The 49,517-nt window shown below is 40.4% G+C and carries 51 protein-coding genes; 29 read left to right on the plus strand and 22 right to left on the minus strand.

The window, feature by feature from the left end; genetic code table 11:
• Nucleotides 1-231: 231 nt before the first annotated feature.
• From DMZ48_RS18025 to DMZ48_RS18035, 3 genes are all read right to left on the minus strand, one after another.
• The gene (locus tag DMZ48_RS18025; RefSeq protein WP_143956573.1) at nt 232-846 is read right to left on the minus strand and encodes a tRNA (guanine-N1)-methyltransferase; all 615 of its coding nucleotides are present in this window, start codon (nt 844-846) and stop codon (nt 232-234) included.
• A gap of 110 nt (nt 847-956) precedes the next feature.
• Nucleotides 957-2,405, minus strand: coding sequence for a glyceraldehyde-3-phosphate dehydrogenase (locus tag DMZ48_RS18030; RefSeq protein WP_143956574.1), 1,449 nt, complete (start codon nt 2,403-2,405; stop codon nt 957-959).
• 135 nt (nt 2,406-2,540) lie between these two features.
• Nucleotides 2,541-3,935: a trypsin-like peptidase domain-containing protein gene (locus DMZ48_RS18035; protein ID WP_143956575.1), complete on the minus strand. Its 1,395-nt coding sequence runs from the start codon at nt 3,933-3,935 to the stop codon at nt 2,541-2,543.
• A gap of 134 nt (nt 3,936-4,069) precedes the next feature.
• On the opposite strand from DMZ48_RS18035, the gene dapF reads away from it, so the two are divergent.
• From dapF to DMZ48_RS18055, 4 genes are all read left to right on the plus strand, one after another.
• Entirely contained in the window at nt 4,070-4,846 is a 777-nt protein-coding gene (dapF, locus tag DMZ48_RS18040) for a diaminopimelate epimerase (RefSeq protein WP_143956620.1), read from the plus strand.
• Nucleotide 4,847: 1 nt separating this feature from the next.
• A complete protein-coding gene (locus DMZ48_RS18045; RefSeq protein ID WP_143956576.1) occupies nt 4,848-5,378 on the plus strand; it encodes a GNAT family N-acetyltransferase in 531 nt (176 codons plus the stop codon).
• The gene (gene mltG / locus DMZ48_RS18050; RefSeq protein WP_143956577.1) at nt 5,368-6,411 is read left to right on the plus strand and encodes an endolytic transglycosylase MltG; all 1,044 of its coding nucleotides are present in this window, start codon (nt 5,368-5,370) and stop codon (nt 6,409-6,411) included. The genes DMZ48_RS18045 and mltG overlap by 11 nt, the downstream gene beginning before the upstream one ends.
• A gap of 163 nt (nt 6,412-6,574) precedes the next feature.
• Nucleotides 6,575-7,171, plus strand: a complete 597-nt coding sequence (locus DMZ48_RS18055) for a peptidoglycan-binding protein LysM (protein ID WP_338420319.1) — start codon at nt 6,575-6,577, stop codon at nt 7,169-7,171.
• A gap of 79 nt (nt 7,172-7,250) precedes the next feature.
• Here the strand turns inward: DMZ48_RS18055 and DMZ48_RS18060 are convergent, their stop codons facing one another.
• From DMZ48_RS18060 to dnaA, 3 genes are read right to left on the minus strand one after another with little or no spacing between them, the layout of a single operon-like run.
• Nucleotides 7,251-7,979, minus strand: coding sequence for an SAM-dependent methyltransferase (locus DMZ48_RS18060; protein ID WP_143956578.1), 729 nt, complete (start codon nt 7,977-7,979; stop codon nt 7,251-7,253).
• Between the two features lie 32 nt (nt 7,980-8,011).
• Nucleotides 8,012-8,467, minus strand: a complete 456-nt coding sequence (locus DMZ48_RS18065) for a low molecular weight protein-tyrosine-phosphatase (RefSeq protein ID WP_143956579.1) — start codon at nt 8,465-8,467, stop codon at nt 8,012-8,014.
• 1 nt (nt 8,468) lies between these two features.
• Nucleotides 8,469-9,896 (minus strand): chromosomal replication initiator protein DnaA, encoded by a 1,428-nt coding sequence (gene dnaA / locus DMZ48_RS18070; RefSeq protein ID WP_143956580.1) that lies wholly within the window; start codon nt 9,894-9,896, stop codon nt 8,469-8,471.
• A gap of 200 nt (nt 9,897-10,096) precedes the next feature.
• Here dnaA and DMZ48_RS18075 point away from each other — a divergent pair, with 200 nt between their 5' ends.
• On the plus strand, nt 10,097-10,507 hold the full coding sequence (locus tag DMZ48_RS18075) for an acyl-CoA thioesterase (protein WP_143956581.1): 411 nt from the start codon (nt 10,097-10,099) through the stop codon (nt 10,505-10,507).
• Here the strand turns inward: DMZ48_RS18075 and DMZ48_RS18080 are convergent.
• From DMZ48_RS18080 to ribD, 4 genes are read right to left on the minus strand one after another with little or no spacing between them, the layout of a single operon-like run.
• Nucleotides 10,492-11,112, minus strand: coding sequence for an IMPACT family protein (locus DMZ48_RS18080; RefSeq protein ID WP_143956582.1), 621 nt, complete (start codon nt 11,110-11,112; stop codon nt 10,492-10,494). The two genes, DMZ48_RS18075 and DMZ48_RS18080, sit on opposite strands and share 16 nt — an antisense overlap.
• An 8-nt stretch (nt 11,113-11,120) precedes the next feature.
• The gene (locus DMZ48_RS18085; RefSeq protein WP_242009251.1) at nt 11,121-11,954 is read right to left on the minus strand and encodes an EamA family transporter; all 834 of its coding nucleotides are present in this window, start codon (nt 11,952-11,954) and stop codon (nt 11,121-11,123) included.
• A gap of 32 nt (nt 11,955-11,986) precedes the next feature.
• Complete coding sequence (locus DMZ48_RS18090; RefSeq protein WP_143956584.1) at nt 11,987-12,601, minus strand: HAD family hydrolase; 615 nt, start codon at nt 12,599-12,601, stop codon at nt 11,987-11,989.
• A 10-nt stretch (nt 12,602-12,611) separates the two neighbouring features.
• Nucleotides 12,612-13,670 (minus strand): bifunctional diaminohydroxyphosphoribosylaminopyrimidine deaminase/5-amino-6-(5-phosphoribosylamino)uracil reductase RibD, encoded by a 1,059-nt coding sequence (ribD, locus tag DMZ48_RS18095; protein ID WP_143956585.1) that lies wholly within the window; start codon nt 13,668-13,670, stop codon nt 12,612-12,614.
• A gap of 28 nt (nt 13,671-13,698) precedes the next feature.
• On the opposite strand from ribD, the gene DMZ48_RS18100 reads away from it, so the two are divergent.
• From DMZ48_RS18100 to DMZ48_RS18120, 5 genes are read left to right on the plus strand one after another with little or no spacing between them, the layout of a single operon-like run.
• Nucleotides 13,699-14,184, plus strand: a complete 486-nt coding sequence (locus tag DMZ48_RS18100; RefSeq protein ID WP_143956586.1) for a GNAT family N-acetyltransferase — start codon at nt 13,699-13,701, stop codon at nt 14,182-14,184.
• Between the two features lie 2 nt (nt 14,185-14,186).
• Nucleotides 14,187-15,053: a peptide chain release factor N(5)-glutamine methyltransferase gene (gene prmC / locus DMZ48_RS18105; protein ID WP_143956622.1), complete on the plus strand. Its 867-nt coding sequence runs from the start codon at nt 14,187-14,189 to the stop codon at nt 15,051-15,053.
• Entirely contained in the window at nt 15,050-15,631 is a 582-nt protein-coding gene (locus tag DMZ48_RS18110; protein ID WP_143956587.1) for an LOG family protein, read from the plus strand. The genes prmC and DMZ48_RS18110 overlap by 4 nt, the downstream gene beginning before the upstream one ends.
• Before the next feature lie 2 nt (nt 15,632-15,633).
• Nucleotides 15,634-17,628: an NAD-dependent DNA ligase LigA gene (gene ligA / locus DMZ48_RS18115; protein WP_143956588.1), complete on the plus strand. Its 1,995-nt coding sequence runs from the start codon at nt 15,634-15,636 to the stop codon at nt 17,626-17,628.
• Nucleotides 17,625-18,299, plus strand: coding sequence for a lysoplasmalogenase family protein (locus tag DMZ48_RS18120; protein WP_143956589.1), 675 nt, complete (start codon nt 17,625-17,627; stop codon nt 18,297-18,299). Before ligA ends, DMZ48_RS18120 begins: the two co-directional genes overlap by 4 nt.
• Here the strand turns inward: DMZ48_RS18120 and DMZ48_RS18125 are convergent.
• Both DMZ48_RS18125 and DMZ48_RS18130 read right to left on the minus strand, forming a co-directional pair.
• Nucleotides 18,283-19,188 carry a bifunctional metallophosphatase/5'-nucleotidase gene (locus DMZ48_RS18125; RefSeq protein WP_143956623.1) on the minus strand — a complete coding sequence of 302 codons (906 nt, stop codon included), beginning with the start codon at nt 19,186-19,188 and terminating at the stop codon, nt 18,283-18,285. The two genes, DMZ48_RS18120 and DMZ48_RS18125, sit on opposite strands and share 17 nt — an antisense overlap.
• Nucleotides 19,189-19,198: 10 nt before the next feature.
• Nucleotides 19,199-19,960 carry a 5'-nucleotidase C-terminal domain-containing protein gene (locus DMZ48_RS18130; RefSeq protein WP_143956590.1) on the minus strand — a complete coding sequence of 254 codons (762 nt, stop codon included), beginning with the start codon at nt 19,958-19,960 and terminating at the stop codon, nt 19,199-19,201.
• A 67-nt stretch (nt 19,961-20,027) separates the two neighbouring features.
• Here DMZ48_RS18130 and DMZ48_RS18135 point away from each other — a divergent pair, with 67 nt between their 5' ends.
• The 13 genes from DMZ48_RS18135 to DMZ48_RS18195 all read left to right on the plus strand — a co-directional run bounded on the left by DMZ48_RS18135 (nt 20,028) and on the right by DMZ48_RS18195 (nt 32,559).
• The gene (locus DMZ48_RS18135; RefSeq protein ID WP_143956591.1) at nt 20,028-20,549 is read left to right on the plus strand and encodes a DUF6913 domain-containing protein; all 522 of its coding nucleotides are present in this window, start codon (nt 20,028-20,030) and stop codon (nt 20,547-20,549) included.
• A 3-nt stretch (nt 20,550-20,552) separates the two neighbouring features.
• Entirely contained in the window at nt 20,553-21,440 is an 888-nt protein-coding gene (dapA, locus tag DMZ48_RS18140; protein WP_143956592.1) for a 4-hydroxy-tetrahydrodipicolinate synthase, read from the plus strand.
• Nucleotides 21,441-21,623: 183 nt separating this feature from the next.
• Nucleotides 21,624-22,430 (plus strand): outer membrane protein assembly factor BamD, encoded by an 807-nt coding sequence (locus DMZ48_RS18145; protein WP_143956593.1) that lies wholly within the window; start codon nt 21,624-21,626, stop codon nt 22,428-22,430.
• A 9-nt stretch (nt 22,431-22,439) separates the two neighbouring features.
• Complete coding sequence (locus tag DMZ48_RS18150) at nt 22,440-22,763, plus strand: DNA-directed RNA polymerase subunit omega (protein ID WP_143956594.1); 324 nt, start codon at nt 22,440-22,442, stop codon at nt 22,761-22,763.
• A 4-nt stretch (nt 22,764-22,767) separates the two neighbouring features.
• Entirely contained in the window at nt 22,768-23,979 is a 1,212-nt protein-coding gene (gene coaBC, locus DMZ48_RS18155) for a bifunctional phosphopantothenoylcysteine decarboxylase/phosphopantothenate--cysteine ligase CoaBC (protein WP_143956595.1), read from the plus strand.
• On the plus strand, nt 23,972-24,862 hold the full coding sequence (porD, locus tag DMZ48_RS18160; protein ID WP_143956596.1) for a type IX secretion system protein PorD: 891 nt from the start codon (nt 23,972-23,974) through the stop codon (nt 24,860-24,862). Before coaBC ends, porD begins: the two co-directional genes overlap by 8 nt.
• 58 nt (nt 24,863-24,920) lie before the next feature.
• Nucleotides 24,921-26,594: a DNA repair protein RecN gene (gene recN / locus DMZ48_RS18165; protein WP_143956597.1), complete on the plus strand. Its 1,674-nt coding sequence runs from the start codon at nt 24,921-24,923 to the stop codon at nt 26,592-26,594.
• Between the two features lie 118 nt (nt 26,595-26,712).
• Nucleotides 26,713-27,528, plus strand: a complete 816-nt coding sequence (locus DMZ48_RS18170; protein ID WP_143956598.1) for an enoyl-ACP reductase FabI — start codon at nt 26,713-26,715, stop codon at nt 27,526-27,528.
• A 117-nt stretch (nt 27,529-27,645) separates the two neighbouring features.
• A complete protein-coding gene (locus DMZ48_RS18175; protein WP_143956599.1) occupies nt 27,646-28,647 on the plus strand; it encodes a glycosyltransferase family 2 protein in 1,002 nt (333 codons plus the stop codon).
• A complete protein-coding gene (locus DMZ48_RS18180) occupies nt 28,648-29,610 on the plus strand; it encodes a CdaR family protein (RefSeq protein ID WP_143956600.1) in 963 nt (320 codons plus the stop codon).
• On the plus strand, nt 29,607-30,200 hold the full coding sequence (gene coaE / locus DMZ48_RS18185; protein ID WP_143956601.1) for a dephospho-CoA kinase: 594 nt from the start codon (nt 29,607-29,609) through the stop codon (nt 30,198-30,200). Before DMZ48_RS18180 ends, coaE begins: the two co-directional genes overlap by 4 nt.
• 69 nt (nt 30,201-30,269) lie before the next feature.
• Nucleotides 30,270-31,838 (plus strand): sensor histidine kinase, encoded by a 1,569-nt coding sequence (locus tag DMZ48_RS18190; RefSeq protein WP_143956602.1) that lies wholly within the window; start codon nt 30,270-30,272, stop codon nt 31,836-31,838.
• A 4-nt stretch (nt 31,839-31,842) separates the two neighbouring features.
• Nucleotides 31,843-32,559 (plus strand): response regulator transcription factor, encoded by a 717-nt coding sequence (locus DMZ48_RS18195; protein WP_143956603.1) that lies wholly within the window; start codon nt 31,843-31,845, stop codon nt 32,557-32,559.
• Nucleotides 32,560-32,630: 71 nt separating this feature from the next.
• Here DMZ48_RS18195 and DMZ48_RS18200 read toward each other — a convergent pair whose 3' ends face one another.
• The 5 genes from DMZ48_RS18200 to DMZ48_RS18220 form a co-directional block, all read right to left on the minus strand.
• A complete protein-coding gene (locus DMZ48_RS18200) occupies nt 32,631-33,815 on the minus strand; it encodes a C40 family peptidase (RefSeq protein WP_143956604.1) in 1,185 nt (394 codons plus the stop codon).
• Nucleotides 33,816-33,988: 173 nt separating this feature from the next.
• Nucleotides 33,989-34,681 (minus strand): head GIN domain-containing protein, encoded by a 693-nt coding sequence (locus DMZ48_RS18205; RefSeq protein ID WP_143956605.1) that lies wholly within the window; start codon nt 34,679-34,681, stop codon nt 33,989-33,991.
• 33 nt (nt 34,682-34,714) lie between these two features.
• Nucleotides 34,715-36,427 carry a PspC domain-containing protein gene (locus tag DMZ48_RS18210; protein WP_143956606.1) on the minus strand — a complete coding sequence of 571 codons (1,713 nt, stop codon included), beginning with the start codon at nt 36,425-36,427 and terminating at the stop codon, nt 34,715-34,717.
• Nucleotides 36,420-36,764, minus strand: coding sequence for a PadR family transcriptional regulator (locus tag DMZ48_RS18215; RefSeq protein WP_143956607.1), 345 nt, complete (start codon nt 36,762-36,764; stop codon nt 36,420-36,422). Before DMZ48_RS18215 ends, DMZ48_RS18210 begins: the two co-directional genes overlap by 8 nt.
• Before the next feature lie 131 nt (nt 36,765-36,895).
• Entirely contained in the window at nt 36,896-37,366 is a 471-nt protein-coding gene (locus DMZ48_RS18220) for a DUF4870 domain-containing protein (protein ID WP_143956608.1), read from the minus strand.
• 190 nt (nt 37,367-37,556) lie between these two features.
• On the opposite strand from DMZ48_RS18220, the gene DMZ48_RS18225 reads away from it, so the two are divergent.
• On the plus strand, nt 37,557-38,012 hold the full coding sequence (locus DMZ48_RS18225) for a DUF4442 domain-containing protein (RefSeq protein ID WP_143956609.1): 456 nt from the start codon (nt 37,557-37,559) through the stop codon (nt 38,010-38,012).
• 120 nt (nt 38,013-38,132) lie between these two features.
• The gene (locus DMZ48_RS18230; RefSeq protein WP_143956610.1) at nt 38,133-38,930 is read left to right on the plus strand and encodes a TIGR00266 family protein; all 798 of its coding nucleotides are present in this window, start codon (nt 38,133-38,135) and stop codon (nt 38,928-38,930) included.
• 4 nt (nt 38,931-38,934) lie between these two features.
• Here DMZ48_RS18230 and DMZ48_RS18235 read toward each other — a convergent pair whose 3' ends face one another.
• Nucleotides 38,935-40,215 carry a D-alanyl-D-alanine carboxypeptidase/D-alanyl-D-alanine-endopeptidase gene (locus tag DMZ48_RS18235; protein WP_143956611.1) on the minus strand — a complete coding sequence of 427 codons (1,281 nt, stop codon included), beginning with the start codon at nt 40,213-40,215 and terminating at the stop codon, nt 38,935-38,937.
• 213 nt (nt 40,216-40,428) lie between these two features.
• Between DMZ48_RS18235 and DMZ48_RS18240 the strand changes: the two genes are divergently transcribed.
• From DMZ48_RS18240 to acs, 3 genes are all read left to right on the plus strand, one after another.
• On the plus strand, nt 40,429-40,626 hold the full coding sequence (locus tag DMZ48_RS18240; protein WP_143956612.1) for a hypothetical protein: 198 nt from the start codon (nt 40,429-40,431) through the stop codon (nt 40,624-40,626).
• A 245-nt stretch (nt 40,627-40,871) separates the two neighbouring features.
• Nucleotides 40,872-41,825 (plus strand): phosphoribosylaminoimidazolesuccinocarboxamide synthase, encoded by a 954-nt coding sequence (locus DMZ48_RS18245; protein WP_143956613.1) that lies wholly within the window; start codon nt 40,872-40,874, stop codon nt 41,823-41,825.
• A 183-nt stretch (nt 41,826-42,008) separates the two neighbouring features.
• Nucleotides 42,009-43,922, plus strand: a complete 1,914-nt coding sequence (gene acs / locus DMZ48_RS18250; RefSeq protein WP_143956614.1) for an acetate--CoA ligase — start codon at nt 42,009-42,011, stop codon at nt 43,920-43,922.
• 30 nt (nt 43,923-43,952) lie between these two features.
• Here acs and DMZ48_RS18255 read toward each other — a convergent pair whose 3' ends face one another.
• From DMZ48_RS18255 to DMZ48_RS18270, 4 genes are all read right to left on the minus strand, one after another.
• Nucleotides 43,953-44,621 carry a 3'-5' exonuclease gene (locus tag DMZ48_RS18255; protein WP_143956615.1) on the minus strand — a complete coding sequence of 223 codons (669 nt, stop codon included), beginning with the start codon at nt 44,619-44,621 and terminating at the stop codon, nt 43,953-43,955.
• Nucleotides 44,618-46,537, minus strand: coding sequence for a DUF294 nucleotidyltransferase-like domain-containing protein (locus DMZ48_RS18260; RefSeq protein WP_143956616.1), 1,920 nt, complete (start codon nt 46,535-46,537; stop codon nt 44,618-44,620). Before DMZ48_RS18260 ends, DMZ48_RS18255 begins: the two co-directional genes overlap by 4 nt.
• A 91-nt stretch (nt 46,538-46,628) precedes the next feature.
• The gene (locus tag DMZ48_RS18265) at nt 46,629-47,180 is read right to left on the minus strand and encodes an NUDIX hydrolase (protein WP_143956617.1); all 552 of its coding nucleotides are present in this window, start codon (nt 47,178-47,180) and stop codon (nt 46,629-46,631) included.
• A gap of 5 nt (nt 47,181-47,185) precedes the next feature.
• Nucleotides 47,186-48,274, minus strand: a complete 1,089-nt coding sequence (locus DMZ48_RS18270; RefSeq protein ID WP_143956618.1) for a M42 family metallopeptidase — start codon at nt 48,272-48,274, stop codon at nt 47,186-47,188.
• Nucleotides 48,275-48,374: 100 nt separating this feature from the next.
• Here DMZ48_RS18270 and DMZ48_RS18275 point away from each other — a divergent pair, with 100 nt between their 5' ends.
• Nucleotides 48,375-49,079, plus strand: a complete 705-nt coding sequence (locus DMZ48_RS18275) for a DUF4294 domain-containing protein (RefSeq protein WP_143956619.1) — start codon at nt 48,375-48,377, stop codon at nt 49,077-49,079.
• Nucleotides 49,080-49,517: the final 438 nt, after the last annotated feature.

The following is a 49,517-nucleotide window of genomic DNA, read 5'->3' on the forward strand; positions in this document are numbered from 1 at the left end:
TCCAAGCGAGGCGTAGTGAGCTTCAAGGTCCAAGCGAGGCGTAGCGAGCAATAAAGTCACTTAAGGGAGTTTTGCGTCAGCAAAACAAACCGCGACACTGGAGAACTGATTGCTTCAGCAATCAGGATCGACACTAAGCACCGGAAGGTGCACGTCACTCTGAAAGTCCCAACACTATAAAAAAAGCCTCCCCAAAAAGGGAGGCTTTTTTGTCACAGTCCAAAACACTGATTATTTTGTTTTTGCCATTTTCTGTTTATTGATCTCATCCTGAAGAGCACGACGCGCTTTTTGTTCGCGTTCTAATGCTTTTCTTCGATGTTCCTCATATTCCTGTTCCAGTTCAGACAACGACTTGCGAGCATCCTGGGTAATGGCATTGGCATTTTTGAATTTGTAAATAAAGAATACAAGCACCAGAGTCAGTAAACCGATAATTCCCCACATGATGGATTTATAAACCGGTTTTTCGATCAGGATTCCGAAAAAGGAGATACTGTCTTTTTCTTCGGTAACCTGATTCAGGTTGGTGTTTGTAGAGGCAAGGTCTTTTTTAAGTTTTTCGATCTCATCTTTCTGAGTGATCGTGAGCGAATTCGATTCAGCAAGCTCTTTTTCTATCCGAGCGACCGAATCAAGTGTATTCTTCTTTAAAAGACTTAACCATTCTTTTTTGACTACCTTATAATTTCTGTAATTATTTGCTTTCTGTAATACATATTCGAATTGATCGTCTATGCTACCATTGGAAAGGGATAACTCTTCATCCTTATCCTGAGCTATAGCGATCACGGTGAAAAGCATTAAAGCAAAAGTCGTTATAAAGTTCTTTTTCATCATCTTCATTTGCTGATTTAATTTTATCCGGGGTGTAAAGTTAAGTTTTTACTTGGAAACGTGAGTATAACTAACTTATTGTTTTTGTGATAAAAAAAAAGTTTCAGCGAATAAGCCTGTTAATAATAGGTGTATCTTCTTACTTTTGCTATATATTTTGCCAATCTGATAACTTGTTGGCTATAACCATATTCATTATCATACCAAATATAAAGTACAGCACTTTTACCATCTTCTGATACTATCGTTGCCTTACTGTCATAGATCGATGGGGCTGAAGTACCAACAATATCTGAAGATACCAGTTCATTATTCAGAGAATATTTGATCTGCTCGACCAAATCTCCTTCAAGCGCATATTTTTTGATGATCGCATTGATTCCATCTTTGGTGATCGGCTTTTCGAGATCCAGATTTAAAACAACCAGAGAGCCGTTTGGAACAGGGACACGAATCGCGTTGGAGGTTAGTTTGCCTGCAAGAGTAGGTAAGGCTTTAGCTACTGCTGAACCGGCACCGGTTTCAGTGATCACCATGTTTAGTGCGGCTGCACGACCACGGCGATATTTATCATGCATATTATCTACAAGATTCTGATCGTTGGTGTAGGCGTGTATCGTTTCTAAATGACCTTTGGTGATTCCTAATGATTCTTCCAGCGCCTTAAGGATGGGTGTGATCGCATTGGTTGTACACGATGCTGCCGAGAATATATCCGTTTTATCCGGGTCATATTCTTTATGATTCACCCCATGTACGATATTGGGTACTTCTTTTCCGGGTGCGGTTAATAGAACTTTGGCTGCACCTTTTGATTTAAGGTGTCTTGACAGTTCTTTTTTATTGCGGAATGCACCTGTGTTATCGATGACCAGGGCATTATTGATCCCATATTTAGTATAGTCAATGTTTTCAGGCTTATCAGCTGAAATAATGTGTACGGTCGTTCCGTTAATGATCAGACTGTTGGTTTCAACATCGATGGATACAGTTCCCGGAAAATCCCCATGAACAGAATCATTTTCCAATAGTGAGGCTCGTTTCTGAAGGATCTCTTCCGAAACATTTCCCCTCACAACGATTGCACGCAGACGAAGTTGACTTCCACTTCCGGTTTTGAGCATCAATTCGCGGGCCAGTAATCTTCCGATTCTTCCGAAGCCATAGAGAACCACATCCTTTGGTTTTATTTCCTTACTGTTCGTAGCACCTCTAAGTTTGTTTATAACAAAAGAGGTTGCATCACCAAAACGGTTATCCTCGATATGGTATTCATAGGTGAGTTTACCGATATCGATTTTGGCAGGAGGGAGGTTCATACCTTTTATGGCCTGAGCGATTTGTACAGAATCAAAGATCGAGATAGGCTTTTGAACGAATTCTGCCGCGTATTTGTGAAGATTCATTACCTCACTGATGCTTTTGTCGATCAGTTGATTTCGGAACAAAACCAATTCGATTGATCTGTCATACCACAGATCACTTACCACTTTGATGAACTCTACCGTTGCTTTTCTGCGGTCTGCCTGAAAGGCCAGTTCCTTTTCATAAGTTGAAGCTACCTTCATAATAGTGTTTTTAGATGCGATGTTTGAGTTTGGCGCAAAAGTATATATTTCAAACGTTTTCGTGCAACAATTTTCTGTAAAAAAAATGGTTCCTCGATAAAGGAACCATTCTGTAGGGGTGAATATGGAATTTTGTTAATCGTGAAAGATCAAACGCTCTTTTTCACCTTGTTCGTTCAATAATGTAATGCTTAAATACCCGGAACGTTGAGCGTTACTCATGGCTGTTTTTACATCATTGATATCTGTGATATTTTCATCATTGATACCTACCAGCAATTTACCGGCGATACCTTGAGTTCTCGCAAAACGGCCTGAATCAATGATCTTAACACCCTCTTTATTTTTGAATCGCTTTCGATCTGATTCGGTCTGTTCCTTAACGGATAGTCCGAGGACATCGATCTGATAGGAAGTGTCTTTAACCAGCGTTACCGGAACGTTGATATAATCATCATTTCTCAATATCGATAATTCAACCTTATCGTCTGGTCTTTTACTTCTTAAATACCCGGTTAGATCGGAGAACTTATTGATTCGGATGCCATCGACAGATTTAATGATGTCTCCGGTTTTAAGTCCGGCCATATCGGCACCGGAATCTTCGATTACTTCTGCGACATAAACGCCTTCTGATTCAGATACCTCCTTCATATTTACACGAGACACATCGGCACCGCGTATACCTATATTACCCACCTGAACATTTCCGAATTCCATGAGATCTTCTACCACTTTCTTGGCAATGTTACTGGGTACTGCAAAGGAATACCCCACGTAAGAACCCGTTTGTGAAGTGATGGCCGTATTGATTCCGATCAGTTCTCCATTGATATTTACAAGTGCTCCTCCGCTATTTCCGGGATTTACCGCAGCGTCGGTTTGAATGAACGATTGAAAGTTCTGATCTCCTTCATTGAGGTCACGAGCCTTGGCACTGATGATACCTGCTGTAACCGTAGAAGTAAGATTAAAAGGGTTACCAACAGCTAACACCCATTCTCCGATTCGGGTTTGATTTGAATCACCAAACGGAAGATAAGGCAGCTGATCATCTGCATTGATCTTAATAAGAGCGATATCGGTTTCAGGATCTGAACCGACCAGCTCCGCTTTAAAGGTCTTGTTGTTGTTGAGAGTAACCTGTAACTCGGAGGCATTTGCGATCACATGATTGTTGGTCACGATATAACCATCAGGAGATATGATCACACCTGATCCGGTTCCGACCTGGGCTCGGGGAGCACCTCCTGAGCCATAGAAATAATCCATGATGCTCGATGGTCCTTTACTGATCGTGACATTCTTGACGTGAACAACCGCATGTACGGTTTCTTCAGCAGCTTTTGTGAAATTGATGTTCTCCGGCACGCGAAGTGCGTTTGCATTGTAATTTGCAGTCACAAATGGAGTGTCTTTTTGATCACTGGTCACCTGAAGTGGTGTTTGCTCAAAGAATAATTTATAAGCACCCAGTGTTATGGCCCCCGCTAGAATTGCGACTAATAATAAACTTGAAAATCTTTTCATGATCAATTTACTATTTATGGGATTTAACATTTAAAATTACTTGAATATTTACTGTTCAACTATACTTTAACCGCAATTTAACAATGAAGGAAGAAGTCGATCAAAGTCGTATATTTGCGGCACAAGCAAGGCATATGAAAATTAATTTTTACAAATACCAGGGAACAGGAAATGACTTTGTCATGATTGACAACCGTCAGTCTGTATTTCCCAAAAATGATACCAAACTCATAAATCATCTTTGTGACCGTAGATTTGGCATAGGTGCTGATGGTCTTATTCTGTTGGAGAATGATCCTGAATATGATTTCAAAATGGTCTACTACAATGCCGATGGAAGAGAAAGTACCATGTGTGGAAATGGAGGAAGATGTCTGGTAGCCTTTGCAAGCCAATTGGGGGTGATCGAAAACGAGGCAACCTTTATCGCGGTTGATGGATTGCATAAAGCGCGAATCACCGGAGAGGTTGTGGAATTACAGATGCAGGATGTGAAAAGCATCGATGTATTTGAAAAATATTCCTTCTTAAATACAGGTTCGCCTCATCATGTACAGCTTCAGAATGAATTGAAGCATCTGGATGTGAAAAAGGAAGGAGCACGTCTTCGTTATGGTAAATACGGAGAAGAAGGCAGTAATATTAATTTTACCGAACAGATCGATGCCGACACCTTTGCAGTTCGTACCTACGAGCGTGGCGTAGAGGATGAGACGTATTCCTGTGGAACTGGTGTAACTGCAGTTGCGATTGCGATGCATCGCAATGGTCTTGCAAAAGGAGACCATATTGCACTTCAAACCCCGGGAGGGAATCTGAGTGTGTCATTTGAAACCTCGAACGGACACTACAATAATGTATGGTTAAAAGGTCCTGCTAAACTCGTATATTCCGGAACTATAGCCTATTAAAATGAAACGACTGACCGGAGATAAATGTTATCTGAGGGCGCTTGAGCCTGAAGATTTGGATTTTCTTTACAAGCTGGAGAATGATGAATCGGTTTGGGAGGTCAGTGAAACCGTAACTCCATATTCCAGGTATCTGTTAAAGGAATATTTGGAGAACAGTCATCGGGATATCTATGATGTAAAACAACTTCGCCTCGCAATATGCAGCCCTGATGGACGTTTATTAGGTTTTGTGGATCTGTTTGATTTTGATCCAAAGAATGGCAGGGCAGGAGTTGGAATAATCGTACTGAATAAGAACGACCGAAATCAGGGAATAGGGCATGAAGCACTTCAACTGCTTTCAGACTACGCTTTCCGATATCTGGAGTTACATCAGTTATATGCTAATATAGGTGCTGCGAATAAAGCGAGTATCCGGTTGTTCGAAAGTTTAGGATTTGAACTTATAGGAGTAAAAAAGGAGTGGACCCGTATCTCGGGGAAGTTTTGTGATGAATTGTTTTATCAAAAAATAAACGATGTATATTAAGAAAATATTGGTTGCCATCGCCCTGATAGGAGTTGTGGTGGGTGGTATCATTGTCTATAATATCTATAATGCGATCTTCGCACCGAATACGGTTTTCGAGGAAGACAGGGTATTTATTGAAGTGCCCACGAATGCAGGCTTTTCAGCGGTAAAGGCACAATTGCAGCCCTTGTTGAAGGATATGAGTAGCTTTGAAAGAGTAGCACAACGAAAAGGGTATATTGGCAATATTAAGGCTGGGAGGTTTCCGATTAGCAAGGGGATGAACAATAATGAGATCGTGAATTCGATACGTAGCAGAAATATTCCACTGTCGCTTTCTTTTAATAATCAGGAATCATTGGGTGAACTTGCGGGAAGGATCTCAGATCAGATCGAGGCCGATAGTGTTTCGCTTTTGAAGGTTTTTAATGACAAGGAGTTCCTTGATAGTATAAACATGAATAGCGATAATGCTATAGGAATGTATATCCCAAATACCTACGAGTTTTTCTGGAATACGGATGCAGAAGCGTTTCGTGATCGAATGTATAAGGAATACAATAAGTTTTGGAATGAGACGCGTATCGGGAAGGCCATGCAATTAGGATTGACTCCTAAACAGGTGACCGCACTTGCGGCTATAGTACAAAAGGAATCGGCAAAGGTAGATGAACGCCCAAGGATCGCAGGTGTTTATATCAATAGGATCAGAAAAAAAATGCCATTACAGGCAGATCCTACTGTAATCTTTGCAAAAAAGAAATTATCCGGAGATTTTGAACAGGTGATAAAACGAGTTTTAAATGCAGATCTTCAATTGGATTCACCTTATAATACCTACAAATATGCGGGTATTCCACCCGGGCCGATCTGTATGCCAGACATATCTTCTATCGATGCGGTTCTGAATTTTGAACAGCACGATTACCTCTATTTTGTTGCCGATACGAAGAATTTCGGCTATCATAAATTCGCAAAGACTTTGAGCCAGCACAATGTGAATGCAAAGGAGTATCATCAATGGATTAACGCACAGGGAATTAGACGTTAATAGAGTATTTAACATACTTTAACTAACTGTCGTTTAGTTTTTTAAAAATTTGCGTATTTTTGCAGTCACAATTTCGGGCATCAAAACTACCCTGTGTAGTTGCTTGAAGAAATCATATTTTATGAGAAAAAGCGTATTAAAATTAAATTTTTTAATAGCTGTTTTGATTTTAATTACCACCGTAAGTTTAGGTTTTTCTTCAACAAAAAAAATCAAAGACGTTCAGTTAAATTATAGTGCAACCAAACCCCTTGATTACACTGTTGCATTGAGCCACCAGGATATTGTGGAGATTCATCCGCCTTTCCTTGGTAAATCCTTTAATGGTTTTAAGGAAGCCTTGGCTTTCAGCGAATCCAGAGGGAATTATTTTGTAGTCAATAATTATGGTTACATGGGGAAATATCAGTTTGGTTCCTCGGCGTTAAGAGCGTTGGGAATTCAGGACAGAACTGATTTTCTTAACGATCCCGAGCTGCAGGAAAAAGCTTTTGTAAGTATTCTGCAACGTAACAAATGGATACTTAAAGAATATATCGAACAGTATTCGGGTAAAACCATAAGGGGAGTTGAAGTTACTGAATCTGGTATCCTTGCCGCGGCCCATTTAGCGGGTGCGGGTAATGTTAAAAGATATCTGCGTTCCGGTGGAACTGTAGGTTTTAAGGATGCTTTTGGTACTTCTATTCGCTATTATATGAAAAAATTTGCAGGATATGATGTGTCTCATGTAGAGGCGAATCGAACTGCAAAGATTTAACAGAGAATTTAATAGATTTTAGTTTAAGCCATCCGAAAGGGTGGCTTTTTTTTTTTTTTTGGGATGGTTGGTTCGAGTATTAGTTTACTGCATGAAAGATAAAGATACAAGGGCGTTTATGCAGGTCGACTTCTTCCTTTTTCCATGCCTCTGCAGTTTTCGTACGAATATATTCTGTTGGCAGTGTTATGTCGACAGCTACACAGATTCGTGTGTCAGACCGTAGCTGAGTGATTAGGTCAGCGAGTAATTTGTCGTTGCGATAAGGGGTTTCGATAAAGATTTGAGATTGATTGTATTCCCTTGATAATCTTTCGAAGTCCCTTAATTTTTTCTTTCGGGCACTTTTTTCAATAGGCAGATAACCATTGAATGCAAAACTTTGTCCATTCATTCCACTAGCCATTAAAGCCAATAGAATGGAGGAGGGGCCGACCAATGGAACGATCTCGATACCTTTGGTATGTGCCAATGCCACTACATCTGCTCCCGGATCAGCGATTCCCGGGCATCCGGCTTCTGATATTATTCCTACATCATATCCATTCAGGCATGGCGTCAGGAAAGTGGGAAGTTCCTGATCAGTTGTGAATTTGTTAAGCAGGAAGATCTTAAGAGATGGCTGTGATTTTTTGGGATTGATCTTTTTGATGAACCTTCTGGCGGTCTTTTCATTTTCAACGATGTAAAAATCGATGTTGTCAATCGCTTGTTTTACGGAAAGGGGGAGAACCTGTAGAGGTTCTGTCTCTCCCAGGGTGGTAGGGATCATATAGATTTTTCCCTTTTGGCTCTGGGCTGTACTCATACCTTATTGATTTATATTGGTCTGGACTGAACTCAGTAAGATAGCTCGGAGGCTATATTACTACAGGCCTCATCAAGCATCTTGTATACTTTTTCAAAACCATCTTCACCTCCGTAGTATGGATCGGGTACATCTCGATCCTGACCCGGGAAGATAGTATTGAGAATCAGGTCAATCTTTTCGATATCCTTTCGATCCCTGGCAAGAGCTTTGACATTGCGATAATTGCTGTTGTCCATGACATAGATCTTATCAAAGTGATCAAAGTCCGATACCTGGAATTGACGACCTCTTTGATCTGAGATATCTATATTATGCAATATGGCGGTACTGATCGATCTGGGATCCGGAGTACTCCCGATATGGTAGTTGGAAGTAGCTGCAGAATCAACGGTGATTTCGTTTGGATCTACTTTTGATTTCAATATTCCTTCAGCGAGGGGACTTCTGCAAATATTCCCCAGGCAAACCATTAAAATCCTCTTCATATTATTGAGAAAACTTTTTTGTAAGGTCTTCTATGTATTTTCTGAATTGTTTATCAGTTTCTGCAAGATTATCAACAGTTTTGCAGGCATGCAGAACGGTAGCATGATCGCGTTTTCCGATCTGTGATCCGATACTTGCCAATGATGCCTTGGTATATTTTTTAGCAAAGAACATCGCGAGTTGACGGGCCTGTACAATATGGCGCTTTCTCGTTTTTGACTGAAGTGTCTCCACATCCATCTGGAAATAATCAGAGATAACCTTTTGAATATAATCTATAGAGACTTCGCGTTTGGTGTTTTTTACAAACTTTTCCACAACCTGATTAGCCAGGTCTAGCGTAACTTCTTTTTTATTAAAGGAAGACTGGGCGATAAGAGAAATGATCGCACCTTCAAGTTCCCGTACATTGGTCTTGATGTTTTGTGCAACACATTCAACAATATCATCGGGCATTTCAACCCCGTCTCGGTATAGTCTGTTCTTTAAGATCGATACTCTGGTCTCGAAATCAGGTGACTGAAGCTCAGCCGATAACCCCCATTTGAATCTCGATAAAAGTCGCTGTTCGATATCCTGCATATCCACCGGAGCCTTATCGGAAGTAAGGATTACTTGCTTTCCATTCTGGTGAAGGTGGTTGAATATATGAAAGAATACATCCTGCGTTCCGGATTTACCCGAAAAGAACTGCACATCATCAATAATGAGAACATCTATTAATTGATAGAAATGTATGAAGTCATTTCGCGTGTTCTTCTTAACAGATTCGATATATTGTTGTGTGAATTTCTCTGCAGAAATATAAAGTACTGTTTTCTCCGGATATTTATCCTTGATTTCAACACCGATCGCATGTGCCAGGTGGGTTTTACCCAGACCAACTCCTCCAAAAACGAGTAGTGGGTTAAATGAAGTACCTCCAGGCTTGTTCGCTACGGCTAAACCAGCAGACCGGGCAAGGCGGTTTGAATCCCCTTCCAGGAAATTGTCAAAACTGTAATTTGGATTTAACTGAGATTCGATCTTAATGTTACGAATCCCTGGAATTACAAACGGGTTTTTAAGCTCTGGATTCTTATGCTTTACAGGAACATCTAATTCCTGTGGTTGCATGTTTGCGCGATTCGAACTCGGGATACTTTCGGTGAATGGTTTTTTATTTCCGTAGGTGTTCTCCATACGGATCACATAGACCAATTTTGCGTTTTCACCTAACTCCTTGGTAAGGGCAACTTTGAGCAGTTTAACATAGTGCTCTTCCAACCATTCGTAAAAAAATTTGCTGGGAACCTGGATACTTAATGCGTTATCAGTTAATTTTACGGATTTAATCGGTTCAAACCAGGTTTTATAGGCTTGTGGCTGGATATTATCTTTTATGAATGTGAGACAATTCTGCCATACTGATTCCGCAGTTAAGTTCATTATATCGTATAATTTTTACTTAGTTAGTTAGGATGACGAAGGATGAAAATGGTAATTTTCCATCGCATTAAGGTTAAACAAATATGTGAACAATTATTTGAAAAAAAAAATGAAAACGGGGTTGAAATTCTACTTTTTTTTTCGCATGTCTTTTAACATTAAATTTACACTTTCATAAACTACGAAAAATACCTTAGATAATGAAAAAAACACACAAAATTAACATAAGAGTTCGATACGGTGAAACCGATAAAATGGGAGTGGTTTATCACGGTAATTATGCGCAATATCTGGAAGTAGCAAGGGTTGAATGGCTAAGGGATTTAGGCGTTTCATACCGCTGGATGGAGGAGAATGGGGTGATGTTACCCGTAACTTCACTTCAGATAAAATATCTGAATCCTGCTCGTTATGACGATCTCCTTACCGTCGTTGTGACCCTTGTTAAAACACCGGGTGTACGTATAGAATTCAACTATGAAATTTTAGATGAAAAGAAGCAAAAAATAGTTGAAGCGAATACGGTTCTGGCTTTTATTAGTACCGACACCGGAAGACCTGTTCGATGTCCTGAATATATTCTCGATAAACTAACTCAGGAAGTGGAATGACAATCCACAGAATTCAGAATTATCTGATGGTGAGGTTCAAAGTCATTTAAAAGTTTTCCTACATCACCCTTTCGTGTACTCACGGTCATTTCACAGGTCAGATCCATTTTCTGATCTGTGATCTCTAGATTTCTCTCTTTGATGATACGCATTACTTTGTTCATATCCGGATAACCAAACTGTATTCTGAAACATCGATTGATGGTCTTTTCTATGATCGGGCTTGATTCCAATGCCATTTGAGCTGTGGTTTTATACGCAGAGATCAATCCGCCTACGCCGAGTTTTATCCCGCCGAAATAACGAACCACCACGATCAGAACATTGGTGAGTTCGAAGCTTTGAATCTGACCATATATCGGCATACCTGCAGAATTAGAAGGTTCTCCATCATCATTAGCGCGGTATCTGAATTCTTCTTCACCGAGCTGCCATGCATAACACCAGTGTCTCGCACTGTGATGTTTTGCCCGTAACGAATCCAGAATATCGCTGATCGCTTCCTCGTCTGATACATGGTAGGCATAACCGAAAAACTTGCTCCCTTTTTCTTTGAATAGTACTTCCTCACTGTTACCGTCTATGGTCTTGTAGCTGTCGTTCAAATCTGTTTCTAATTTTTTACGTATGCGATCACAAATATACTTACTATCGCCATCATTACCCCGAACCAGTTGCGTTTGTTGAGTCGTTCACCAAAAAGAAGAATACCGGCAAATGTCGTAATCATTACAATGCCAACATTATTGATGGTGAAAACGGTGGCACTGTCGAGATCATTCTCTCGAAGGGCCATCAGAATAAAATAAATGGAGAAATAGTTGGGTATACCTAATACGATACCCCCGAGTATATCTTTTAACCGAAGTGTCGATCTTCCGGTTAGTTTACGATAAATGATCATTAGTATACCCATAAATGCAGCGGTACCGAAGATCGATGCCGAATAAATAGAGAATTCTTCTTTTTGCACATAATAGTTCTCGAGATATTTAAGGCCTGTGTCGATAATTCCTGATCCCAGAAACAGTAATAACGGATAGGTGAGGTTTTGTTTAAAGTTTAAGGCTGCCTCTTTTTTGACGGAAACCAAATAGACTGCCGCTAATGCTAAAAGGATTCCGGTCAGTTTTAAAGGTCCCATCGTTTCATGATAAGCAAAGACTCCGAAGATCACCGGAATGATCAATGACATTTTGCCGGCAATGGAGGCTACCGACAGACCATTGGTCTGGGCGGTTCTTGCCATGACCACAAAAACGTTGATGAATAGAAATCCGAGTAATACAGCTCCCGAGAACCACGGACGTTGAACGATACTGCTCAGATTTACAGGTGCTGGGTTTAGTAAGATACCGATTACGCAGGCGATGATATAATTGATCACAATCGCATTGAAGGTGTTGACCTTGTAGCGATCGAAAAGCTTGAATATTACAAAAAGCAAGCTGGAGATCAATATGCTGAACACCAAATAAATCACCAGGGTAGGTCTTTAGCAAATAAACCGGTAATATCTTCCTGACCTGGCCTTAAATTCCAGACCGGCATCTGTAATTGGGAGGCCGCTTCTGTGTTTTCAACGGTATCGTCTATAAAAAGGCTTTCGGAGGCTGATAATCCGTTCTTTTCCAATACGAATTGGTAGATTTCTGAATCGGGCTTTCTCATATTGATCTCGTGCGAAAGGTAGAAGCCTTCAAAACAGGACTTGAATACATCGTATTTTTGCGTTCCAATATTATGAATCACTTGTTCTATATGTAATGCATTGGTGTTGCTTAGCAGAAATAAACGGTATCGGTTCTCACTTTTTAGATTTTGCAAGAATTCAAGGCGCTGTTCGGGAATGTCAAGAATTATAGAGTTCCAGATTCTTTTGATCAAAGTTTCATTATCTGTATTGAATTCTTGTTTATAGAAAGCCAGGAATTCTTCAGTGCTGATCAATCCTTTTTCATAAAGAAGGTTGTTTTGCAACAACGCTTCAGAAAGTGTTAGTTCAGTATTGAGTTGACGAAGTTCCCTGAGGTATGCTTCTTTATCAAGGTCTATAAAGATGTCGCCGAAATCGAAAATGATATTTTGAATCATCGAACTTAAATCAGTTTACAGGTTTATTTCTATATAAAGATACTTTGTCATTTTCGATAAACATTCCGGAAATCGGGGTAATTTCAATTTTGGGTGCCTGTACTCCCCCGAATAGCTTGATCGGTGCCGTAAATACTCTGGCTTCGTCCCAGAGATCTTCACTTATAAAGCTGTTGATCGTTTGAGCACCTCCTTCTACGATCAAACTTTGAATACCGTATTTCACGGCGATACGACAGATCTCATTCGGAAGTCCGTTAGCGATAAATACTTTTTCGTATTGTAACATGTCTGTGCTTTCCGGACAATTTTCGGCAAGGGTAATAATAATGGTTCTAACACTTTTGTCCAGCACATGATAGCGAGTAGGGATCTTTAAATTTAGGTCGATGACAAATCGTACCGGGGAATTGCCATACCAGGTTCGTGTATCCAATCTTGGGTTATCCAGAATGGCGGTTCGCGTACCTATAAGGATACCCATTTCTTCGCTGCGCCATTTATGGACCAGTTGTCTGGATCCTGAATTCGAAAGCCAGACCGGTTCTGGCTTTTTGTCCGGATCCGATGGTGGGGCTATAAAGCCATCATTGCTTTCAGCCCATTTCAGAATGATATAGGGCCTTTGCTTTTCATGAAAACATAAAAACCTGCGATTTAATTCCCGGCATTCCTGCTCCAGGATTCCGGTAATGACTTCTATTCCTGCTTCCTCCAGTTTGCGTACTCCTTTTCCGAGTACTTCCTTATTGCTGTCCAGTGTTCCGATGACCACTCTTGGTATTTTATGGGTGATGATCAGATCTGCGCAGGGAGGAGTTCGACCGTAATGCGAACAGGGTTCCAGCGTTACATACAACGTAGATTCCGTCAATAATGAGGGGTCGGAAACCGAATGGATGGCATTCACTTCGGCATGAGCTTGGCCCGGAGGACTGGTATATCCTTCTCCGATGATCGTTTCCTTGTGAACGATCACGCATCCGACACTTGGATTGGGGTAGGTGTGACCCAGTCCATTTTTTGCGATTTCAATACACCTTTTTATATAGAATTCATGTATATTCACGATCCAAAAATACTATTTTAATTGCGCTATGAGCAGTGTTAAAATACGAGAAATTCAACAAAGTGACAATCAGGAAGTAGCGGTCATGATCCGGAAGGTATTGATCGAAATGGATGTGCCTAAGGTAGGTACAGCCTATGCCGACAAAGCGCTGGACCGGATGTATGAAACATACGATGCGGATAAAGCGGTGTATTTCATCCTTGAGGAGGATGGAAGGATTCTTGGTGGAGCCGGGATCGCACAACTTCAAAATTTCGACGGCCCGATTTGTGAGCTGCAAAAAATGTATTTTCTGCCAGAAGCCCGGGGAAGAGGACTCGGGAGAGCTATGATGGATACTTGTTTAGAAAAAGCAGCCGCCTTTGGATTTGAACAGGTTTATATTGAAACCATGCCGAATATGGATCATGCTCAGAAATTATATATCAAATCCGGTTTCAGGTATATCGATGCCCCAATGGGGAACACCGGACATAGTTCTTGTCCGGTCTGGTTAATTAAAGACCTTTGAAAATGAAATTGAATGCATTGCGGAATTATGCCAGGCAACGACTGACTCCCGTCTACGGTGAACAGGAGACCCAAAGTATGTTTAAAATTCTTTGCGAAACTTTTCTGATGCTTGAGCCCTATCAGATCACCATGAATCTCGATAAAGAAATAGATGAAGAGGCCCTGAACAGATTTGAAGATGCAATCGAAAAATTATATGCACAACAACCGGTGCAGTACATCGTCGGGGAGACTACTTTTCGTGGATTGCCTCTTAAGGTGAACGGTGCAACGCTGATTCCGCGCCCTGAGACGGAAGAATTGGTGGCCTGGATCATTAAAGATCATGAAAAACATACAGGTGTTAAATTTCTGGATATCGGTACCGGAAGTGGGTGTATTGCTCTTTCTATATCAGATGCAATGAGTAAGGCGGTCGTCGTTGCGGTTGATATTTCTGAAGAAGCCCTGGCGACTGCCCGGGAAAATGCGATTAACAATCATTTGGGAGTTGGGTTTAAAAGGCTGGATATTTTGAATATTGAACATCTGGCAAACGCTTTTGGTAAGGATCCGGTTCATTTCGATTGTATTGTATCTAACCCACCCTATGTAAGAATGCTTGAACGAAAGGATATGAAACCCAATGTACTTAACTATGAACCTGCTACGGCGTTGTTCGTAAGTGATGAAGACCCATTGTTGTTCTACAGAAAAATCAGTGCTCTGGCTTATGAGAATCTAAATGACGGAGGTTCATTGTATTTTGAGATCAATGAATACCTGCCTGAAGAGACCAGCGATCTGGTTCGGGGAGCAGGCTTCAGGGAAGTGAGTCTTAAAAAGGACCTTTTCGGTAAATACAGAATGTTAAAAGCGATAAAATGAAAAGTATAAGTGTTTTTTGCGGCAGTAGTGAAGGGAATGATCAGCAGATCATTAAAATGAGTCATGAACTGGGAAAGACACTGGCTTTAAAAGGGTATACGCTTGTTTATGGAGGGAGTAAACTTGGGTTGATGGGAAATATCGCAAATGCTGCACTTGAAAATCAAGGTAAAGTAATAGGGATTATTCCCGGATTTCTCAAAAGAAAGGAAGTGGTCCATACCGGTATTACAGAATTGCATACCACTCAAAATATGCATGACAGAAAGCTAATGCTTAATGAAATGGCAGATGGAATCATCACCTTTCCGGGCGGGTTTGGTACAATGGAGGAGTTCTTTGAACTTCTGACCTGGGCACAACTGGGTTTGCATAAAAAACCGATCGGGTTGCTCAATGTCAATGGATTTTTTGATGACCTGATTCGTTTATTTGAAAAGATGACCGTTCGCGGTCTGCTTAAGGAAGAAAATCTTTCCCTGCTTATCGTGGAAGACGATATCGAATTGCTCCTTAATAAAATGGAAGATTATAAACCCGCGATCACCGGGAAATGGATAACTAAAGAACAAACCTGAATATGAATATCGAAGAGAAGATCAAGAACTTAAGAGAAGAATTGTCTAAGCATAATTATAGCTATTATGTATTGGATAGTCCGGTTATATCCGATTTTGAATTCGATATGAAACTTAAGGAGTTACAGGAGCTTGAAGAGGCTCATCCTGAATTCTATGATCCTAATTCCCCATCCGTACGTGTAGGAGGGATGATCACCAGAAACTTTGAAACTGTGGTCCATGAGCACAGAATGTATTCGCTTGATAATTCATATTCACGGGAAGATTTGCTGGAATGGGAAAAACGAATCGAAAAGATACTCGGTGCTGAGAATGTTAATTTCACCTGTGAATTGAAATATGATGGTGCATCGATAAGTATCACATATGAAAACGGGAAGCTTTTACGGGCAGTGACCCGAGGAGATGGTTTTCAGGGAGATGATGTGACCAACAATGTGAAAACGATCCGTTCGGTACCTTTGGTTTTACGCGGTGATTATCCGCCGAAATTCGATATCAGGGGAGAGATCATTCTTCCTTATGAAGGTTTCACAAAAATGAATCAGGAGCGTATCGAGGCCGGAGAAGATCCATATATGAACCCGAGAAATACGGCCAGTGGAAGTCTTAAACTTCAGGATAGTGCTGAAGTAGCGCGACGTCCTCTTGATTGTTTACTCTATAATCTGACCGGAAATAATCTTGGCGTCCATACTCAGTTTGAAAGTCTGCAAAAAGCACGTGAATGGGGCTTCAAAGTTCCTGATACTGCCAGATTATGCCATACTGTACAGGAAGTATTTGAATTTGTGGATTACTGGGATATTCACAGGCATGCGATGCCTTATGAGACCGATGGTGTCGTGATCAAAGTGAACGATATTGTGCAGCAGGAAGAACTGGGATATACGGCAAAATCACCACGTTGGGCAATGGCTTATAAGTTTAAAGCCGAACAGGTGTCAACCCGTTTGAATAGTATCAGCTACCAGGTAGGAAGAACCGGAGCCGTGACTCCGGTTGCGAATCTGGAACCGGTACTACTAGCTGGAACTACGGTAAAAAGGGCCTCGCTCCATAATGCAGATCAAATGGAAAAACTTGATATTCGTATCGGGGATGAAGTGTTTGTGGAAAAAGGAGGGGAGATCATACCTAAGATTATCGCTGTAGATTTTACGAAGCGAGATCCGGAAAGCCTTCCGCTATCCTATATTTCAAACTGTCCTGAATGTGGAACTCCTTTAATCAGAAAACCGGGTGAAGCACAACATTATTGCCCGAATACCTATGGTTGTCCTCCTCAGATAACCGGAAGAATTCAGCATTATATTTCCAGAAAGGCGATGGATATAGAAGGTTTAGGTAGTGAGACGGTGGAATTGTTGTTCAAGGAGGGATTGATCGACAATTATGCTGATCTTTATGAGCTTACCAAGGATCAGGTGGTTCCTTTGGAACGCATGGCTGAAAAGTCGGCTGAAAATCTGGTTAATGGCATTGAAAAATCTAAAGAGATTCCTTTTGAACGTGTTTTGTTCGCACTTGGGATTCGCTATGTAGGTGAAACCGTTGCAAAAAAGCTTGCAAGAGCCTTCGGATCGATTGAGAATATTAGTAAAGCTTCCTTGGAAGAACTTTGTGCAGTGGATGAGATCGGTATAAAGATAGCCGAAAGTGTTATCGAGTTTTTCAGTGATGAAGGTAATGTTTTAATAGTAAAAAGATTACGTGATTATGGTGTTCAACTGGAAATTTCTGCAGATAAACTGGAAAATCTTAGTGACGCCCTCAAAGGTGTTACTTTTGTTGTTTCCGGGGTGTTTGAAAAAGTATCCCGTAACGAACTAAAAAAACTAATCGAAGACAACGGAGGTAAAGTGGCTTCGTCTATTTCGTCCAAAACGAACTATGTAGTGGCTGGTGCAAATATGGGGCCCAGTAAAAAGGATAAGGCTGAGAAGCTGGGAGTGGCGATAATCTCCGAGGATGATTTTCTCAATATGTTATGAAATCAAAACAGGGCTGGATCGTTTATTTCATTTTTGCATTATTCTATTTGATCTGTGAAATTTTCGAATCAGATATCCTCATACATATTGCCCGAATGCTGCTGATGCCGGTGGTTTTTGTAGAATATATGAGAACACATAAAAAAAGGCATCCTTTTCCGATCATTATAATTTCAGCATGTTTTCTGGGGGACCTGGCAGTAGCACTGGCGTATCGATCACTGGCGCCGGTTTCTCTGGCTTGTTTTGCGATTAGTCACTTGGTCTTCATCTATATCTGTTTCAGAGCGATCAGAGATCTTAATGTAAAGAAGTTGTTGTTTTCTGCCTTACCGGTCATCATATTATGGTTTATCTATTATAACTACTCCATAAAAGATATTTTCGGAAAGGATCTGGGAGATAACTATATTTATGTATTATTATATTCAATAGTGCTTAGCGCTTTTATGATAATTTCTCTGATGGGTTATTTTAACGATGAGAATAAGATGAGTCTTTTTGCCGTTATCATCGCTTTATCCTTTGTGGTAGGAGATATTATGATGGGGCTATATGCATATATAACCCCTTTGCGATTTTTTGAATTGACCTATGCGACAGCAGGGGTCGTGGGATATTTTTTTATTATGCGCTTCAATAACGAATTTAACTTTAAACAGATATACTGACCGCCTTACTTTCGTTGATCCCATTTTCAAAATAAAAATCGATCCTTCCCAGGAAGATACCATAGCATCCCACTTGATTTACCAAAACCTGTTTGTCAGCTTTGTTCATTACAACCGTTGGTTTGTCTAAAAAGGTATGGGTATGGCCACCGATGATAAGATCGATATGTTTTGTGTTTTTAGCGAGTTTAAGGTCAGAGATCTTCTCGCTTTCATAGGAGTAACCTAGGTGTGAAAGGCATACGACAAGGTCGCATTTTTCCTCTTCTTTTAAAACTCGGGAAATATCCGTTGCGATCTCTAGGGGATCCTGATATACGGTTTCTTTATACAGATTCTTACTGACAAGATCTTTAAGTTCGATTCCGAGACCGAACACGCCGATGCGAATACCATCTTTCAGATAAACTTTATAAGGTTTGATATGGCCGTCAAGTATGGTGTTGGAAACATCATAGTTGGCATTGATGAACTCAAATCCTGCATTTGGCAATTGTCCGTAAAGGCCTTCTATACCATTGTCAAAATCATGATTCCCCAGGGTTGCGGCATCATAGTTCATCATGCTCATCAATTTAAATTCCAATTCACCTCCGTAAAAATTAAAATAGGGAGTGCCTTGGAAAATATCACCTGCATCAAAGAGTAAGGTGTTAGGGTTCTCGCTGCGGATATCTTCGATAAGCGCAGCTCTTCTTGCTACGCCACCCATATTCGGATTTTTTGCATGTGTTGCGGGGAAGGGGTCTATATGGCTGTGTACATCATTGGTATGTAAAATGGTCAGATGTTTACCACTTCCTTTGGTACATGAGGTAAGGCTTAGGCCACCAGCGGTTATAAATGCTGAACTGGCGAGGGTGGTCTGTATAAACTGTCTTCTTTTCATCATCTTCAGATTATGGGAGTTGTATAAAACGATCATCGGTAACCGGATCGATGGTATCTACCTTGGTGAAATAATCGATCATCTCATTTCGGATCAGATAATCGATCTCCATGGAACTTACCGGATTGGTCAGGAAGTACATTCCGTCACCTCCGTATGCGAGATAATTTGATGTGGCAACAAAATAGGTTTTTTCATCCGCTACCGGTTCACCATTTATCAAAAATGATTTGACATTATGATCTTTGTCTATGACGATTTTCATGCCGCGGAAGGGGTGTGGTTTGTTTTTTCGGAGATAATCTGCCATCTGTTTCATTTGAACTCCTGTAAGCTCAAGAATAAGTACCGTGTTTTCAAATGGCATTACTTCAAAAGCAGTTCTTCTGCTAACAGCACCTTTGGAAATGATGGAGCGAATGCCTCCAAAATTTATAAGAACCACATCGATATGATTTCCTGTTCGCTTGAAGAATACCGGGTCGGATTGTTCATATACAATATCTGCGAGAAGATTTCCGATGGCGGTGTTGTACTTTCCATCATTCTTTGAAAGTGTCTTTTTGGAATAAGCCAGTGGATCATCGAGTACGGAATCGATGTGCTGACGATAAGGTGTTATATAGGTGTCGTAACTGTCGATGCCTGATATAGAATCTGTTATACCTATTTCTTTCCCTGAAATCCGGTCTAATCCACCTGAACCCTGCTTGCATCCGGTCAAAGAAACTATTGTTATAAATATAACAAAATGTTTTAAATTAAAACGCATAAGATTTATAATTTTGAAACCTGAAAGTACTTAAAGTTTTACCTTTGTATTAACAATGTAAAATTACATGATTTTAAAAAGTCTGAAAGAAAAATCAGTTTATAAAATTATTGAGGAGGAATCAGGGAAAAAAAGAACTTCATCGCAGGGTGAAGGTAAATTCAGATCACTGGCAATTATCATTAATTACGACAAATTGGTTGATTACAGGCCTTTACTCAATCTGGCAAATGCTTTGGATATCCCGAACGAATCGGTACATATGCTGGGTTACGTTGAAAAGGCAGTGAAGAACGTAAATTATCTGATCCCGGTATTTTCACCGAAATCGATCGGTGTGAAAGGGAAGGTGAAGGATGATGCACTGGAGGATTTTTTGAAAAAGGATTACGATCTGTTGGTTAACTACTATTCAGACCCGGTTATCGAAATGATGCTGGTGTCTGCTTTGACCAGATCAGATTTTAAAGTTGGCATTTCCGATGAGCATGCGATTTTAAATGATCTGATTCTGAAGGTAGGTGAAGGAAATTTCAGGGATTTTCAGGAGGAACTGATAAAGTACCTTAAAATTTTAAAGAAGTTATAACGTATGACGAATTTTGTAGGAACAGGTGTTGCATTGATCACACCATTCAAGGCGGATCTTTCGGTTGATACAGAAGCATTGACCAGGATCGTTAATTATGTAATTGAAGGAGGGGTAGAGTATCTCGTTGTTTTGGGAACCACCGCTGAATCTGCAACATTGTCCAAACAGGAAAAGGAACTGGTGAAGCAAACCATCAGTGAAGCAAATAAAGGAAGGTTGCCTATGGTATTGGGTGTAGGAAGTAATGATACCATGTCGGTCGTAGAAGAATTACGAAACACAGACCTTTCAGAATATAGTGCCATTCTCTCTGTGTCTCCTTATTATAATAAGCCTACTCAGGAAGGGATCTTCAGACATTTTAGTATGATAGCAGAGAATTCACCGATACCGGTTATTCTGTATAATGTACCGGGCCGAACTGCTTCCAACGTATTGCCAAAGACAGCGATCAAACTTGCGGAAACCTATTCCAATATAATAGGGATTAAAGAGGCAGCAGGAGACATAGTTCAAGCCATGCGTTTGCTGAAGTCAAAACCTAAACATTTTCAAGTAATTTCAGGTGACGATATGATCACCTTACCGATGGTCCTTGCAGGTGGTGCAGGAGTTATTTCTGTGATCGGACAGGGATTCCCTAAAGAATTTTCTGGAATGGTACGCGAAGGACTCCGCGGGAATATCGACGTGGCGAATACGTTGCATTATCAATTGATGGACATTGTCGATTATATTTTCGAAGAAGGAAATCCTGCGGGTATCAAGGCGGTATTTGAGCAACTTGGATTGTGTTCCTCGGGAGTTCGATTACCTCTGGTAGCGGCTTCTGAAACTCTAAAAGAGAAAATAGCAAATTATATTTCAGTATCCCAGTTCAGTATGTAATGGGCGATGAAAGACGCTTACAGGAAAGCAGACCGTATGGTCTGCTTTTTTTTGATCCTTTCGGTGTCAAAACTATAAATTCGTTAAAATTTATATAAAGGTTGGTTGAATTGAAACAATGCCGTTATTTTTAGCTTGTTAAAATTCTTTTTTATATTTCATTTAATTAGCTAATTTTGCCGGATGATTAAAAATTTAAAATACGTTTATGTCTCAGCTTTTCTGAGCCTCTCTCTAACCTCATGTAGTGAGTACCAAAAGGTTTTAAAAGAGGATGATGTAAAGAAAAAATACGAAATGGCTGAGCAATTGTATAACGATGGTAATTATAAAAAGGCGATTCGTCTTTTTGACCAGATTGCTCCGAATTATACGGGTAAACCACAAGGAGAGCGTATTTTTTATTTCTATGCCAATAGTTATTACCAAACCGGAGATTACTACCTGGCCGCTTATCAGTTCAAACGTTTTTCAACTTCTTATCCAAGAAGTGAGAAAGCTGAAGAGTCAGCCTATCTGGGAGCGAAGAGTGAGTATTTTACTTCGCCGCGATATAGTCTCGATCAAACGGCTACAGAAGGGGCGATAAACAGATTACAAATGTTTATCAACGATTATCCCGATTCGGAATACCTTCCGGAAGCCAATGAAATGATGCGTGAATTACGCACGAAGCTGGAGAAGAAACAGTTTGAGATCGGTAAACAATATAATACCATCGGTGATTATTTTGCTTCGATCACTTCCTTTGAATTATTTTTAAAGGAGAATCCGGGATCGGATTACAGAGAAGATGCGTTGTTCTACAAATTGACAGCGGAATATAACCTTGCTAAGAATAGTATTTATTCCAAAAGAGAGGAACGTATAAATAATGCAATGGAGACTTATGCTGCTTTGAATACCAGCTTTAAGGATTCCAAATATCAAAAGGATGTCACCAAAATGGTGGCTGAATTACAACAGGATTTAGAAATTTTCAGTAAATAAATAAGGACTATGAGTGATTTGAGAAATTCAGATGCGCCTATTTCAACTGTTACTTATAACAGAAATGAGATCGATGCCCCTACACAAAATATCTATGAAGCTATTTCAGTAGTGGCTAAAAGAGCAAACCAGATCAATGCGGAGATCAAAAAGGAACTGATCGAAAAATTGGAAGAATTTGCGACCTATACCGACAGTCTGGAAGAGATCTTTGAGAATAAGGAACAAATCGAAGTTTCCAAGTTCTATGAGAAACTTCCAAAGCCTCATGCCATCGCTATTCAGGAATGGCTTGAAGATAAGATCTATTACAGAAATACCGAAAAGGAATAACAGCATGTCTGTACTTGGCGGCAAAAACATTCTACTTGGAATCTCCGGAGGAATTGCCGCATATAAAACGGCTTTTTTAGTACGTTTGTTTAAAAAGGCCGGAGCAAGCGTTAAAGTGGTAATGACCGAGAGTTCGAAGGACTTCGTTACCCCTTTAACGCTTTCTGCGTTGTCCGGAAACCCGGTACTGTCTTCATTCGTAAATAGTGATGAAGATGGTGAAACATGGAATAACCATGTGGAACTGGGGTTATGGGCCGATCTCATGATTGTCGCGCCGGCAACGGCGAATACACTGTCAAAAATGGCGAATGGTTCTTGTGATAATCTATTGCTGGCTGTATATCTGTCTGCAAAATGTCCGGTTTATTTCGCACCAGCCATGGATCTGGATATGTATGCACATCGTACTACGCAGGAAAGTTTTCGTAAACTGGAATCTTTTGGCAATATTATGATTCCTGCAGAGGAAGGAGAACTTGCGAGTGGTCTCGTCGGAAAAGGAAGAATGGCGGAACCAGAGAATATCCTTCAGTTTATCGAAAATCATATTATTTCCGGGCTCCCCTTACGAGACAAAAAGGTGTTGATCACTGCGGGTCCTACCTACGAAGCTATTGACCCTGTTCGGTTCATAGGCAATCATTCTTCCGGGAAAATGGGGTACGCCTTAGCTCAGGAAGCGGCTGCATTAGGTGCAGAGGTCGTTCTGGTAAGCGGACCGACTGCACTCACTCTTAATGATGAAAAGATCAAGGTGGTCCCGGTTGTTTCTGCAGAAGAAATGTATCAGGCGGTACACGCACATTTTGCGCATTGTGATATAGCGATCCTGGCTGCTGCGGTAGCTGATTATCGACCGAAAGAAGTGGCAGATACCAAGATCAAAAAAGCCAGTGCGGTTATGCGGGTCGATCTCGAACCTACCAAAGATATTCTGGCCTCGCTGGGAAGTATTAAAGAAAATCGATTTCTGGTAGGATTTGCACTGGAAACCAATAATGAATTCGATAATGCCGTAGCCAAGCTGAAACGAAAAAATCTGGATGCGATCGTATTGAATTCTTTAAATGACATAGGGGCAGGTTTTGGTAAACCCACAAATAAGATTACATTTATAGACAAAGAATTAAAATCTGAGGCTTTTGGACTTAAAGCAAAGTCAGCGGTAGCCAAAGATATTTTTAACCAAATCATCATCCGTCTGCATGCGTAAAAGCCTGATCTTATTTCTAGCCCTGGCAGGAATCTCATTTCTGCAAGCTCAGGAGTTGAACTGTACCGTTATTGTCAATTCCGATCAGGTCGATCAGACCAATAAGCAAATCTTTAATACTTTGCAACGTTCATTGAGTGACTTCATCAATAAGACGAAATGGACGAATAGGGATTTTGGGCAGAATGAAAGGATAGAGTGTAGTATGATGATCACTATCAATTCTTTTGACACCAGTGTATTTGGCGGGACCATACAGATTCAATCAAACCGTCCTGTATATAACTCTTCCTACCAGAGTCCGGTATTTAATCATCAGGATAAGCAATTCACATTTAATTATATCGAATATCAACCTCTTTACTTTAATCCGAACACTTTTGATTCTAATCTAACTTCGGTTATCACGTATTATGTCTACATAATTCTGGGGATTGATGCCGATACGTTCTCACGTGAAGGCGGAACCGATTATTTCAAACAGGCTCAACGTGTGGTAAACCTGGCGCAGGGGAGTGGTTACAGCGGCTGGCAACAGGCCGATGGAAACCGAACCCGATGGGAGCTCGTCGACAACTTGCTTTCCAATACGTTCAGGGAATATCGGCTTGCACTTTATAACTACCATCGTCTCGGGATGGACAATCTGGTTGGCAATCCTAAACTGGCAAAACAGTCTATAGCCGGATCGATGAAATTGTTTGAGCGTCTTAACAGTACACGACCGAATTCTTTCGTGCTTCAGACTTTTTTCGATGCAAAATCGGTGGAGATCGCAGATGTTTTTTCTGATGGGCCTGATGTAGACATTGCCTCACTGATCACCACCCTTAATAAAATAGCACCTTTGTACAGTAAAACCTGGGAAAGGATAAAATTTTAAACAGGCTTTTATCCCCTCTAAAATATCGGTTATATTTGGGAGGTAAAAACCTATACGATTGCTAACAACACTTTCCATAAAGAATTATGCCCTCATCGATACACTGAATGTCGAATTTAAAGAGGGGTTTACAACCATTACCGGGGAAACCGGAGCCGGAAAATCAATTTTGCTGGGAGGATTGGCACTGGTTCTTGGTAAGCGTGCAGATCTTTCCAGTTTGAAGAATGAAGAAGAAAAATGTGTCATTGAAGCTGGATTCAAGGTCGGACATTACAACCTGAAAGGCTTTTTTGAGGAATCAGATTTGGATTATGAAGAGCTCACACTAATTCGAAGAGAAATACTTCCCGGGGGTAAATCACGGGCATTTGTCAACGATACTCCGGTACGTCTTGATGTTCTTTCATCCTTGGGAGAAAAACTTATCGATATCCATTCTCAGCACCAGACGTTAAAACTGACGGAAAATGAATTTCAGTTTCAGGTGATCGATGCCGTTGCTGGTAACGAAAAGCATCTTAAAGAGTACCGTAAAGTTCTTAAAGCCTGGACTAATGCGGTACGAAATCTGGATGCGTTGACTAAGCAACAGTCGGAATCGATTAAAGAATTGGATTATAACCAGTTTCTTCTTCAGGAACTGGAAGAGGCCGGACTGGTTCCGGGAATGCTGGAAGAGTTGGAATCTGAATATGAGCAACTCAACAATATCGAATCTATTGGAGAATATCTCGTTCATAGCAGCCAGCTTCTCGGTGATGAACGCATGGGGGTGATCCGGAATCTGGCAGAATTGAAAGCTGTATTACAGAAGCTGGCTGCCTATGGTTCTGGTTTTAAAACGATTGCTGAACGTGTTCACTCGACCCATATAGAATTGGACGATATCTATGGGGAGATCCAGCGTAAAGAGGAAGAACTCGAAGCCGATCCGGGCCGATTGGAAGAATTGCATGCGAAATTGCAAAAGATCTACGATCTTCAGAAAAAGCATGGAGTGATAGAAATTGAGGAACTTATACAAATACGAGAAGATCTGGGTGTAAAGGTCAGGGTAACTGAAAATCTGGGTGAGGATATCGAGAAGGCTCAGTCATTGGTGGCGAAACTAAGAGAAGAGGTAATGGTGGTTGCGGAGGAGATCAGTGATCGTCGAAGTTCCGTGATCGGGAATCTGAAGGCGAATATGGAAAATGCACTGAAACCACTTGGAATGCCTGATGCGAGCTTTGATATCAGACTATCCAAATCAGATTCTTTCTTTACCAATGGATCGGATGTACTGGAGTTTCTGTTTGCTGCGAATAAAGGTTCAGCTTATAATGAATTGAAAAAAGTAGCTTCCGGAGGAGAATTATCCCGAATAATGCTGGTGATTAAAGCGATACTTGCTAAATATATGCAACTTCCAACGATCATGTTCGATGAGATTGATACCGGAGTGTCCGGAGAGGTTTCTACCCGAATGGCAGCGATTATGCAGGAAATGAGCAAAACGATGCAGGTATTCACCATCACGCACCTGCCGCAGGTTGCTGCACGAGGTAATACTCAGTTCAAGGTGTATAAGGAAGTGGAAGGTGAAACTACCCGTTCTAACATTCGTGAACTGGCTCAGGAAGAAAGAGTGATAGAGATCGCTGAAATGCTTGGAGGGAAAGACATAAGTGACTCTGCCAGAAGGCATGCCGTAGAACTTTTAGATCAGGCGTTAGGCCCGGTTGAATGACCTTCAATTTGTGTATTTCCTTACAGGTATAAGGTTTAATACTATTTTTAGAAAGGATTCGAAATAAAATGAATATTTTTGAATCACTTTTTGAATAAAGAATAATAATTGAATACATATGTCATATAATTTATTAAAAGGTAAGAAGGGGATCATCTTCGGAGCCCTGGATGAAAATTCAATTGCTTGGAAAACCGCAGTGAGAGCTCATGAAGAAGGAGCTGAATTTGTACTTACCAATGCGCCTATCGCAATGCGAATGGGACAGATCAATCAGCTGGCAGAACAAACGGGATCACAGATCATTCCCGCTGATGCTACAAGTATCGAAGACCTTGAAAATCTTGTTGAGAAAGCAATGGAGATTCTCGGTGGAAAACTCGATTTCGTATTGCATTCCATCGGAATGTCTGTAAACGTTAGAAAAGGAAGACATTACACGGATGAAAATTATGATTTCACACAAAAAGGATGGGATGTTTCTGCACTTTCCTTTCATAAGGTTTGTCAAACTTTGTATAAGAAGGATGCGATGAATGAATGGGGAAGTGTTGTAGCACTGACCTATATGGCCGCTCAGCGATCTTTCCCTGACTATAACGATATGGCAGATAATAAAGCGTATCTGGAGTCAATCGCAAGAAGTTTTGGCTACTTTTTTGGAAAGGATAAAAAAGTACGTGTAAACACTATTTCTCAGTCACCTACACCAACAACTGCCGGTCAGGGAGTTAAAGGTTTCGGTGGATTTATCGCCTATGCTGAGAAGATGTCACCTCTTGGAAATGCAACGGCAGCAGATTGTGCTGACTATACGATCAGTCTTTTCTCGGATCTGACCAGAAAGGTAACGATGCAGAACTTGTTCCATGATGGAGGCTTTTCGAATACCGGAGTAAGCAACGAGGTTATCGAAAGATTTACAGAAGAATAAAGTATCTGAAAATATACAATGGAAAAACCACCGCAATGGTGGTTTTTTTATAAGCTATAATCTCTAAATTTGTTAAAGGATCACTATTAAATCATTGAGGTCCTGAGAATACCCTTTATGGAACTTGATTTTTCTTTTATAATTCCTGTGTACAACAGGCCGGATGAGATCGGTGAATTACTGGCTAGTATGTCGGTAATGGATGGCGGGCGTGATTTCGAGATCGTGATCGTGGAGGATGGCTCTGAGGTTACTGCGGAACAAGTGGTAAAAGATTTTTCTGAAAACTTGAACATCAGCTATTATCAAAAGGCGAATAGCGGGCCCGGGGATTCACGGAATTATGGTATGTCGAGGGCGAAGGGCAATTATTTTATCATACTTGATTCAGATTGTTTACTGCCGCCACACTATTTAAATGAAGTTAAAAGGGCGCTGCAACAAGCGTATGTCGATTGTTATGGAGGTCCAGATGCGGCCCATGAAAGTTTTTCGACCCTCCAGAAAGCTATTAACTATACGATGACTTCAATCTTCACCACAGGAGGTATCAGGGGAAATAAAAGAAGTGTCGGTAAGTTTCAACCCAGAAGTTTTAATATGGGGCTTTCCAGAAAGGCTTTTGAGCGTAGTGGAGGTTTTGGTGATATTCACCCCGGAGAAGATCCCGATCTGACATTGAGGTTGTGGAAGAATGGATTTGAAACCCGATTATTACCTGAGGCCTATGTATATCACAAGCGCAGAATTTCATGGAAGCTGTTTTATAAACAAGTCCGGAAATTTGGGTTGACAAGACCGATCCTGAATCGATGGCATCCTGAATCGAAAAAGATTACGTATTGGTTTCCCACGCTTTTTATCACAGGAATGTTGGTTTCTTTGATACTTTGCTTAGTCGGATTTCCTTATTTACTTTATCTGTATCTGGTCTATCTGCTCATGATATTTGCAGGCGCTTGGTACTCAGAAGGCTCACTATTAGTTGCCTGTTATAGCGTGCTGGCGATTTTGATCCAGTTTATAGGTTATGGCATTGCATTTGCCAAATCTGAATTATTCATTAACTTATTAAGGCGAAATCCCAGGGAGGTTTTTCCTGAATTATTCTTTTCATAGATGCCATCACGATTATTCAAAAATGTAAAGTTTATTTTAAAGAAGCCGAAAGCTACTGTCTTTATCGGCTTTGTGATTATTTCGTTCCTTTTATGGTTTATGATTACACTTTCTGATCAATATACCTCTAAGATCACATTGAAAATCGATTATACCAATGTACCGGATTCGAAGTTAATGCTTGGTGATCCACCGCGTACCCTGCAGGCAAATGTTGGTGCCAGTGGTTTCAGATTGCTGGGTTATCGGTTGTTCAGGCAGAGTTTATCAGTAAACGTCGCCGGATTTAAAGAAAAGGGTTCTGAATTCTTTCTTACCGGAGAAGATCTTGAGGATGATCTCAGAAGCCAGTTTAAATCACTTGATGTGAGACGGGTATTACAGGATACGCTGAAAGTTGAACTAGGGGTCAATAAGATCAAAAGAGTGAAGGTGGTTCCTGATCTGGATCTGACCTTTCAAAGTGATCACCAATTAGGAGATACTGTGGTGGTCATTCCTGATAGCGTGAATATACGGGGGCCTGAAGATCAGGTAGATCAATTGACTTATATCAAAACAAAAAAATTGGTGCTTACCGATTTAAACAGTGATTTTTCAAAAGAGATCGCACTGGTAGCTCCTGACTCACTTAAATCGATCATGCTTTCCCTGAATAAGGTAGCGGTAAGCGGGGTGGTTACACAGTATTCAGAAAAGATAATCGACGTTCCTGTAACGATAATAAATGTTCCCGACAGGGTAAGTGTAAAAACTTTTCCTTCAGAGGCCCGTATACTTTGTAAAGCAGGGATCAATGACCTTAAAAGACTTGAGGCATCTGGGTTTAAAGTAATCTGCGATTATAAGGAGATCAGTAATAATTCCTCATATCTTTTACTAAAGATCGAAGAAAAGCCCTCATTTGTGAATAGTGCCACACTGATGGTCAGCAAAGTAGAATATTTAATAAAAAGATCATGATCGTAGGATTGACCGGAGGTATCGGTAGCGGAAAATCGACCGTAGCCGAGATGTTCTCAAAGTTGGGGATACCGGTTTATATCGCTGATAAGGAAGCAAAAAATCTTATGGAAACCGATCCGGAACTGAGAGCAGGTATTATTGCCGCTTTTGGTAAAGCTTCTTATAAAGGGAATATTCCAGACCGACAATTTTTGGCTGGTCAGGTATTCGGTGACGAAAAAAGACTTGCGGAATTAAACGCACTGATTCATCCTGCTGTAAGAAAACACTTCATTTCATGGGTGGATGAACAGACAGCACCTTATGTGATCTATGAAACAGCAATTCTCTTTGAACACGGTGGGGATAATCTATGTGATAAGGTGATCACGGTAACCGCTCCACGTGAGGTGAGAATATCCAGGGTGATCACCAGAGATCAAATAAGTCGTGATGCGGTTGAAGCCAGGATGAAACATCAGTTACCTGAAAAGTCTAAGATTTTACGCTCAGACTTTGTCATAGAAAATCTCGAATTAAGCGAAACCAAGGCCATGGTTGACGCTGTACACCGTTTTTTAATTAAAAAAATTAAACAGAACAAATAATTTAACATTTTTGTTAATGTAAGGTTAAATGCTTAACAAACCTTATTACAAAGCCTTAATTTTGACGAAATGAGTAGACGCTTATTTGTGCTTTTGGTAATTCTGATGAGTTTATCCTTAATAGGAATAATCTTCGTTCAGGGCTACTGGATTAAGACAGCCGTAGAGGACAAGGAGGAACAGTTTTCAAATAATATTTCGCAAGTTCTGCAATCCGTTTCAGAGAAAGTGGAAGAAAATGAATTACGTCGTTACCTTGATATGGCACTTGAAGTTAATGATAGTGTAGGGATTATGGAAGCTTCCCGATTTGATGAGTTCATACTGATCAAAAGGGAGGATAATAACAATGAAACCTTTGTGTACCGACACGGTATACTTGAGGAAGAATATGGAATCCCGCCTTCGTTCATTGAAAACAGTACCGATTCCCTGATCGTGAAGAATTTTACCTCACGAAGAACTACCGAGGTTTTTAAGGAGGAATATGGTATAGATGGTAAAGTATACTCACCGGTTGAAAGGATAGAGAAAATAGGAAATCTTGACAGAACCCAGCAACTTCTTTTAAATGATGGTTTCCGGGAATATGCCAAAAGAGTTCCAATCCATAAACGGGTAAGTGTTCAGGAAATAGACCTGATCCTGCAACAGGAATTACAGGATCGCGGAATCGGTTTGCATTACGAATTCGGTGTCTATAGTAACGGACTCGCTACTCGTGTAAAAACTCATGATTTTAAGGGTGTGGATGCCTCGATGTCTAAAACGTCGATCTTCAGGGATAGTGATGGAAATAGTAATTATGATCTGTTGATCAGTTTTCCGAATAAAAAACGGTTCCTGATTTCATCGATCATCGAGATGGCGTTGTTGTCTGTTGTGTTCACCCTGATCATTATAATTGCCTATGCAAGTGCTTTGTATCAGTTGATCCGACAAAAACAGATCTCTGAAATCAAAACGGATTTCATCAATAACATGACCCATGAGTTCAAAACGCCGATAGCAACTATTAATCTTGCGTTGGATGCGATTAAGAATCCTAAGGCATTCGAAGATACCGACAAGGTTAAGCGATATCTTCAAATGATCAGGGATGAGAACAAAAGGATGCATGCTCAGGTGGAAAATGTATTGAGGATTTCAAAGTTGGAAAAAAATCAGATGGATATCACAAAAGATAAGGTGGATATCCATGAACTGATAGAAGAAGCCGTTGCACATGTAGCTTTGATGGTGGAGAATCGCGGTGGAACTATTACGCAACATCTCGATGCAGCACGCAGTGAGATTTTGGGGAATGATTTTCATTTGACCAATATTCTGGTGAATATACTTGATAATGCAAATAAATATTCTCCGGAAGCTCCGGTGATCGATATCTACACGGAAAACGTTAAGAACAATGTAGTGATCAGAATCGAAGATCATGGAGCAGGAATGAGCAAAGTGGTGCTCAAAAGAATTTTTGAAAAATTTTACAGGGAATCTACCGGTAATATTCACAATGTAAAAGGTCACGGTTTAGGACTTGCTTATGTGAAAAGTATCGTGGATGACCACCAGGGCGAGGTTTACGCCGAAAGTGAAAAAGATAAAGGAAGTACCTTTTTTGTAAAGATACCTTTAATATAGTATTATGGAAACAGTAAATAAAAAGATTTTATTAGTGGAAGACGATCCCAACTTCGGGGTTGTACTAAAGGATTATCTATCTATGAACGACTTTGATGTCACGCTTGCCAAGAATGGTATGGAAGGCTATGAGAAGTTCAGAAAAGATAATTTTGATCTGTGTATACTGGATGTCATGATGCCCTACAAAGACGGATTTACGCTTGCTAAGGAAATCAGAGAGAAGGATGAGAACATTCCGATCATTTTCCTCACAGCAAAGACCATGAAGGAAGATGTTTTAAAAGGGTATAAGGTTGGAGCCGATGATTATTTGAACAAACCGTTCGATTCAGAGGTATTGTTGTTTAAGATCAAGGCGATCCTACAACGTAAATCAACCGAATCATTGGCAGACAGTAAACAATTTGAATTCGAAATCGGAAATTTCCACCTGAATTCAAAATTGAGGTTCCTTACCTATAAAGAGGAAGAACCGATTAAACTTTCTCCTAAAGAGAATGAGCTCCTTCGATTACTGGCGTTACATGAAAATGATCTAATGCCAAGAGAACTTGCTCTAACCAAAATTTGGAGAGATGATAACTATTTTACCTCACGTAGTATGGATGTTTATATCGCTAAGTTGAGAAAATATTTGAAAAAGGATGAAGACGTGGAAATTCTGAATATCCACGGAGAAGGATTCCGACTGGTAGTGAAGAGTGAAGCGGAAAGATAAATTCCAATCTATATATACAAAAAGCCGAAGATTATTCTTCGGCTTTTTTATTTGGTTTATCGCTGATAAATTCAGAAAATATCTTCCTGACTCAGGTCGATTACTCCTTTACCTCCTGTTTCCAGTATACGTTTTGATCTCAGATATCTTTTACGGTTGTATGAATCATAATTCGGAGCATCCGGGTCCATACTACTGATACGAACCATTCCGGACGAATGAATGAACTCATTATTTCCGATCCACATTCCTACATGGATCACGCGTTCACTTCCATCATCATTCTTTCTTCCAAAGAACAATAGATCTCCTGGCTCTAATTTACTGAAATCACCCGAGCTATCGATTAATTCACCTGAAGCAACCTGCTGACTTGCATCACGAGGTAATACGATTCCGTTTAAATAATAGATGGTCTTGGTGTAACCACTACAATCGACTCCTTTGGGAGATGTTCCTCCCCAAAGATAGGGGAGTCCCATTAAGGATTTTGCAGTACTGATTAGTTCTGCTGCGGTTAAAGTTGGTTTCTCCTGCCAGGATTTATATCTTTCTGCAGTATTTGTTGGAATATAACCGTTTCTTCCATCAGGATATTCAAATTCAAAATATCCGTTCACTTCACCTTTTATGGGCAATAGGGCACCGGCAACCAGGTCAGAGATTACAGGAGCATCAGCCTCTGGAGATGCATAGGCCCATCCACTGTTGTTAAGGTAGATAAGTTTCTCGGTATTCTTATAGTTCTCATATTGTTCACTGTTCAGCAATTGTAGTCCGCCTCCATCTATCCAGGCGATGTATTGATCGGGTGTTTGGATCAAAAACCAACCTCCGGAACGCTTGAGTACTTTAACAGGGGTGCCTAAAGTAGCCTGGGTTGCCAGTTCGGCTGAATGCCCGGGTTGCGATCTGATATTTCCAACTGAAATATTGATAATCCCATAGATGCTATCGTTCAGGGATTGGGAAGGCAGTCTCTCGATACTATCGGTAAATTGTATATGCTGACCATCCAGTTTTTCCTGAAGAGCCTTGATCGCTTCAGGTTTATCAGACTCACCCTTGAGGATAAGCATGCCGTTATCATTTACGCTCTCGATATTAAAGATTGCCACACGTTTATCAGGAGCAAACCGGGAACGAACTTCTGAGATGTCTTCATTGATCAGTTTCAGGTTGTCCTTTGGTTCACAGGAAAACAGGGAAAGTGCCAGACAGGATAAGGGCAGGATATATTTGCGTATATCAGTCATATTGTTTGTTAGGATTTAGGTTTATCGGTTAATACCATGCAATTTAAAATTTTAGTTGAAATAATACCTGTTCGGACATAAAATAGCGATGGTTTGTATAAAAAAAAGACGGAACTTTTGAAGGTTCCGTCTTTTTGGTTGGTTATTAAAGAAATGAAAGCTTGTTTTATTGATTAATCGTTCTTTACGATCTCAGCACTTCCACTAATGTGAATACTTCCGCCGGAGCTAGTCTTTTTAGTAACTTTTTCTGTAGCATTAATCGATATATCTGCTCCACTACTGGCGTTCGCAATTGCAGTTTTAACCTGCAGATCGTCTGCATTGATATCACTTCCGCTGCTGGCATCGGCATTGATGCTGTTTGCGGATCCAACGACACGAATATCTGCGCCACTGCTGGTGTTGCAATGTACATCATCTGCTTTGATCTCTACTTTAAGATCAGCTCCACTGCTTGCGCTGAGAGAAATATTATCTGATTCTACCAGCCCCATACTTTCAAGATCGGCACCACTGCTAACGGAGAGTTCACGTAAACTCGGAACGGTTACAAATATTTTTTTAGAGCGTGCCTTCCCGATTGGATCCTTACAATGAATTCTTAAGGTGTTATCCGAAACTTCTGTTAAGATCAGAGGCATGATATTCTCATCGGCTTCAACTTTAACTTCGGTAGTTGCACCTTGTGACACCACTACATCTAGTCCTTCAGAAGCATGGATCTTATCGAACCCGCTTACTGACCGGGATTCGGTTACTACATTTCCGTTACCCTGTGCCCCTGAAAAATTGAGTCCGAGGTTACAGGAGGCCATGAAAGCCGATAGTACGAGGGCTGTGATTACTTTGATTAATGTGCTCATTTTTGATTGTTTTTTGATGATTGATTTGTATTTCTACTGAACCTTTAGCGTATCTGTTTTTGGTTGTATTACGCTATCGGTCTTGATATTTTCCTTAATTGAATCAGCATCTCCGGCTTCATCGGTGGTCTCTACCTGATCTTGATCTTTAGGTTCATCACCTTCTTCGGTTTCTAACTCGGCACAATCGAGACAGTTCAATTCACCATCGTCGGTCATCTGCCAAAGGTGATCGATCATCATCGAACGATAATAATCGCGGTCGTTTTCAATACTTCCTATATGACCGTAAGTACTTTTTTCCAGTTTCACGATCCCGCCTACAGGCACATAGATATATACTCTGGCTTGTTGTTCCCGATATTTATTCTCAAAGTTAGTGGTTAAATAATCATCGAGAAGTAATTTGTTACCATTTAATGAGTATGAAAAATCAATTTTTTCTGCCCGGTCGGTCGCATCTTCATAATTTCCACCTTTCGCCTCTTTGAGAATCTCAAGTTTGGTTTCACCTTCCTCAGCCTTTTTGATATAGAATCGAATATCATCGGAATACAGTTTTTTAAAGTCTCCATCCATTACGATATCGAATTCACTGTTTCTGAGATAACGACTATCATAATAGCTGTTTGAGCGCATACCTACGATCAGGGTGTCCTGTACATCCATGGTCAGCGGCTCGGTCTGCAAATGTCGCCCGGAGAATGAATGTTGTGATGCGATGTTGATTCCCATGCCGATTAGCGCAGAAACTGCCAGTATCCAAATACCCAGTAATGAATATTTAGCGAAATTACCCATAGAGTTCATGTTGTCGACCAGAATCTTAAGTCCGAGATAGAATAACATAAAGAAAGGTATTCCAACAGCCAGGAACAACAGAAGCGACATCACCCATAGGGGTATATCCACGGCCAGATTTACAAAGTCAGTCCAGTGATGATTGCCAAAGAGATCTACGGAACCGGCAGTAAACAGACCAACAAATAGCGCGATTAAGGCTACAGCAGCAACGAGTAGCAGGATAATCCCGATAAATTTTCCAATGATCTTCAGCAGGAATACCAGGATATTACCCACTGTATCGAAAAAAGTTCTGGAACCATCCTTTACATTCTTTCCCATGCGATCGTAGTCAACGCTCTTCACTTTATCAGCGACGTTGTCGAAGCCCTCCTTGATCTTCTTTTCGATATTACTGATATTCACAGGTTCTCCGGTCATGGAAATTTTCTCAGAAGTTGTTGATGCTTCCGGTACCAGCACCCAGAATAGTATATACGCTATGATTCCAAATCCTGCGGATACGATGGTAGTGATAATGAATATCAGACGAACCCAAAGTACATCGATACCGAGATAATATCCCAATCCGGAACAAACTCCACCCACATATTTATTATCCGGGTCTCTGAATAGTTTTTTGGCGGATTTTGTCGTGTACTCCGAACTTTGTCCGGGTTCATCCGAAAAGATCTCTTCATCAACCATATAATCTTCAGGTTGTCCCATGATGGCGATGATCTCATCAACCTGTTTCATCGTGATCACCTGACGCTCATGTTCAAGCCTTTCGCTGAAAAGCTCGGCTATTCTTGCCTCTATATCGGATAAGATCTCATCTTTACCTTGAGTGTTAGCGAATGATCGCTTAACCGCGTCAAGATAATGTTGCAACCTTTGATAGGCATCCTCATCTATATGAAAGAATGTATTTGCAAGATTAATATTTATGGTCTTATTCATCGTTAGTGTTTTTTTGTCGTGTTACTAAATTTACTGCATTTCGCAGTTCCTCCCAGGTGGAATTAAGCTCTGACAGAAAGTTTTTTCCTTCCTCGGTCAGGGCATAGTATTTACGAGGTGGCCCTGAGGTAGACTCCTCCCACCTGTAATTGAGGAGGCCGGCATTTTTCAACCTCGTCAGCAAAGGGTAGATAGTACCCTCCACCACAAGCATTTTGGCATCTTTAAGCGTTTCCAGGATTTCAGAGGCATATTTATCTTCTTCCTTTAGGATCGACAATATGCAGTACTCCAAAACACCCTTTCGCATCTGTGCCTTTGTGTTCTCTATATTCATAGTTTCATTGTACTTTAAATTGAACTGTTCGTTTTTTGATCTTTGGATCTTTCATTGTCTGATGATTGATGTTGATTGATTAATGTTGATTGATTGATTGATTGATTGATTGATTGATGAATGAACTGGCGTTATTTGATTAGTTTCATTGTAATTGGATAATTATAGGTAATTCCCTGACTCGATCGCATGGCAGCGATAATGGTACAAAGGATGTCGATTACCATCAGTGCAAAAAGCAGGAGCCCCATTACACCTACCGGGATCAGCTGAACACCCATATCCATTAGGGAGGCAACTGGCAGGTCGATGTCGTGTACATTGTGGTCCAGAATGTTTGCAAGTTGTATAAAGTCTATTGCACTGAAAAACAAGAACGGAATAGAAGCAATACCCAGAATTAGGCTGTATATCAAAATACTTATCTGGAAGTTCAGTGCCTGTTTACCGTTGTGGTCTATGAAAGCTGACCGATCTTTATTCGATACCCAAAGTATCAGTGGTACGATAAAATTTCCAAAGGGTATGAAGTATTTGGAAAAAGTTGTAATGTGGATGATTGAAGCCACATTACGATGTTGTTTGGTGATGGTGTCATCCATGATGATCAGGTTTTTTGATTGATGATTAATAACCTTAATTGGTTATAGCAACTAATTTACAATACAAATATATAGTTAAAAGAAGGTATTATGCAAAACATAGTACCTAAATTTAACATTTTATTAAGATTTAGATGGTTAGGTGATATCCTTTAATTTGAATAAATTGTGCACTATAACCCGTGTAATTATGAAATTAACTCCGGAAAAGCTCAATCAGTTCTCTATGATAAAATTACCCTCAGCCTGGCTATGTGGAGTAAGGGTAAGCGCTATCGATGATAGCCGATGTGTGACATCTGTGCGGCACAGGTGGATCAATCAAAACCCGTTTAACAGTATGTTTTGGGCAGTACAGGGAATGGCAGCAGAATTGTCAACCGGCGCCATGTTGATCGGTAAGATCAGGGAATGCGGAAAACCGGTTAGTATGCTGGTGGCTAACAACAAGGCAAACTTTTCAAAGAAAGCCAAAGGTAGGATTACCTTTGAATGTTTGGATGGCGCGGTCATAGATCAGGCGTTAACTGCTACATTGGCAACGGGAGAGGGGCAAACCTTTTGGATGGAATCAATTGGAAAGGACGAAAAAGGAGACGTAGTTTCCACCTTTCAGTTTGAGTGGACCATAAAATTGCGATCCTGATCTCTAAAAAAATGTGAGGCTAATTAGAAATGATTTAATGTGTTATTTTAAAAAAAATAAACGCTCTTGTAACTTTTTTCATCGATTGTAAACCTATAATAGAATCAAAATACGATAAAAATGACCGCACACGAAATTGACTACCATATCTATGGTGAGGAAATGCAATATGTTGAGATCGAACTCGATCCTCAGGAAGCTGTAGTTGCAGAAGCAGGAAGCTTTATGATGATGGATCAGGGCCTCCAGATGAATACCATCTTTGGAGACGGATCGAATCAGGATAATAGTGTACTCGGAAAATTATTTTCAGCCGGGAAACGATTACTTACCGGTGAAAGTCTATTCATGACTGCTTTTCTGAACACCGATATGACCAAAAGAAAAGTGAGCTTTGCATCACCGTATCCAGGAAAGATAATTCCTGTCGACCTGACAAAATACGGAGGACGATTCATTTGTCAGAAAGATGCTTTTCTTTGTGCTGCCAAAGGAGTTTCTGTGGGTATTGAATTCTCCAGAAAACTTGGAAGAGGCTTATTTGGGGGTGAAGGTTTTATCATGCAGAAACTGGAAGGCGATGGAATGGCTTTCGTTCATGCTGGTGGAACCTTATCGAGAAAGGAATTGCGTGCCGGTGAAGTTTTGAAAGTCGATACCGGTTGTATCGTAGGTTTCACAAGCTCGGTAGATTATGACATCGAATTTGTGGGAGGTATTCGAAATACCATATTTGGTGGTGAAGGACTTTTCTTTGCAACACTGCGAGGACCCGGAGTGGTTTACATTCAATCGTTACCCTTCAGCAGATTGGCAGGCAGAATTCTGGCTTCGATACCACGTGGAGGAAAAGACAGGGGGGAAGGCAGCATTCTTGGAGGCCTTGGCGATCTTCTTGATGGTGATAACCGGTTTTAGTGTATCAATAATTACTTCGGAGATATTCGAACATTTGCTCCATGTTATATTTTACAGTAGTGGTAGCTTCCCGGTAATGGTTATTCATGAAACTGAATATCAATACCCTTCCGCTTTCTGTGATCAGATAACCACTGAGGTTATAATTATTGCTTAAACTTCCTGATTTTGCGTAGATGTATGGAGTTGTTGATGACTTAAAGTTATTCTTCAGGGTTCCTGATTCTCCACCCGCCGGGAAGAATTTTTGTAGCTGTTCAAACGAATATTTCTTATATAATTGTAAGAGTACATAGACCATGGATTCCGGTGTGAACAGATTATATCTCGATAAACCGGATCCATCAACCCATCTGGGTTTTTGCTTTAACCCGCTCAGAGAATTGTTGAGAACATGATCGATGATCTTACGGGTAGTCATTGTATCCAATACGGTCTCCGCGCTCATAAGCAATAATTGTTCAGCGATGAAATTGTCACTTTCAAGCATCATTTTCTTTAGTATACTATCCCTGCTCTGGTCGTAAAAGATCTCAGGGGTCTCCATGAATAATTGATCTTTCATAATTAGTTCTCCTGAGATTGTTTTTCTCAGGATCTTAGCGATTGCAGCGGTGTCTGGTATAAAAGGAATTTGCAAGGTATCGTCACGTTTGTTCTGAACTTTATAAACGTTTTCTTTAGGAGCCCGGCGGGAATAGGGGAGTGAATCATAAACCGGAAATACATCTGGTATAAAATCGGGATAATGATCTGGTAAAAGCCAAACAACATTCCCGTATAATGGCAGTGAACTTCGCATAGCGCTATATCCGTAATCATAATCATCCCATGCCCAACCCGGACCATATGATTGTTCCTTGAAATTATCCGTGCTTAGTTTGATATACCTGAATTTATTCAAAAATTCTAAGGTTTCCTGCTTACTGAAATCAGGGTGAAGGAATGCCGGATTTCCGGTTCCTCTTATGTATAAGGTGTCCTGGTCATAGTTATATTTCAGGGAAGGCACTTTTTCAGGTAAATATTCCAACGAAGTATAGAAAGTAAAGATCTTGGTGTTACTGGCAGGAATAAAATATTTATCGGCATTAGATTTAAAAAGGGTGTCTTGGGTTTCCGGATCGAATACCATAATTCCTGTAAATTGATTCTGAAATGAATCCTTTCTGAGGTCCTGAGTCCATTCCTTATTCAGCTTTCGTGAGGAATGACTTGCACAACCCGTAAGAGTTGCCAAAATAATGAGGAGAATACTGCGTTTGATCATAGTAAGAATAAACATACATATCCGTTTTGATATCGGCAAATAAATTTTTGATCGCGATTTTAAGAAAAATTTAATTTCATCAGTTATATAAGAAATTCACTGATAATTCGTTAATAATTAGACCCTATAAGATTAAATGTACATTTTACGCATGTTATTTTTAACAATATAATATTGATATGTATAAAAAGTTTGAAGTATATTTAGAACAACCAAATACTAAAAAAAATGCCTAGAGCTATGTTTGAATATACCGTAACGGTATTGCAGAAGGTAAGCTTTGATTCTATTCTCTTTTGCAGAGAATTGGAGAAAGCAGCAAAGCGATTGTTGCCACATGAATTGGATGAACTACGCATCTGGCTGGTTCATTACATTCAGGGTAAACCGCAATTATCAAATTCATTGATCTATTTAAAAGTATAGCTATATAAATGCCATCTGTTAAGGATGGCATTTTACTTTTACAGATCAGTTGTCAATGGTAAGCTGCCCGGGTCGGATGCGAAATTAATTTTGCATCCGTAAGGAATTATTTTTCATATGGCAACCATTTCGCTATGCATTAAAATTATGCCTTTCATTATCTTTTAAAGCTGATTTTTCATTTTTCACATGTCAATTAATGGTATATTTGCGATGGATTTACCATATAATATAATTACAAAACAATGAGTAATACGATTACTTCCACTAACTATAATTTTCCAGGGCAAACCAACGTATATAAAGGAAAGGTAAGAGAGGTCTATTCACTTGAAAATGAACTTTTGGTGATGATAGCGACCGATCGTCTTTCTGCTTTTGATGTGATCATGCCTAAAGGGATTCCTTATAAAGGACAAATATTAAATCAGATCGCCACCAAGATGATGAAGGCAACTGAAGACCTGGTGCCTAACTGGCTGACAGCGACTCCTGATCCTAATGTCGCGGTTGGTAAAAAGTGTGAGCCGTTTAAAGTGGAGATGGTAATTCGAGGGTATCTTTCAGGTCATGCAGCAAGAGAATATAAGGCTGGAAAACGTTTGTTATGTGGTGTGCCAATGCCTGAAGGGATGAAAGAGAATGATAAGTTTCCGGAACCTATCATTACCCCGGCAACGAAAGCGGAAAAAGGGGATCATGATGAGGATATTTCAAGAGAGGATATTCTGAAAAGAGGGATCGTTACTGAAGCTGATTATGTGATCCTGGAGAAATATACGAGAGCACTCTTTCAAAGAGGTACTGAGATCGCAGCAGATCGCGGACTTATCCTGGTAGATACAAAATATGAATTCGGTAAAACTGCATCAGGCGAGATCGTATTGATCGATGAGATCCATACGCCGGATTCATCGCGTTATTTTTATGCCGAAGGTTATCAGGAAAGACAGGACAAGGATGAATCTCAAAAACAGTTGTCGAAAGAATTCGTAAGACAATGGCTGATCAGTAATGGTTTTCAGGGGCTGGAAGGACAACAAATTCCGGAAATGACAGATGCGTATGTGGAAAGTGTTTCTGAACGTTATATAGAACTCTATGAAAATATTACCGGAGAGAAATTTATCAAAGCGGATATCGATGATATCGATGAACGTATCGAGCAAAATGTTCTTAACTTTTTAGGAAATAGTTAAATTCTCTTAATTAGATATATAAAAGCCCTGATTTATCAGGGCTTTTTTTATTAAATTATCAATTTTACGTATACTTGTTCTGTAGTTTATCTTTCGATAAGCTGAGTAGCCCTTACCACCGTAACCAAACGGATTCCTTAGTTTAAGGGGGCAAAAATTCATAAACCAATTTTGCTTTAAAGAATGAGTAATTATCACATTAAAAATTTTGAAGAGTACTTTCAGATCTACCGAAAATCAGTTCGGGAGCCTGAGAATTTCTGGGGAGAAGTTGCAGAAGAACATTTCGTATGGCGAAAAAAATGGAATAGCGTACTGCAATATGATTTTTCCAAACCTGAATTCAAATGGTTCGAAGGAGCCAAATTGAATATTACGGAAAATTGTATCGACAGACATTTAATGACCCGGGCAGATAAGACCGCTATACTTTTTGAACCAAATGACCCTGCAGAGCCTGCGCAGCATATTACGTATGCTGAGTTGTCAAAACGTGTGAACAAAATGGCAAACGTTTTGAAATCACAGGGGGTCAAAAAAGGCGATCGAGTTTGCGTATATCTCCCTATGATACCTGAATTAGCAGTTACATTACTTGCGTGTGCCCGAATCGGAGCCATACATTCTGTGGTTTTTGCTGGATTCTCTTCCACGGCACTCGCTACCCGTATCAAGGATGCGAGTTGTAAAATGGTGGTCACCAGTGACGGCTCATACAGAGGTAGCAAAACGATAGATCTGAAGGGTATTGTGGATGAGGCTGTAGCTCAATGTGATTCGATAGAAACCGTTCTTGTAGTTAAACGTACTGGGGAGGCAATACCGATGGAAGAAGGACGGGATCAATGGCTGGAGCCGCTGTTGGATGAGGCCTCAACCACATGTGAACCTGAGATCATGGATGCTGAGGATCCTCTTTTTATCCTATATACATCTGGATCAACCGGGAGACCTAAAGGGATGTTACATACAACAGCGGGGTATATGGTATATACCGCTTATACCTTTAAGAACATATTTCAATACAAAGAAGAGGATATATATTGGTGTACAGCCGATATCGGATGGATTACAGGGCATAGTTATATAGTGTATGGTCCTCTGGCAAATGGAGCGACTACCATTATGTTTGAAGGCGTACCTTCTTATCCGGATTTCGGAAGATTCTGGGAGGTGGTTGAGAAACACAGAGTAACTCAGTTCTATACAGCTCCTACAGCGATCAGAGCTTTGGCCAAGGAAAATCTGGATTATGTAAATAAATACGATCTTACCTCGCTCAAAGTGCTGGGTTCGGTAGGAGAACCTATTAATGAGGAAGCATGGCACTGGTATAACGATAATATTGGAAAACAGAAATCTCCGATCGTGGATACCTGGTGGCAGACCGAGACCGGAGGTATTATGATCTCGCCCATTCCGTACGTAACCCCAACTATTCCTACCTATGCAACGTTACCGATGCCCGGAATCCAACCTGCATTGATGGATGAAAGAGGGGAGGAGATCAAAGGAAATCTCGTAAACGGAAGCTTATGTATCAAGTTTCCATGGCCTTCCATGGCAAGAACGATTTGGGGTGATCATGATCGTTACCGGGATACGTATTTCTCTGCTTTTAACAATTGTTATTTTACAGGTGATGGCGCCTTAAGAGATGCAGTAGGTTATTACAGAATTACCGGTAGAGTGGATGATGTGGTTATCGTTTCCGGACATAATTTGGGAACCGCCCCTATAGAAGATGCCATCAACGAACACCCGGCAGTCGCTGAATCAGCTATCGTTGGATTCCCTCATGATATCAAAGGAAATGCGCTGTACGGATTTATTATACTGAAAGAATTCGGAGAGACTCGTTTAAGGGAGAATTTAAGAAAAGAGATCAATCAACAGATTACCGAGCATATAGGTCCGATAGCGAAACTTGACAGAATACAGTTCGTTCCAGGCTTGCCAAAGACAAGAAGCGGTAAGATCATGCGTAGGATCCTGAGAAAAATTGCCTCGAATGACACTTCCAATCTTGGAGATATCAGCACATTGCTGAATCCTGAAGTTGTGGAACAGATCATAGCGGAAGTGATTCTGGAATAAGATACTTAAAAATACTTCAATTGTTCGGAGCTATCTGATCTTGAGGAGATCCTTGAGTGTGGTAGCTCCTGATTTTTTCAATTTGCTCAAAATTTTTAGAAAAGCAATAGCAGTGATCATCGCATCTCCGGCTGCAGTATGACGGTCTTTGGTGCTTATGACAAGTTTTTCGGCTACTTCATCAAGGCTGTATCCTCTTGTTTTATCTACAAAATTTGAATTGATTAGGGTAGATCGATAGAGCGGCATAGTGTCCAGAACACTGTTCTTCAAATTCGGTAAATGCATCCTTTTCAATCCGTGATTGATCATACCCAGATCAAATCCTGCATGATGCGCGACGATAACAGCATCTTCGATATATTCCAGGAACTTTGTCAGGGCATCCGCTTCCGTTTGCATCGTTACCTTTTCATTGCGAATGATTCCATGAATAGCTACGGTTTCAGGATTAAAACGTTCTTGTTTGATGTAAATTTCAAAGGAATCAGCAACATCGATGACATTATTCTTTAATCCGATCGCTCCGATACATAACATGCGGTCTTTTCGGAAATCGAATCCGGTGGTCTCCGTATCAAGCACGACAAAGCGAATATCTTCGAGTTGTTGCACTGGTTTGTCGGAAAACTTGGCGGCATAGCTTTTCCAGAATTCCGGATATTCCGGCTCTTCCTTTTTTTTGAACCAGCGAATCATAGGAATGCGGTAATTTTAAATCTGATCTTTAGTAATTCCTGTACGTCGTGAATGGACTTAAAACAGCGTTTAAGTTTCACTTTTTCCTCTTTGGTTAAGGTGTCCAGTTCGATGAATCGACCACTGTCGTTATGTAGAATCCCTTGTTTGGTTCTGAATTTCAACAATGCCTTGCTGGCATAGGAACAGGATAGATAAAGTTCCTTGTTCTGTGGTTCCAGTTCGGCTAGTTTCTCAAAACGTTCTGCCGTATTGTTGATATTCTTTACCTGATACTGCAGTATCAATACCCTTGCAGCATCTGTGATCGGCATTATAGCTCGCTTTTTAAGATCGAAGAAATCTTTATGTTCGCCGTTAGACTCAACCAGAAATTGTCGAAAGAATCCAAGAGGTGAAGGATTTCGAAGAGCAGTATTTGCCAGGGTATTGACGAATAATTTGTGATTGTTCGTCAATTTAAAGATCGTATCGGAAAGTTCATTGGTGAGTCTCACATCCCCATAACTAATATCATAATCAAAGAAGATCGAACTTAACAGGATCTCATCATCGCCGGCCTCGGTGATCCAGTTCTTAAACTGTTCTTTCCATTCTTTAAGAGACAGGCACCATCTTGTATTACTGGCCATCATATCTGCAGGGCAGTATTCAAAACCTATAGCGTTGAGTCGCTTGGTTACTTTTTTAGCCAGCGTTAAGAAATATTCACGGACTTCTTCCAGCTCTTCAGGTTTTACGTCCTGAAACACGATTGCATTATCCTGATCGGTGGTTAACAGCTGTTCCTTTCGTCCCTGACTTCCCAGAGACATCCATGCAAATTTGACCGGAGGCTGCCGGTCCATTTTCAATATACTACGTTCGATGACTCTTTTTATGGTAGCATCATTCAGTTCGAACATGATCTTTGAAACATGGGTCATCGGTATATTGTGCTGGATATAGCCATTCAGCAGCATCATAATTCTACTGCGTATGTTTTTGAGATCTTTTGTTTTTCGGGAACGCTTAATGGCTTTCATCAGCACTGAAGGATTATTTCCCTGACTCACTATGATATCATGTTCCGAAACTATCCCCACAGCTTTACTGTTTGGAGTTCCATCTTTAGTGATGCAGATATGACTGATATTATGTTTCATCATAGTGATCTGAGCCTGAGCAATCGTTATGCCTTTAGGATAACAGATCACCGGTTTAGACATAACCTTATCAACGGTCACATCGATAGGATATTTACCGACTGCGATCGTTAGGCGCAGGTCTTTATCGGTGATGATGCCAACAGGGCATTCATTTTCTATTACTATGACCGATCCAACTTTGTTTTGTGACATCTTTATCGCGACATCTTTGACGGTTTCCTCACGGGTACAGCTGACAAGATTCTTAACAAAATGAGCGGGTTGTAATTCATATAATTGTGCGGTGGATTCAAATGCTTCCTCACGTCCGGTGTAAAGCATATCATGGTGTTCCTTGGAAAAAGGGGTTTGTGTATTGGATGCAAAGCTTTCAATAAGGAATTCACCCATACGCTGATTATCCAGTACCATGGGTTTAAAGATGGAGATCGGAATAGCATAAAGAATACTTTCTTCTGCAGCGATGGAAGTGATCATATAACTTTCCTTTGCAAATAAAGGTCGTAATCCGAATATATCGCCTTCATCACATTTATCGAGATTTTCGATTTTCCCGTTATTGTTGCGCTGAATATCTATAGCGCCTTTATGCACCACATAGAATTGATCATGACCTTTCTGACTTTCCTCAAAGATCACTTTTCCTTTTTCGACATAGATCACCTTGACTTCGGCCGCTATCTCTGATAATTGCGATGTTTTAAGCAGATCAAAAGGAGGGTAACGTTTTAGAAAATCTGCGATTCTTTCAGCAATGGTATTTCTCATTCGTTGAAGGGTATGATGGAATGTAAAGATAGGCGGAATTGAGCTAATGTGGAAAACCCGACAGACTTCCGGTCAGGTTCAGACCGGAAGCTTATTGGGATATATTTTTTAAGGCCGGGAAAACAAGATTCTGGTAATTTTCATCGTGAGGGACAAATGAACAGAGGTTTTCCGGGTCTTTCAGGAAATCTTCATAGGCATTTACAGAGATGAAGCGGATGGCATGAACTTCCTCATGCTGTAACTTCAGATCATCGAAAGGAACTTTTAACGGGCAGAGATACACATAATGCATTTCACGGTCGATGATACCATTATTATGGCGAACTTCATGGCGATTGGTTCCAATGAATTCAAGGTCCTCGATTTCCACCTGCATTCCGATCTCTTCTTCCAGTTCTCTAAGCGCTGATTCAGCTGGATCTTCACCAGCACCGATATGACCAGCAACTGAAACATCCCACATTCCGGGGAAGGTGTCTTTTGAGAACGATCTCTGTTGAAGAAGAATTTTACCATCGGCATCATAAACCCAAACATGAATGGTTGGGTGTAGTAATCCCAACCTGTGGGCTTCAGACTTCATGAGCTGTTTACCGCTGATGGCTCCGTCTTCGTTAAGTATGTCTATGAGTTCATCCATTGAGATCAGTCGAAATAACTGAAACTTTGATTCGGTTTAATTTTAAGCACGGTTTCGTAAATCAGCCGTATAACATTCTCAACATCATCACGATGTACTGTTTCCACGGTTGTGTGCATATATCTCAAAGGTAGTGAAATTAATGCAGATGCCACACCTCCATTACTATATGCGAATGCATCGGTGTCGGTTCCGGTAAAACGGGAACTCGCCATACGTTGGAATGGGATCTCATTTTCCTTAGCGGTTTCCAGGATCAGTTCTCTTAATTTGTTCTGAACAGCAGGTGCATAGGAAATAACCGGACCTTTACCGATTTCTGTATGACCTTGCTTTTTCTTTTCGATCATTGGAGTGGTGGTGTCGTGACATACATCGGTAACGATGGCCACATTGGGTTTGATCGTTTGTGTGATCATTTCGGCACCTCTCAGACCGATCTCCTCCTGAACTGAATTAGTGATATAGAGTCCGAACGGAAGATCTTTTTTATTTTCCTTAAGTAAACGCGCTACTTCAGCGATCATAAATCCGCCAGCTCTGTTATCGATAGCCCTGCAAACAAATTTATCTTCATTCAGGATGAAGAATTCATCGGGATACGTGATAACACATCCGACATGCACGCCGAGTTTCTCAACCTCTTCCTGGTCTTTAGCCCCAATATCGATAAAGATATTATCGAGTTTTGGAGTTTCCTCCTTACTGTTATCACGGGTATGTATAGCCGGCCATCCGAAAACACCTTTAACGATGCCTTTATCTGTATGGATGTGGACAACTTTTGAAGGGGCGATCTGATGATCACTTCCTCCGTTACGGATTACATAAATGAGTCCGTTCTCAGTGATATAATTCACATACCATGAAATTTCATCGGAATGTCCTTCGATCACTACTTTGTATTCTGCTTCCGGATTGATAACCCCTACGGCAGTTCCGTAGGTATCGGTGATAAAAGTATCTACATAAGGTTTCAGATATTCCATCCAGATCTTTTGTCCTTCCCATTCGTATCCGGTAGGAGAAGGGTTGTTCAGATATTTTTCCAGAAACTGGATAGATTTGTCGTTCAGTATTTTCTTTTTCGTCATATATCCTTAATTAAATGATATAACGAAAATAAGAATATTCACATATATTTTATAGTGACAACATTGGGAATTATTTAATTTTGGAGCAAATCGATCGGTCTTGAGAAAGCTAATATATATAATAGTATGTCTGATAACTACCGCTACCTGGTCTCAGGTCCGAAAGGATCGTGATACGATAAGGCGTGATGTTGAGGATTCTATTGCCAAGCCCGTATTTTTTTTCGATGGAGATTCATTACCGAGGAATGAAGTAGAGTTGGAGCCGGTCTTTATATTTCAGCCTTTACGGTTCAATTCTTATAATGAGAAATTGCGCTATTACATATTGCGGAAAAAGACCTTAAAGGTATATCCGTATGCTAAAATGGCTGCAGAACGATTGACGGATCTGAACGATCGATTGTCCAGGATCAGGAACCGATCAGACAGAAACAGGTATACGAGAATCGTCCAGCGGTTTATAGAAGATGAATTTTCTGCCGAATTAAAGAAACTGACGCGTACGGAAGGACAGATCCTGGTGAAGCTTATCTACAGGCAAACCGGTGTAACTACATTCGATCTCGTAAAGGAACTTCGCAGTGGATGGAGAGCTTTCTGGTATAATACGACTGCGAAGATGTTCGATATCTCTTTAAAAGAGGTCTATGACCCGGATAATGTACATGAAGATTATCTAATAGAAGATATTTTACAAAGAGCATTTGCTTCAAACCGGTTGGAAAAACAAGAGTCGGCACTGGATTTTGATTATGCCAATCTATCTAATAAATGGAGAGACAGTACTTTACATCAAAAATAGTTGTGCTGTTTATAATTTTTTCTTTATCTTTGAAGTCCGCTTAATTCAAAACCTACCTACTATTGTAACCTGAGCTAAGGCTCATTTTTTTCTGTAAGAGAGTAGAGTTCTTTTTCATATACAAAGATCATTTTGATTTATTTTCACTTGTAATTCATTGATTATTAAGGGTGGAAATTATGCGGCAAAATTTTTCTAAAAAATCCTTTGCAGGTATGGAAAAAATAGTTCTATATTTGCACCCGCTTTCGGGTTGAAGGTCGCTTGTCAAGAGCGGTATTTACGAGGAAAGACGTTCATTTACAGAGTGGTGCAGAGTGGTTGAGAAGGGATTGAAAATTTTTTTCAAAAAGTTCTTGCGAGATCAAAAAATGGTTGTAGTTTTGCACCCCGCTACTGAAACGAAAGTTACGGCGGCGGCGAAGTTCTGAAGAGGTT

Origin of the sequence: Robertkochia solimangrovi, assembly GCF_007279655.1 — a bacterium.
Classification (GTDB): Bacteria; Bacteroidota; Bacteroidia; order Flavobacteriales; family Flavobacteriaceae; genus Robertkochia; species Robertkochia solimangrovi.

Bases quoted from the DNA above. Each gene is read 5' to 3' on its own strand.
- DMZ48_RS18025 (WP_143956573.1), bottom strand. From the start codon at position 846: ATGAAGATGATGAAAAAGAACTTTATAACGACTTTTGCTTTAATGCTT.
- DMZ48_RS18030 (WP_143956574.1), bottom strand. From the start codon at position 2,405: ATGAAGGTAGCTTCAACTTATGAAAAGGAACTGGCCTTTCAGGCAGAC.
- DMZ48_RS18035 (WP_143956575.1), bottom strand. From the start codon at position 3,935: ATGAAAAGATTTTCAAGTTTATTATTAGTCGCAATTCTAGCGGGGGCC.
- dapF (WP_143956620.1), top strand. From the start codon at position 4,070: ATGAAAATTAATTTTTACAAATACCAGGGAACAGGAAATGACTTTGTC.
- DMZ48_RS18045 (WP_143956576.1), top strand. From the start codon at position 4,848: ATGAAACGACTGACCGGAGATAAATGTTATCTGAGGGCGCTTGAGCCT.
- mltG (WP_143956577.1), top strand. From the start codon at position 5,368: ATGTATATTAAGAAAATATTGGTTGCCATCGCCCTGATAGGAGTTGTG.
- DMZ48_RS18060 (WP_143956578.1), bottom strand. From the start codon at position 7,979: ATGAGTACAGCCCAGAGCCAAAAGGGAAAAATCTATATGATCCCTACC.
- DMZ48_RS18065 (WP_143956579.1), bottom strand. From the start codon at position 8,467: ATGAAGAGGATTTTAATGGTTTGCCTGGGGAATATTTGCAGAAGTCCC.
- dnaA (WP_143956580.1), bottom strand. From the start codon at position 9,896: ATGAACTTAACTGCGGAATCAGTATGGCAGAATTGTCTCACATTCATA.
- DMZ48_RS18075 (WP_143956581.1), top strand. From the start codon at position 10,097: ATGAAAAAAACACACAAAATTAACATAAGAGTTCGATACGGTGAAACC.
- DMZ48_RS18090 (WP_143956584.1), bottom strand. From the start codon at position 12,601: ATGATTCAAAATATCATTTTCGATTTCGGCGACATCTTTATAGACCTT.
- DMZ48_RS18100 (WP_143956586.1), top strand. From the start codon at position 13,699: ATGAGCAGTGTTAAAATACGAGAAATTCAACAAAGTGACAATCAGGAA.
- prmC (WP_143956622.1), top strand. From the start codon at position 14,187: ATGAAATTGAATGCATTGCGGAATTATGCCAGGCAACGACTGACTCCC.
- DMZ48_RS18110 (WP_143956587.1), top strand. From the start codon at position 15,050: ATGAAAAGTATAAGTGTTTTTTGCGGCAGTAGTGAAGGGAATGATCAG.
- ligA (WP_143956588.1), top strand. From the start codon at position 15,634: ATGAATATCGAAGAGAAGATCAAGAACTTAAGAGAAGAATTGTCTAAG.
- DMZ48_RS18120 (WP_143956589.1), top strand. From the start codon at position 17,625: ATGAAATCAAAACAGGGCTGGATCGTTTATTTCATTTTTGCATTATTC.
- DMZ48_RS18125 (WP_143956623.1), bottom strand. From the start codon at position 19,188: ATGAAAAGAAGACAGTTTATACAGACCACCCTCGCCAGTTCAGCATTT.
- DMZ48_RS18130 (WP_143956590.1), bottom strand. From the start codon at position 19,960: ATGCGTTTTAATTTAAAACATTTTGTTATATTTATAACAATAGTTTCT.
- DMZ48_RS18135 (WP_143956591.1), top strand. From the start codon at position 20,028: ATGATTTTAAAAAGTCTGAAAGAAAAATCAGTTTATAAAATTATTGAG.
- dapA (WP_143956592.1), top strand. From the start codon at position 20,553: ATGACGAATTTTGTAGGAACAGGTGTTGCATTGATCACACCATTCAAG.
- DMZ48_RS18145 (WP_143956593.1), top strand. From the start codon at position 21,624: ATGATTAAAAATTTAAAATACGTTTATGTCTCAGCTTTTCTGAGCCTC.
- DMZ48_RS18150 (WP_143956594.1), top strand. From the start codon at position 22,440: ATGAGTGATTTGAGAAATTCAGATGCGCCTATTTCAACTGTTACTTAT.
- coaBC (WP_143956595.1), top strand. From the start codon at position 22,768: ATGTCTGTACTTGGCGGCAAAAACATTCTACTTGGAATCTCCGGAGGA.
- porD (WP_143956596.1), top strand. From the start codon at position 23,972: ATGCGTAAAAGCCTGATCTTATTTCTAGCCCTGGCAGGAATCTCATTT.
- DMZ48_RS18170 (WP_143956598.1), top strand. From the start codon at position 26,713: ATGTCATATAATTTATTAAAAGGTAAGAAGGGGATCATCTTCGGAGCC.
- DMZ48_RS18175 (WP_143956599.1), top strand. From the start codon at position 27,646: ATGGAACTTGATTTTTCTTTTATAATTCCTGTGTACAACAGGCCGGAT.
- DMZ48_RS18180 (WP_143956600.1), top strand. From the start codon at position 28,648: ATGCCATCACGATTATTCAAAAATGTAAAGTTTATTTTAAAGAAGCCG.
- coaE (WP_143956601.1), top strand. From the start codon at position 29,607: ATGATCGTAGGATTGACCGGAGGTATCGGTAGCGGAAAATCGACCGTA.
- DMZ48_RS18190 (WP_143956602.1), top strand. From the start codon at position 30,270: ATGAGTAGACGCTTATTTGTGCTTTTGGTAATTCTGATGAGTTTATCC.
- DMZ48_RS18195 (WP_143956603.1), top strand. From the start codon at position 31,843: ATGGAAACAGTAAATAAAAAGATTTTATTAGTGGAAGACGATCCCAAC.
- DMZ48_RS18200 (WP_143956604.1), bottom strand. From the start codon at position 33,815: ATGACTGATATACGCAAATATATCCTGCCCTTATCCTGTCTGGCACTT.
- DMZ48_RS18205 (WP_143956605.1), bottom strand. From the start codon at position 34,681: ATGAGCACATTAATCAAAGTAATCACAGCCCTCGTACTATCGGCTTTC.
- DMZ48_RS18210 (WP_143956606.1), bottom strand. From the start codon at position 36,427: ATGAATAAGACCATAAATATTAATCTTGCAAATACATTCTTTCATATA.
- DMZ48_RS18215 (WP_143956607.1), bottom strand. From the start codon at position 36,764: ATGAATATAGAGAACACAAAGGCACAGATGCGAAAGGGTGTTTTGGAG.
- DMZ48_RS18220 (WP_143956608.1), bottom strand. From the start codon at position 37,366: ATGGATGACACCATCACCAAACAACATCGTAATGTGGCTTCAATCATC.
- DMZ48_RS18225 (WP_143956609.1), top strand. From the start codon at position 37,557: ATGAAATTAACTCCGGAAAAGCTCAATCAGTTCTCTATGATAAAATTA.
- DMZ48_RS18230 (WP_143956610.1), top strand. From the start codon at position 38,133: ATGACCGCACACGAAATTGACTACCATATCTATGGTGAGGAAATGCAA.
- DMZ48_RS18235 (WP_143956611.1), bottom strand. From the start codon at position 40,215: ATGTTTATTCTTACTATGATCAAACGCAGTATTCTCCTCATTATTTTG.
- DMZ48_RS18240 (WP_143956612.1), top strand. From the start codon at position 40,429: ATGCCTAGAGCTATGTTTGAATATACCGTAACGGTATTGCAGAAGGTA.
- DMZ48_RS18245 (WP_143956613.1), top strand. From the start codon at position 40,872: ATGAGTAATACGATTACTTCCACTAACTATAATTTTCCAGGGCAAACC.
- acs (WP_143956614.1), top strand. From the start codon at position 42,009: ATGAGTAATTATCACATTAAAAATTTTGAAGAGTACTTTCAGATCTAC.
- DMZ48_RS18255 (WP_143956615.1), bottom strand. From the start codon at position 44,621: ATGATTCGCTGGTTCAAAAAAAAGGAAGAGCCGGAATATCCGGAATTC.
- DMZ48_RS18260 (WP_143956616.1), bottom strand. From the start codon at position 46,537: ATGAGAAATACCATTGCTGAAAGAATCGCAGATTTTCTAAAACGTTAC.
- DMZ48_RS18265 (WP_143956617.1), bottom strand. From the start codon at position 47,180: ATGGATGAACTCATAGACATACTTAACGAAGACGGAGCCATCAGCGGT.
- DMZ48_RS18270 (WP_143956618.1), bottom strand. From the start codon at position 48,274: ATGACGAAAAAGAAAATACTGAACGACAAATCTATCCAGTTTCTGGAA.